This is a genomic window from Coleofasciculus sp. D1-CHI-01 (genome assembly GCF_040218875.1).
In the GTDB taxonomy this organism is placed as follows: domain Bacteria; phylum Cyanobacteriota; class Cyanobacteriia; order Cyanobacteriales; family Coleofasciculaceae; genus Coleofasciculus.
The window spans coordinates 1-52,655 of the sequence record NZ_JAVJQP010000184.1; the positions used below are offsets into that span (position 1 = coordinate 1).

At 44.7% G+C, this 52,655-nt stretch carries 43 protein-coding genes and 2 pseudogenes; 12 read left to right on the plus strand and 33 right to left on the minus strand.

The window, feature by feature from the left end; all coding sequences use genetic code 11:
* Window positions 1–139: 139 nt before the first annotated feature.
* From RIB93_RS31070 to RIB93_RS31115, 10 genes and pseudogenes are all read right to left on the minus strand, one after another.
* Window positions 140–304: pseudogene (locus tag RIB93_RS31070) on the minus strand (IS630 family transposase); the annotation flags it as partial.
* 53 nt (window positions 305–357) lie between these two features.
* Window positions 358–900 (minus strand): class I SAM-dependent methyltransferase, encoded by a 543-nt coding sequence (locus RIB93_RS31075; RefSeq protein WP_446378922.1) that lies wholly within the window; start codon window positions 898–900, stop codon window positions 358–360.
* Between the two features lie 209 nt (window positions 901–1,109).
* A complete protein-coding gene (locus RIB93_RS31080; protein WP_446378924.1) occupies window positions 1,110–1,985 on the minus strand; it encodes a hypothetical protein in 876 nt (291 codons plus the stop codon).
* 46 nt (window positions 1,986–2,031) lie between these two features.
* Window positions 2,032–2,958, minus strand: coding sequence for an FkbM family methyltransferase (locus RIB93_RS31085; RefSeq protein ID WP_446378926.1), 927 nt, complete (start codon window positions 2,956–2,958; stop codon window positions 2,032–2,034).
* A gap of 35 nt (window positions 2,959–2,993) precedes the next feature.
* On the minus strand, window positions 2,994–3,680 hold the full coding sequence (locus RIB93_RS31090) for a class I SAM-dependent methyltransferase (RefSeq protein ID WP_446378928.1): 687 nt from the start codon (window positions 3,678–3,680) through the stop codon (window positions 2,994–2,996).
* Window positions 3,681–3,761: 81 nt separating this feature from the next.
* Window positions 3,762–5,012 carry an ABC transporter ATP-binding protein gene (locus RIB93_RS31095; RefSeq protein WP_446378929.1) on the minus strand — a complete coding sequence of 417 codons (1,251 nt, stop codon included), beginning with the start codon at window positions 5,010–5,012 and terminating at the stop codon, window positions 3,762–3,764.
* A 36-nt stretch (window positions 5,013–5,048) separates the two neighbouring features.
* Window positions 5,049–5,870, minus strand: a complete 822-nt coding sequence (locus RIB93_RS31100) for an ABC transporter permease (protein WP_446378931.1) — start codon at window positions 5,868–5,870, stop codon at window positions 5,049–5,051.
* 513 nt (window positions 5,871–6,383) lie between these two features.
* Window positions 6,384–6,590, minus strand: coding sequence for a hypothetical protein (locus tag RIB93_RS31105; RefSeq protein ID WP_044204127.1), 207 nt, complete (start codon window positions 6,588–6,590; stop codon window positions 6,384–6,386).
* A gap of 143 nt (window positions 6,591–6,733) precedes the next feature.
* Window positions 6,734–7,231 carry an N-acetyltransferase family protein gene (locus RIB93_RS31110; RefSeq protein ID WP_446378933.1) on the minus strand — a complete coding sequence of 166 codons (498 nt, stop codon included), beginning with the start codon at window positions 7,229–7,231 and terminating at the stop codon, window positions 6,734–6,736.
* A 59-nt stretch (window positions 7,232–7,290) separates the two neighbouring features.
* Window positions 7,291–8,415, minus strand: a complete 1,125-nt coding sequence (locus tag RIB93_RS31115) for an RNA polymerase sigma factor, RpoD/SigA family (protein WP_446378935.1) — start codon at window positions 8,413–8,415, stop codon at window positions 7,291–7,293.
* Window positions 8,416–9,015: 600 nt separating this feature from the next.
* Here RIB93_RS31115 and RIB93_RS31120 point away from each other — a divergent pair.
* Together RIB93_RS31120 and RIB93_RS31125 are read left to right on the plus strand one after the other, a co-directional pair.
* Window positions 9,016–10,317, plus strand: coding sequence for an acetylornithine/succinylornithine family transaminase (locus RIB93_RS31120; protein ID WP_446378937.1), 1,302 nt, complete (start codon window positions 9,016–9,018; stop codon window positions 10,315–10,317).
* A gap of 231 nt (window positions 10,318–10,548) precedes the next feature.
* Complete coding sequence (locus RIB93_RS31125; RefSeq protein ID WP_446378939.1) at window positions 10,549–11,484, plus strand: lysylphosphatidylglycerol synthase transmembrane domain-containing protein; 936 nt, start codon at window positions 10,549–10,551, stop codon at window positions 11,482–11,484.
* A gap of 77 nt (window positions 11,485–11,561) precedes the next feature.
* On the opposite strand, the gene RIB93_RS31130 is transcribed toward RIB93_RS31125, so the two are convergent.
* The 12 genes from RIB93_RS31130 to RIB93_RS31185 form a co-directional block, all read right to left on the minus strand.
* The gene (locus RIB93_RS31130) at window positions 11,562–12,572 is read right to left on the minus strand and encodes a glycosyltransferase family 2 protein (RefSeq protein ID WP_446378941.1); all 1,011 of its coding nucleotides are present in this window, start codon (window positions 12,570–12,572) and stop codon (window positions 11,562–11,564) included.
* Between the two features lie 84 nt (window positions 12,573–12,656).
* A complete protein-coding gene (locus tag RIB93_RS31135) occupies window positions 12,657–14,366 on the minus strand; it encodes a glycosyltransferase family 39 protein (protein WP_446378943.1) in 1,710 nt (569 codons plus the stop codon).
* Window positions 14,367–14,419: 53 nt separating this feature from the next.
* The gene (locus tag RIB93_RS31140; protein WP_446378945.1) at window positions 14,420–15,622 is read right to left on the minus strand and encodes a hypothetical protein; all 1,203 of its coding nucleotides are present in this window, start codon (window positions 15,620–15,622) and stop codon (window positions 14,420–14,422) included.
* Between the two features lie 15 nt (window positions 15,623–15,637).
* Entirely contained in the window at window positions 15,638–17,119 is a 1,482-nt protein-coding gene (locus RIB93_RS31145; RefSeq protein ID WP_446378947.1) for an MBOAT family O-acyltransferase, read from the minus strand.
* A gap of 99 nt (window positions 17,120–17,218) precedes the next feature.
* The gene (locus tag RIB93_RS31150) at window positions 17,219–18,283 is read right to left on the minus strand and encodes an ArnT family glycosyltransferase (RefSeq protein WP_446378949.1); all 1,065 of its coding nucleotides are present in this window, start codon (window positions 18,281–18,283) and stop codon (window positions 17,219–17,221) included.
* 42 nt (window positions 18,284–18,325) lie between these two features.
* Window positions 18,326–20,197, minus strand: coding sequence for a DCC1-like thiol-disulfide oxidoreductase family protein (locus RIB93_RS31155; protein ID WP_446378951.1), 1,872 nt, complete (start codon window positions 20,195–20,197; stop codon window positions 18,326–18,328).
* Between the two features lie 117 nt (window positions 20,198–20,314).
* Window positions 20,315–21,577, minus strand: coding sequence for an NAD(P)/FAD-dependent oxidoreductase (locus RIB93_RS31160; protein WP_446378953.1), 1,263 nt, complete (start codon window positions 21,575–21,577; stop codon window positions 20,315–20,317).
* Window positions 21,574–22,524, minus strand: coding sequence for a hypothetical protein (locus RIB93_RS31165; RefSeq protein WP_446378955.1), 951 nt, complete (start codon window positions 22,522–22,524; stop codon window positions 21,574–21,576). Before RIB93_RS31165 ends, RIB93_RS31160 begins: the two co-directional genes overlap by 4 nt.
* Window positions 22,524–23,990, minus strand: a complete 1,467-nt coding sequence (locus RIB93_RS31170) for an MBOAT family O-acyltransferase (RefSeq protein WP_446378957.1) — start codon at window positions 23,988–23,990, stop codon at window positions 22,524–22,526. Before RIB93_RS31170 ends, RIB93_RS31165 begins: the two co-directional genes overlap by 1 nt.
* A 184-nt stretch (window positions 23,991–24,174) precedes the next feature.
* The gene (locus RIB93_RS31175; RefSeq protein ID WP_446378959.1) at window positions 24,175–24,573 is read right to left on the minus strand and encodes an acyl carrier protein; all 399 of its coding nucleotides are present in this window, start codon (window positions 24,571–24,573) and stop codon (window positions 24,175–24,177) included.
* A gap of 7 nt (window positions 24,574–24,580) precedes the next feature.
* Entirely contained in the window at window positions 24,581–26,389 is a 1,809-nt protein-coding gene (locus tag RIB93_RS31180; RefSeq protein WP_446378961.1) for an acyl-CoA dehydrogenase, read from the minus strand.
* 134 nt (window positions 26,390–26,523) lie between these two features.
* Window positions 26,524–28,365, minus strand: coding sequence for a fatty acyl-AMP ligase (locus RIB93_RS31185; RefSeq protein ID WP_446379000.1), 1,842 nt, complete (start codon window positions 28,363–28,365; stop codon window positions 26,524–26,526).
* 391 nt (window positions 28,366–28,756) lie between these two features.
* On the opposite strand from RIB93_RS31185, the gene RIB93_RS31190 reads away from it, so the two are divergent.
* The 3 genes from RIB93_RS31190 to RIB93_RS31200 all read left to right on the plus strand — a co-directional run bounded on the left by RIB93_RS31190 (window position 28,757) and on the right by RIB93_RS31200 (window position 31,888).
* On the plus strand, window positions 28,757–29,857 hold the full coding sequence (locus tag RIB93_RS31190) for a tocopherol cyclase family protein (RefSeq protein ID WP_446378963.1): 1,101 nt from the start codon (window positions 28,757–28,759) through the stop codon (window positions 29,855–29,857).
* 414 nt (window positions 29,858–30,271) lie between these two features.
* Entirely contained in the window at window positions 30,272–30,892 is a 621-nt protein-coding gene (locus RIB93_RS31195; protein ID WP_446378965.1) for an LAGLIDADG endonuclease, read from the plus strand.
* Between the two features lie 381 nt (window positions 30,893–31,273).
* Window positions 31,274–31,888, plus strand: coding sequence for a YdcF family protein (locus tag RIB93_RS31200; protein ID WP_446378967.1), 615 nt, complete (start codon window positions 31,274–31,276; stop codon window positions 31,886–31,888).
* 340 nt (window positions 31,889–32,228) lie between these two features.
* On the opposite strand, the gene RIB93_RS31205 is transcribed toward RIB93_RS31200, so the two are convergent.
* The gene (locus RIB93_RS31205) at window positions 32,229–32,522 is read right to left on the minus strand and encodes a DUF2288 domain-containing protein (protein ID WP_446378969.1); all 294 of its coding nucleotides are present in this window, start codon (window positions 32,520–32,522) and stop codon (window positions 32,229–32,231) included.
* Between the two features lie 41 nt (window positions 32,523–32,563).
* Entirely contained in the window at window positions 32,564–34,177 is a 1,614-nt protein-coding gene (locus RIB93_RS31210; protein ID WP_446378971.1) for a B12-binding domain-containing radical SAM protein, read from the minus strand.
* A 550-nt stretch (window positions 34,178–34,727) separates the two neighbouring features.
* Here RIB93_RS31210 and RIB93_RS31215 point away from each other — a divergent pair.
* A complete protein-coding gene (locus RIB93_RS31215; RefSeq protein ID WP_446378973.1) occupies window positions 34,728–35,009 on the plus strand; it encodes a hypothetical protein in 282 nt (93 codons plus the stop codon).
* A gap of 317 nt (window positions 35,010–35,326) precedes the next feature.
* Complete coding sequence (locus RIB93_RS31220; RefSeq protein WP_446379002.1) at window positions 35,327–37,609, plus strand: transglycosylase domain-containing protein; 2,283 nt, start codon at window positions 35,327–35,329, stop codon at window positions 37,607–37,609.
* Between the two features lie 88 nt (window positions 37,610–37,697).
* Here the strand turns inward: RIB93_RS31220 and RIB93_RS31225 are convergent, their stop codons facing one another.
* The gene (locus RIB93_RS31225; RefSeq protein WP_446378975.1) at window positions 37,698–37,919 is read right to left on the minus strand and encodes a hypothetical protein; all 222 of its coding nucleotides are present in this window, start codon (window positions 37,917–37,919) and stop codon (window positions 37,698–37,700) included.
* 27 nt (window positions 37,920–37,946) lie between these two features.
* On the opposite strand from RIB93_RS31225, the gene psb35 reads away from it, so the two are divergent.
* Window positions 37,947–38,156, plus strand: coding sequence for a photosystem II assembly protein Psb35 (gene psb35 / locus RIB93_RS31230; protein ID WP_446379004.1), 210 nt, complete (start codon window positions 37,947–37,949; stop codon window positions 38,154–38,156).
* A 124-nt stretch (window positions 38,157–38,280) separates the two neighbouring features.
* Here psb35 and RIB93_RS31235 read toward each other — a convergent pair whose 3' ends face one another.
* The gene (locus RIB93_RS31235; protein ID WP_446378977.1) at window positions 38,281–38,841 is read right to left on the minus strand and encodes a cyclic nucleotide-binding domain-containing protein; all 561 of its coding nucleotides are present in this window, start codon (window positions 38,839–38,841) and stop codon (window positions 38,281–38,283) included.
* A 359-nt stretch (window positions 38,842–39,200) separates the two neighbouring features.
* On the opposite strand from RIB93_RS31235, the gene RIB93_RS31240 reads away from it, so the two are divergent.
* The gene (locus RIB93_RS31240) at window positions 39,201–41,435 is read left to right on the plus strand and encodes a caspase family protein (RefSeq protein ID WP_446378979.1); all 2,235 of its coding nucleotides are present in this window, start codon (window positions 39,201–39,203) and stop codon (window positions 41,433–41,435) included.
* A gap of 36 nt (window positions 41,436–41,471) precedes the next feature.
* On the opposite strand, the gene RIB93_RS31245 is transcribed toward RIB93_RS31240, so the two are convergent.
* The 3 genes from RIB93_RS31245 to RIB93_RS31255 form a co-directional block, all read right to left on the minus strand.
* A complete protein-coding gene (locus RIB93_RS31245) occupies window positions 41,472–42,044 on the minus strand; it encodes a hypothetical protein (protein WP_446378981.1) in 573 nt (190 codons plus the stop codon).
* 143 nt (window positions 42,045–42,187) lie between these two features.
* On the minus strand, window positions 42,188–42,322 hold the full coding sequence (locus RIB93_RS31250) for a hypothetical protein (protein WP_446378983.1): 135 nt from the start codon (window positions 42,320–42,322) through the stop codon (window positions 42,188–42,190).
* A gap of 333 nt (window positions 42,323–42,655) precedes the next feature.
* Entirely contained in the window at window positions 42,656–43,477 is an 822-nt protein-coding gene (locus tag RIB93_RS31255; RefSeq protein ID WP_446378985.1) for a protease complex subunit PrcB family protein, read from the minus strand.
* 164 nt (window positions 43,478–43,641) lie between these two features.
* Between RIB93_RS31255 and uvrC the strand changes: the two genes are divergently transcribed.
* On the plus strand, window positions 43,642–45,669 hold the full coding sequence (uvrC, locus tag RIB93_RS31260; protein ID WP_446378987.1) for an excinuclease ABC subunit UvrC: 2,028 nt from the start codon (window positions 43,642–43,644) through the stop codon (window positions 45,667–45,669).
* A gap of 304 nt (window positions 45,670–45,973) precedes the next feature.
* Here uvrC and RIB93_RS31265 read toward each other — a convergent pair whose 3' ends face one another.
* Window positions 45,974–47,263 carry an ABC transporter substrate-binding protein gene (locus RIB93_RS31265; RefSeq protein ID WP_446378989.1) on the minus strand — a complete coding sequence of 430 codons (1,290 nt, stop codon included), beginning with the start codon at window positions 47,261–47,263 and terminating at the stop codon, window positions 45,974–45,976.
* Between the two features lie 92 nt (window positions 47,264–47,355).
* On the opposite strand from RIB93_RS31265, the gene RIB93_RS31270 reads away from it, so the two are divergent.
* Window positions 47,356–48,420, plus strand: coding sequence for a potassium channel family protein (locus tag RIB93_RS31270; RefSeq protein WP_446378991.1), 1,065 nt, complete (start codon window positions 47,356–47,358; stop codon window positions 48,418–48,420).
* A 202-nt stretch (window positions 48,421–48,622) separates the two neighbouring features.
* Here the strand turns inward: RIB93_RS31270 and RIB93_RS31275 are convergent, their stop codons facing one another.
* Genes RIB93_RS31275 through RIB93_RS31285 form a run of 3 tightly spaced genes read right to left on the minus strand, consistent with a single transcriptional unit; the run spans window position 48,623 to window position 51,582 of the window.
* Window positions 48,623–49,216 carry a nuclear transport factor 2 family protein gene (locus tag RIB93_RS31275; RefSeq protein WP_446378993.1) on the minus strand — a complete coding sequence of 198 codons (594 nt, stop codon included), beginning with the start codon at window positions 49,214–49,216 and terminating at the stop codon, window positions 48,623–48,625.
* Complete coding sequence (gene dcm, locus RIB93_RS31280; RefSeq protein ID WP_446378995.1) at window positions 49,171–50,481, minus strand: DNA (cytosine-5-)-methyltransferase; 1,311 nt, start codon at window positions 50,479–50,481, stop codon at window positions 49,171–49,173. The genes RIB93_RS31275 and dcm overlap by 46 nt, the downstream gene beginning before the upstream one ends.
* A 45-nt stretch (window positions 50,482–50,526) precedes the next feature.
* Window positions 50,527–51,582, minus strand: a complete 1,056-nt coding sequence (locus RIB93_RS31285; protein ID WP_446378997.1) for a restriction endonuclease — start codon at window positions 51,580–51,582, stop codon at window positions 50,527–50,529.
* Window positions 51,583–52,295: 713 nt separating this feature from the next.
* Here RIB93_RS31285 and RIB93_RS31290 point away from each other — a divergent pair.
* A pseudogene (locus RIB93_RS31290) lies at window positions 52,296–52,655 on the plus strand (SagB-type dehydrogenase domain-containing protein); the annotation flags it as partial.

Below are 52,655 nucleotides of genomic sequence, written 5' to 3' on the forward strand. Positions count from 1 at the left end.
CGACTTAAACCCAATTGAGCATTGGTGGCATAAAATCAAGACGGCTATTAGAAAAGAGCTACCAATATATGATTTTAACGTTCATCAAGCTGCTGATGCTGCTTTTCAGAACTTGTAACTATACCAGCGCGTAGCGCTATAACTGAATATTTATGTAGGGTAGTATCCACCAATAGGTTTGACCCGATTTTGGGTGAACAAAACCATAAAGCCACAACCATTGAAAACGCCAATTTACCTTCGCTGTTGGTACTGTCCACTCATCCACCCAAGTACGTCTAATTACTGGTTTGAGTCCCGCTCTCCACCACAAAACTTATTCAGCAGACCCTATATAGCAGTTCTCAATGAATTGCATCAAAAGCATTTAGCTTCTAACACCATTGTCTCAAACCGTATAGCTTCATCATTGAGATGAAACTCAATTCCTTGAAAAACCTCATCATCACTTTTTCCAATTGGATAGCGAGTCACCTCGATAAAACCTAATTTTTCCATAGCACATTGGAGGGTGGGTTGGTCGTAAATAAATTGATGTCCAAAGTTGCGGAACATATTGTTTAGAGCAAAGCACTCATTGTAGACTTCTATGTCTGGAAGCCAAGTATCAATCACTGATATGATGTATCTTTTTTGATCTTCAGTTTTTTCTGCTCTGTATAGACTAGCTAGGATACTTAGGTCAGGTGTAGCAATCCGAATTTTGCCACCAGGTTTTAAGATTCGGTAACATTCGCGAAGCATAAACAAGCCATCCTGATAAGTTATATGCTCTATCATGTGTTCACTAAATATATAGTCAAAAGTTTCATCTTTAAAAGGAAAGGGTTTGGTTGCATCAAGGAAAAGAACCCCCGGCGCTTGAAAGGGATATAAATCAGTGTTTAACCAGCCAGCCATAGGATGGGAACCCCCACCCAATTGGAGTTTTCGCACCTCAAATTTGTTAAGATATGACTTTATTTTTTGAGAGCGAACAAATAACCATTTAGCCTTACGACTTGCTCGATAAAATCGATACAAAGGAATCAAAAAATAAAAAATATAATAAGATAAATTGTACAAAATAATATTACCTCTGTCAAACACCTTACTATGAAAAAATTGTTTTAGGAATAAACTAGAGTCTTCAATGCACGCTTGAAGCGATGAGCAACTGCTTGTATATGCTTATTCTTTTTGCCCTGTAATTTACTCCACTGCTTAACCTGTTCATCCCACTCAGTTCTTTCAGCTTGAGCAAGAAAATCATAGAAAATTTGATTGATAGGTCGAGGTACATCCATTTTAGTCCCTGCCCAGTGAATTAAATAGGGTTTGCGCTGTTGCTCTATCCAGTAGTGAATATATTCAGCGGGGTAGTCACCAGCCCAAGTTGATTCCATAGACAAAGGAGGAAGAGTAAGATTTGTAATCTCCACTCCAGACTCAAATACTAGCAAGTTAAGTCCTGGTTGCTCATGAAATTTAAACTGAATGCAGGTATCTATAAAATCCGGTCGCATCGCTACTGACTTCAGTTTCTCAATTTCAAAAAGGGGGCAATCACAGGCAAACTGCCCCGTATTAAAGACACTTTTCTGCCAGGTAGTAGTCTTTTGCGACATTATGCGCTTTGACTGTTCGGTATAGGTGTGGTTTGAATTATGCCAATGTCCGCATGAGGTAATAAAACCAAAATGAGGTTCCAATACTTTTTCAGGATTCTTCAAGAAGCAGACATCGGCATCGACAAACTGATAATTTCCTACCGTCAGACATTGGTATTTCCGCATGGTTGGGTGAGTTCGCTCAGCATTTAACCAGTTCGTAATCTCAGGAATTTCCCACCAGGTAGAGCCTTCTGGGAGTTCAAAGAGATTATCATCGTAGGGAATGACCAAAATTGGCAATTGGCAACCAGTAGCTCTTAAGGAGCGCTCCATTGCCAGAAAGCGCAGTCGCACCTTCTGATTTGCCATTGAAATAATCTTATCAATTTTCATAGATTTTAGTCAATTATTACTTCATGCATAGAGAAAATCAACTATTTTATAACATAAGTTCTGCATAACACTCTCTAAAATTTTTCCAAGCTTGGGGACTAATAAAAAGATAATCTCCGAAATGCTCTTGCTTAATTTTTATAATTGGGACAATTCTTTCTTGAGATGAATCAAGCAAAAAACAACTATATCCAAATTTGCAAAGTAGTTTTTGTGCCTCTCTGTGTGCGTACATTTCTAGAATAATAAAGTCTACTGAGTTGCTTTCTAATAGCGCTATCATTCCTTGTAAAACCTGAAGCTCAACTCGCTCTACATCAATCTTTATAAGCTTGCACTGACTAAATCTCGCTTCTCTTAAATAATCAGATATCGATATGGTCGTAACCCGAGTAGTTTTATCATTATTTAAGAAAAGCCCATGATTAACCAGAGAAGAAGTTCCTGAATTATTAGGATTATCAGAAAGATAAAATTTCAATTTTTCTCCACTAATATTCCAAGCTGCTCTATTCTCAACAGAGACAAATTGCTCCCAATTATTCAGTTTTATTGAATTACTAATCATCTGAAAATAGTTAGACTGGGGTTCAAAAGCAACTACTTTACCCCTAGTTCCTACTTTGGATGCCATCAAAAAAGTGTAGTGACCCATATTTGCACCAACATCCATACAAATATCACCTTCATCAACTAAATTTGAGACTAGCCATAGCGTTGACGTATCTTGAAAAAAATAAGCTCTAATACCCAAAGGTTCTGCAATATTGACATACATTTTGTAACCAGGAAGTTGAGCAAGTCTGATTTCTGGCTTGTTCAAAGCGTAAACACAGCCGAATGCTACACCGCCTAGTCTCAGAGTTTTCCTCAAAAGTGGTTTTGAACAAAGGTGGCAGAAAAGTTTTTCCAATACTGGGTTTTTTAGAAGAATTAAGGCTAAAAATTTAGCCATTATTATTTTTATTTTCATGATTAAATTATTAATTTACTTTATTGTTTTATTGGCTAGATATTTAAAAACCTAGTCACTGCTTTACCTGAATTAAAAATTAGTTTATTGCCTATTTTTTTTATGTGCTGTTTCATTGCTAAACGCCTAAAATAGAATGTTTTATAATCTTGCTTGTTTATTTTTGATAATTTTTTGTTGAATAAAATACTGTATAAACAGTAATCTGATAATTCTTTTTCAATAAAAAAAATATTTTTTTTAGCTTTTAAAAAAACCCCAGGAGATTGATAATCTTTTTCTATTAATATAGATTCAAAATCGGAAAAAATGTATTTCATGTCTTCAAATTCATATCTCCAAAAATCATGAGGAAATCCATGACAAGGATGACCATAAGATCGAGTTGTTATTAAAATAATTCCATTAGGCTTGCAAATATTTTTAATATTACTGATTGATCGCTTCCAATTTCTGGAGTGTTCCAACATCTCTAAAGAAAGTACAACATCAAAGCTTTCCTTACCAAATTTATCAACTAAATCGTCAGCATTACAAACTACGTCAACACTAGATCCGTTCAAGATATCCACACCAATATACTCAGCTGGCTCCCATGATTCAATTAACGGACGAATGCTACCATTGAAGTCGTATGAACCAACATCAATAATCCTTTTACCTCTAATTTCAGCTTTATCTAAGTTTCTAGCCACAAATAAAATTGCACTAATTCCAGGCATAAATAATTCCTCTATACAAAACAAATAGAAATAAACCTTGATATTTTAGTATGTTTAATTGCTCCAACTCACCTCTAAAAACTACAAATAAGAACTATAAATTTGAAAATCTATTTCTATGAATCCTCGAAGACGATTAGGATATAAAAAAGAGTGTTCTAATTCTTCTTTGTCTACAACAGTTAAAACTGATAGATCTAAAAAATTATTCATCAGCTTTCCACAACTGAGGAAAAGTCCTACATTATAATCACCTGCTACCAAAGGAATAGATTTTGCAGTTACAACGATTGTGTAAGTTGTAGCACCGTCTAGCTTATGAGTAAGATTATTGGTTTTAAGATTAAGGAGAGCAACACGTATACCCATTGCCGAATGAATTAATAGTGCCACTTCGTTAAGTTGAGTTGCTTCAGATGACCAAAACTCTAGGGCAAACTCTACAGGTTCTCCACTCACAACAGGGTTTGGGGATATTGCTAGTCTCTGAAGTTGTAGATTCTCCCCTAGCTGAGTCGGATTATAATAAGTAATTTCGCTCTGCTCCTGGAAAGAATTGAGATATAGTTCAATTTGATCTGATACAGCTCCTATACCAAAAAGTTGACCAGATTTCAGATGCATAGCGCTTGTACACAAAGCCTCAACGGCATTCATATTATGACTCACAAATAACACAGTCCGCCCTTCTTGTCCCACATCTTCCATCTTGCCCAAACACTTTTTTTGAAACTGTGCATCTCCCACTGCTAGCACTTCATCGACAACTAAAATGTCTGGTTCTAAATGAGCTGCTACGGCGAACGCCAGCCGTACATACATTCCCGAAGAATACCGCTTTACTGGCGTGTCTAAAAATTTTTCTACCTCCGCAAACGCCACAATCTCATCAAATTTATGCCTAGTCTCTGCCTTACTCATCCCCAGAATCGCACTATTTAAAAATATATTCTCCCGTCCTGTCAACTCCGGGTGAAACCCCGTCCCCACTTCCAACAAACTTGCTACTCGCCCTTTTATCCGAATCTTTCCGGTTGTTGGTTCCGTAATTCGGCTTAAAATCTTTAAGAGTGTTGATTTTCCTGCACCGTTACGCCCAATAATCCCAATCCTATCACCCTGCTTAACCTCAAATGACACATCCTTGAGCGCCCAAAACTCCTCATAAGCTGGGTTAGCACTCTGTTTCCCCCAAGGCTTCAGCAACCGTTGTCCGAGAGACTTCGCCCCATTAGCAATCACATCCCGCAGCGCTGTGTAACGTTCCTGCTGCTGATGACCAATGATATATTTCTTACCGAGATTCTCGACCTGAATCACCGCGTCAGACATTACCCATTACCTAGTTCGCTTATCCACTGAAAATACCTATATTACATCCGCAAACGTCCGTTCTACCTTACGAAAATACCACACCCCGCTTGCCAATACTCCAAACACCAATCCCAATGAAAGTAGAAATCCTGGCAGGTAAATTTTAGCTTCCCCACCTAAAATTGCCCAACGAAACCCATCGATTACCCCAACCATCGGGTTGAGCGAATAAACTAACCGCCACTCTTGAGGCACAATTGTGCTACTAAATCCCACGGGGGAAATATACAAACCAAACTGGACGATAAACGGGACAATATACCGAAAATCCCGATACTTTACATTAAGTGCCGCTAGCCATAACCCTGCCCCCATTGATGCTGCAAACGCAATTATAATAAAAAATGGTAGTGTCAAAATTCGCCAACTGGGTAGGAAATCATACCACGCCATTAAGCCTAGCAAAATTATCCCTGATATCATAAAGTCTACAAAACTGACAATCACGGCACTGGCTGGCACAATCAAGCGGGGAAAGTAGACCTTGGCGATTAAATTGGCATTGCTAATCAAACTATTGCTGCACCCGGAAAGAGCATTGGAAAAGAACTGCCAAGGTAACATCGCCGCAAATACCAAAATCGGATAGGGAACGCCTTCAGAGGGTAATTTTGCTAGTTTACCAAAAACTATGGTAAATACCACCATGGTTAAAAAGGGTCGAATTAACGCCCAGGCTATGCCAATGATGGTTTGCTTGTATCTTACCAGGATATCTCGCCATGCTAGAAAGTAGAACAGTTCCCGGTAACGCCACAAGTCTTTCCAATATTGTTGTTCGGTGCGACCTGCCTCAATTATCAGTTCTTGCGTCATTGGTCATTTGTTATGTGTCCTTGGGTAGGTTGGCTTCAATCTTTTGATTCTAATGATATTTTGTACAAATGCCAATAACCTTAAAGTCCAATTGGAGTGGGCATTGACGGATTTTATGAGCGCACCTTGGTCATTGGTGTCAACTTAAGGTGAAAACCAATACTGGCAAGCTTTTCACCCTCATCCCCTAACCCCTTCTCCCTTCAAGGATACTGCTGGTCATTAACTGAGGGGTCTGACCCCTCCCCAAACCCCTCCCCGACGCGGGGAGGGGCTTTGATGCTCCCCCTTCCCTCGCAGGGAAGGGGGCTGGGGGGTTAGGTTTTTCCAATTCGCCAGCAGTATCTTCAAGGGAGAAGGGGAACCATCACATAAAGATGCTTCTGGCATTACGGAAAGGAACACTGTGGCTTAAGTTGACACGGATGGCAAGCGGGTCACCCTACAGGAGAATCAAGGGTTGATAGGCTCTTGTAGCCAGCGCCCCTACAATCCCAGATTATACAGATACCCTCAGTCCAGCTTCAACGCATTGACTGGCACCTCATCCCAGGAACTGACGGTTCTCAGACGCGCTACCCAACCTGCTGATTTTTGCTCTTCTGTCAAGTTCTGCTGGAAGGATTCATGGCAATCTTTGGCTTGAGCCTCGTCACGACAAGCGATGCACGAATAAATCAGACCTCCGGGATCAACCTGTTCATTCACCCAAATCATGATGTTCTCCTCATTCCCTAAAACAGTTAATCACAATCTTAAGTAGATCTACTTATTTTTGTAAAAGACTGGGATCACTGACGGCAAGAGGAAAAACACGGTTTTTGATATTTCATTAGCTTTGGCGACATAAGTTGTAAACCAATTTAAAGATTATATAAGCTTTGTGTCGCTAATTGGGGAAGCGCATCACCTGTGACTCGGCAAATGCGCCAGTCGGGTAGCACTTTAGCACCGAGGCGCTGATAAAACACGATCGCAGGTTCATTCCAGTCCAAGACAGACCACTCTAAGCGTCCACAATCCCGTTCTAGCGCTAGTTGAGCCATATAGGTTAGTAACGCCTTCCCGATACCCTGACGCCGAAATTCCGGGCGCACAAATAAATCTTCGATGTAAATGCCCGGTTTGGTTAAAAAGGTGGAATAGTTAGAGAAAAACAGGGCAAAGCCTACCGTTTGCCCCTCATACTCTGCCAGAATTGCCTCAATATAAGGTTTAGCCCCAAACAAGTGGTCTTGGAGAGCGTCCACCGTCCCTGTGACTAGGTGAGACAGCTTCTCATACTCAGCCAGTGCTTGAATGAGTTCAAACAGCACTGGCACATCTGTTGGGGTAGCGGGTCGTATCTTCAACTTATTCATGATTGGTAGTTGGCACGAAGCGTGCCATTAGCGCTGAAGCGCTTACTACAAAACAAATCCTAACTTAACCACCCTTGTAGGCGGCGAGCAACTTGAGGACGGCGCAGCTTCCGCATGGCTTTACTCTGAATCTGACGTACCCGTTCGCGGGAAAGGTTGAACATGCTGCCCACTTCTTCTAAGGTGTAGGATTCAGGCGTCGCCAACCCATAGCGTAGAGAAATGACATCCTTTTCCCGTTCGGTGAGAACATCACTCAAGACATCGGAAATCTCTTGACGCATCATCGATTCGCTCATTTGCTGTTCGGGCAAATGTAAATCGTTGTCTTCTAGCAAATCTACGAGTTCTGTATCTTCGCCTTTACCCACCCGATGGTTGAGAGAGAGCGATCGCCGACGTAATTGTAACAACTGACGCAAGCTAGTGCGGCTAATGTCTAAAGCTTCTGCGAGTTCGGTTTCGTCGGGAGTCCGTTGCAGTTTCTGCTTGAGTTCCCGTTGCACTTTTTTCAGCTTATTCAGCTTTTCGACAATGTGAATTGGTAAGCGAATGGTACGGGCGTCGTTGGCGATGGTACGGGTAATCGCCTGACGAATCCACCAATAGGCATAAGTAGAGAATTTGTAACCTTTGGCGGGATCGAACTTCTCCGCCGCCCGATTGAGTCCTAATGCGCCTTCTTGAATCAAATCCAGGAAAGGAACTCCCCGGTTAAGATAACGCTTGGCGATGGAAACGACTAAGCGTAAGTTGGAACGAATCATTTTACGCTTAGATATCTGTCCTCGGTAGAGGCGATTTTCAAATTGACGTTCGGTCAGATCTAAAGCTTGAGCCAGTTCAGCGTTCGTCGGTTTGCGTCCCAACTCTTGGTGCAAGCGTTCAGTCGTCTCGTTCATTTCGACCAGGAATTGAACCTGAGTGGCTAACTCAATCTCTTCTTCTGGCTTCAGCAAGGGGTAACGCGCCATCTCCTTGAAGAACGCTCCTACTGTATCATCAGAGCTAGTTTTATGGTAGCCAGATTGCCGGGTTTTTCCTGCACGAGTCTCTGTTTCGGAAAATTCGACTTCGACCTGCTTTTGGTCATTATCTGAGATTTGCTCACTCTGAGGGTGAGAAAAATCCGTATCTTCTGTAAACTGACGAGTAGCAGTTGGGTTCAATTGTGCGATAGTCATAGTTAGGTTTGAAGTAGGAGTGTTATGAAAGCTTGTGATTGGGTTTTTAGGCAATCGGTCAGTTAGACAGATTGAGCAGATGGACTGAATATAAATGGGTACTGTCAATGAAAATTTTTCAACACTGGCTGTAGCTACGGGCTGTACAGCTCAACAAACATCAGAGATGATTGGAAAGAGAGTCGCCATTCAAGGCGCACCCCCATCTCGATACCTTCTCTATGTTTAGGATTAGAAAATACTGATTCTAAGGCTACCAGAAGCAATTTGGCTAGTTGTTGCCCTGATTACAAAATATTGAACAGCATAGATGTATGGATTATAGCGGCAAACTCAATGGGCTATATACAGAATCTCATACAGGTCGGTGTTTTCCTCTCTACCGATCGGGTGAAAATAAGCTGAAGGGGATGGGGATGGGGAAGCAGGGGGAGCCATGTAGAGACGTAGCATGCTACGTCTGGGAGCAGGGGGAGCAGGGGGAGCAGGGGGAGCTGGGGAAGTTGACTCAAAATTATACCTTACCTGTTCACACCGAGCGAAGTCGAGGTGTTCCCTGTTCCCTGTTCCCTGAAAAATGACCAATCAAATTAGGAGATAATGTTCGTGACCAAACCAACTCTCGTCGAGAATCCCGGAATTCCTGCTGAATCAGCAGAAGGTGTATCGACTGCATACAATCCCAAGGATTTCGATACTAACGTGATGGGAACTTATAATCGTTTCCCCATCGCCCTAGAACGGGGTACGGGTTGTCGAGTTTGGGATACAGCCGGACGTGATTATCTCGATTTTGTGGCTGGGATCGCTACCTGTACCTTGGGTCACGCTCATCCGGCTCTGATCGAAACGGTGACGCAGCAAATCAAAACCCTGCACCATGTTTCTAATCTGTACTATATTCCCCCTCAAGGAGAATTAGCTCAGTGGATGATTGAGCATTCCTGTGCCGATCGCGTCTTTTTCTGTAACTCGGGTGCGGAGGCGAATGAAGGGGCAATTAAATTGGCTCGGAAATACGCCCACACGGTTCTAGACATTGAGAAACCTGTAATTTTGACGGCGAACGCCAGTTTCCACGGACGCACGTTAGCGACGATTACAGCTACGGGTCAGCCCAAGTATCAAAAGAATTTTGATCCCTTGGTGCCAGGATTTTATTATGTGCCGTATAACGATATCGGTGCCATGGAAGATGCGATCGGAGAATTGGATGAAGGGGATCAACGAGTAGCCGCAGTGATGCTGGAACCCCTGCAAGGAGAAGGGGGTGTGCGTCCGGGCGAGTTGGAGTACTTCCTGCGCTTGCGGAAAATCTGTGACGAGACGGGTATCTTGCTGATTTTAGACGAAGTGCAAGTGGGGATGGGTCGCACAGGTAAGTATTGGGGATATGAGAATTTAGGGATTGAGCCCGATATTTTTACCAGCGCTAAGGGATTAGCGGGCGGTGTTCCGATTGGGGCGATGCTGTGTAAGCAATTCTGTGATGTGTTTCAACCTGGGGATCACGCCAGTACCTTTGGCGGGAATCCTTTGGCTTGTGCTACCGCCTTAACCGTCGCTCAGACGTTGGAACAGGAAGGTATTTTGCAAAACGTTCAGGAAAGGGGTGAACAGTTGCGGACTCGTTTAAGAGCGATCGCGATGAACTATCCCCAGCTCATTAATGAAGTGCGCGGTTGGGGACTGATTAATGGGATGGAGTTAAAGGCGGATGTGGAACTTACGGCGGTGGATGTGGTGAAAGCGGCGATGGAGCAAGGATTGCTGCTAGTACCCGCAGGTCCAAAAGTGGTGCGCTTTGTCCCGCCCTTGATTGTCTCGGCTGAAGAGGTGGACACCGCCGCTAAAATTGTTGAACAATCTATAGCCAAGCTCGCTGATGCGATCGGTAAATAAGGAGATTCGTCATTCGTCATAGGTAGGTGGACACAATTAAAGTTAACGGTGGAGAACTCGCGGAGCGCCAAGCAAGCTACGTCATTTGTCATTTGTTATTTGTGATAATTGAACGGTTAGGTCGGGGCGGGTTTAGTTATATCAGGGTGAAAACGAAACGTTAGTGGTAAAACCCGCCCCTACACACTCTTCCCCATATTCCCCATCTCCCCCTGCTCCCCCCATTAGCCCATGAAAAAAATCTGGTCATCGATAAAACCTTACATTCGCTGGCTCATTCTGGGCGGGACGCTATTTTTTATCGCTAAAGCTTTTAAAGATCATTGGCGAGACGTTGCGGGAATTCGCATTGATCCCCAGGGCTGGACAATGCTGGCGATCGCAGTCTTGGTCACGCTTCTGGCACATATTTGGTCGGGTTGGGTTTGGACGTGGATTCTCAAGGCATTTAAACAACCTATCGGACAGCGTCAGGCGCTGCAAGTTTATCTGAAAACAAATGTTGCTAAATATTTACCCGGCAATGTATGGCATTTCTACGGTCGAATTTCCGCTGTCATGGGCGCAGGAGGTTCCGTGGGGGCTGCTAGTATCAGCGTGTTGCTCGAACCCCTGTTAATGGCAGCTTCTGCGTTAGCGATTGCCTTAATTAGTGGTGGATTGGGTTGGGTGAATATGGCGTCTGATAGCCGAATATGGGGTTTAAAATTTGTCGGTTTAGCCGTGGTGTTGCTGGGAGTTCATCCGCGAGTTCTTAATCCTATTGTTCAACGCTTAAGCCGATTTAAGAAAATTCAAGATACGCAAGAGTTTCCGATTAAACACTATCCCTTATTGCCGTTGTTGGGTGAAATCGGTTTTTTGGGATTTCGGGGAACCGGATTCTTATTTACCTTACTGGCGGTAGGATCAATTACTCCGAGTCAGATCCCGTCGTTACTGAGTGCGTTTAGTTTCGCCTGGTTACTGGGATTAGTCATACCTGGGGCACCTGGCGGTTTAGGGGTATTTGAAGCCACTGCGATCGCGCTTTTAAATCAGCAGTTGCCCACAAGTCTCATCCTGACAGGAGTTGCCTTATTTCGCCTAGTTAGTATTCTGGCAGAAATCAGCGCCGCTGGACTGGCAATTTTAAGTGAACGTATGGAAAAGACTTCTAAAAGATAAATAATCCAGAAGAAGGCGAATCAACGGTAAGGGCGGGTTCAATCGTTCCCGACACCCGACACCCCATACCCCACACCCTACACGTCCTTCATCCCTCCTACGACCTCCCGCACTCGATAAATGGGTCTCCCTTGGGACTCGTGATAGGTTCGCATTAAAACTTCTGCCAATAGACCAACGCTGAATAACTGGACACCTGCTAATAACAGCACAACGGCTAAAATTAGCAATGGTCGGTCACCAATCTGCTGATCAAACCCTAATTTTAGGATAGTTAAATATAGCCCCAAAAGCAATCCTACGCCGAAGGAAAGCAAGCCGAATAGCCCAAAGACATGCATGGGGCGAGTGAGGAATTTTTTCATAAAAAATACGGTCAATAAATCCATCACCACACGAAACGTTCGCCCCAATCCATACTTACTTGTACCATAACGACGGGCATGATGTCGCACGGGAATTTCGCTAATTCTGGCTCCCTCAATGTAAGCTAACGCTGGCAAGAATCGATGTAACTCGCCATAGAGATTCATATCCGCCACCAGTTCAGAACGATAGGCTTTAAGGGAACACCCATAGTCATGTAATTTAACGCCAGTTACCTTTCCAATAAGTAAATTGGCAATTTTAGAGGGGAGGAGTCGAGTTAAAGCCGCATCTTGTCTTTCTTTGCGCCAACCACTGACTAAATCATATCCTTCTTCCATCTTGGCGAGTAAGGCGGGAATATCAGCCGGATCATTTTGTAAGTCGCCATCTATCATCACAATAACGCGACCTTGAGCATGTTTAAATCCGGCTGACATGGCGGCGGTTTGACCGTAATTTCGGCGGAGAATCACCGCTTTTAAGTCCGGGCGGCTGCGTGCTAACTCCAGGAGGAGTTCTGTGGAACCATCTTGGGAACCATCATCGACACAGACAATTTCGTAGGAAAGCTGATTGGCTTTTAAACTCGTTGCTACGGCGTCAATTAGGTGGGGTATACTAGCGACTTCATTGTAAATGGGTACAACTACCGATAACGCCAGTGGATTTGATGGAGCGATGGGTGATTGATAGTCCTTAAATGATAATGAATCTGTCATAGTTAATGCTCAATGCTGAGTTTGACCCCGAGTCAATATTATCAACAAATTAAATTATTTAGCTTTCTGTTAAAAGTTTAGGACTTATTCCCAATCACGTCGATCACTATCCTCAGAAGATAAAAAATAAATATAGCAATCTGAATTTTTCAGTTTTTGCCAACCTTGAAGAGACCTATAGTCTAAGGGCGAATTAACTCCCGGTTCCTCGACCAAAACTCTCGCTCCTGCTTCTTCTAAAGTCTTATAGACTTGAGAGCGAGTAGAATCATCGGATTGCCAAAATTGTTGCAGGCTAGGAATCTCAGCGATAATTTTCACTTGGGCTAATCTTGCCCAATAGTAAGCATGACCGACTCCATATCTTCCCAAAATCGCAACTTTTTCTTCCGGATTAAGTCCTATCTGATTCAAGTCGTTAGCAATTTTCCAATGAATAGGTTCTCCAGCATTTTGGCTTATTGTCGTAAATTGACTGCCAGCGAAAAATAATAGACCCACTGTCATGCCAACTATTAATCGTTTTGATTCTGGAGAATTAGGCAGGCGTATACTGGCAAAAAAACCAGCAAACAGAAGGACAACAAATGCCGCAATTAGCCTGGGTCTAACATGAACCAGTAAAAGGCTTCCTAATCCAGCACAAGCGGGAATCAGGAACCGCCAATTTCCGATCAACGCTTTGATTGAAGTTTCAAATTTACCGCTAACAGAAACAAAAGTCAAGTAGCTAAACATTAAAACGCCGAAAAATATACGGTAATATTCAAAGGCATGACTCCATATTTCTCCGATCTGTTTTTGTAGATTAAATTGAGGCTTCAAACCAGCATTCCAGTAGGATGGGTTGTGCCAAGGCGGATAGGTGCCACCGATAGGAGTAGCAAATTCATAAACGATAGGATTATCGAAGATTGTTCTAATGGGATGCTTTGGGATACCACTACCTGGAGGTTTACCTTGCCAGTGATGATTTGAAATTCCTCCTGGGCTAATATTCCAGGCATAGTTAAATTTGCCTGCTGTGCCAAAGGTAAGATAGCCGTTGGCTTGAGAAATTGCAGCAATAAAAGGAGTGGATATCAGGGCAAACACTAAAAATGCGACTGAAATTCGGGGCAAAGAGCGGCGGATATTTCCAACTGAAAAGAAACAAGTACCAAGGAATATAAACGCCATGGGAAACATGATAGCTTTAGATAAATATCCTAGTCCTAAGACTACTCCTAAACCGATAAAGTTGAGCCAATGATCTGACCGGGTGTACACCCGCAATACTAGCCATGCAGCTAAGTAAACTAGTGTTGCCACACACATATCTGGGGTGTCATTATCAATACCTATCCACTTTAATGCTGACCAAAGAAATAAAATGTAACCAGATACATACCAGATCCAGTCGGGAATAATTAAAGTTTGTTTTTGGGTGTTATTAGATAGCTTTATGTTATAGTAATTGATAAATTCACTTAAGAGTAACTCAAAGGCAACTAAGCTCAATAAATAAATTGTAAAATTGACGAGTTTTACCACAAAAAACTGCCAATAACTAGAAGGGTTGAGTACAGAAACGCTTAACCCCAATAACAATGAGTACAGAGGACTAAAATAACCGTTGACAGCTTGCTGCCAATCTCCTTGAAAGTATGCCTCACCAATATCTAAATACGAAATAGCATCTCCAGTCGATAAGCTATAACGATTCGACCACGCTTGTAGCAAGCCTAATATAATAGCTATTAACCAAAAAATAGCTTTGATCAGGAATAACTTTTTTTTAATTAACTTAAGCATAGTTTAAGAATTGCTTTAATACTTATTGTATTAATTGTTGTTTATCCAACTACTTATTTTATTTGATTTTTAATGGATTCCACAAACTGAATTTCCTCAGAATTTTCTTCTGCCCATAATTCCCGATCCGCATTAATTTTATCCAAGTGAGACTCTATGGTTTGAGGTGTAAGCCAAACCCCAAAATCATTAGGTACAGTATTTTCGTTATGTGAGAAAATACGGTTAAGGACTAAATTCCCCACTTTTTCAGTGTAGTGAGAGTTATCGACATAGTTTTGCATCGTATCATGAATGGGTTCTGTCGTAATACTGTTGTACCCAGAAAAATCCCAAACCGGAACAATGTTTACAATATCTCGCTTCCATTGTTCAAAGGTTTGCCAACGTCCAGTGGCACGAATGGCTTCCCATTGGGTAGCGTGGGAGGGTGAAATAAAAACTTTTAAGTCTATATCATGTTTTTGGCACAGTTCTACAATTTTTTTGAAATCGGAGAAGTAGTCATCAGAAAATTTATAATCTGAATGGAGTTCAAAGTAAAGTTTTATTCCGCCATTAAATCTCCATTCTGTAGCATCAGGTTCGATATTGCCACTAGGCATAAAGCCATTTTCCCCATAATCATTATTGTCGTTGGCATTGTCCAAACTTGCCTGTACTGTTTCTTGACTAGCTGACAGCGCATCTAATGAAAAGGTAGAATTTAGAAAATCTTGCAGAGCAATGTGTTTTTTCTCTAGTCTATTGTTAGAAAAAGTAGGTTGATTCATGAGAGAAGCATTAAACATAAAAAAGTCTACTCCCAATACCACCGTTTTTAGATTGGGCTGATTCGCGATCGCATGTTCTAAGTAACGCCTCACTTCATAGGTATTTGGTCCGTTAATGGCTAAATTATAAGCAGGTTGTTTATTTGTTAACGCATTATAGCTAGGATTTAATCCTTGTTTTGTTCGGGATGAACCAATAAAAACGGTGACAGGTTTAATCCGGATAATATCTGTTGCTTTGAACAGTCTGTCGTTTTTATCTTTGTTAGGTTTAGACGTGTTAAACCCCAATATATCGGGCGTATTGAAGATATCATAAGGATCAATCAGACTATTGAATAGTCCTACAGAAATTAACGGCGTTAACGCAGCGATAAGAAAGATTGAATTAAACCAACGATAGGGTTTTCTTGATATTTTTTTTCTGTTAGATTTAGACAATTTTTTAGACGATTTATAGGTAGATTTAGTAGATAGTTTCATGCTGATTCAAATGTATTAAAACTGAAAGTACAGAAATTCTGATACGCGATTGAGTGAGAGTAACGAAAAACTGGCTAATATTCCCACCCATACAGCCCACCACCATCGAGGCTTCAGCTTTTGCAAAATTTGCTGCGTGTTGGGTAAAAAGGTGACACAAAAGGTTAGCCCAATTAACACGAGTAGACTTAAAGCCTTACTGCCATTAACTTGGGGTAAATAAGCTAAATCATTCCATGACTTAAGTTGTAATCCAAACTGGGTTAATATTGACAACTTACCTTGAGCTTCACCGGGTAATGTAACACCGTTGATTCCCACCATTGTTTGGATAAGTTCAACGGCTTCAGGTAGATTGCGAGAGCGAAATAATACCCATCCCATAATGACGGCAATAAAGGTTACAATCCACCCCAATAGCTTGGGTAATGGCATATTCAACTTACGCCACCCATGATTGATGGATAAATACATACCATGCAATCCCCCCCATATTACATAAGTCCAGCCCGCACCATGCCATAACCCACCCAATAACATGGTAATCAAAAGGTTAGTATAGCGGCGTACTTGTCCCCGACGACTACCACCGAGGGGAAGGTAAAGGTAATCCCGCAGGAAATTGGAGAGGGTAATATGCCAACGTCGCCAGAAGTCAATAATTGAGATGGCTTTATAGGGTGAGTTAAAGTTAATGGGTAGGCGGATGTTAAACATTAACCCTAAACCAATTGCCATATCCGAATAGCCAGAGAAATCAAAATAGAGTTGAAAGGTATAACTCAGTGCGCCTACCCAGGCTTCAATAAAGCTGACAGCCTCTGGATTATTAAAGACAGGGGCGACCCAGGGCGAAATATTATCTGCGATTAAGACTTTTTTGGAGAGTCCTAGAGTAAACATGGTTAAGCCGAGCGCCATGTTCTTTTGAGAAAAGATGAAATGCCGCTTTTGGCGAAACTGATTGATGAGTTCGTCATGGCGTAGAATCGGTCCAGCAATTAATTGGGGAAAATAACTGATAAACAAACTGTAGGTTAGCAAGTCGTAGTTCGACTGTTTAGTTTCCCCTCGATAGGCATCAACTAAGTATGCAATTTGAGTAAAGGTGTAAAAGGAAATACCTAGCGGTAAAATAATTGTGGGAATAATCAGATCAGTGTTGAGAATGCCATTGATTGAAGACAGGAAAAAATTCGCATATTTGTAATAGGCAATAATCCCTAAGTTAACGCTAATCCCTAGCCACAGTAAAATCTTGGCTTGTTTTTCCTTCGGTTGAGTATTTTCTATGGCTTTGCCGATTTGGTGATTCAAGACAATCGAAATCAGCAATAGGGGCAAATATGCGATATTCCAGTAGCCATAAAAAATGAAGGAACTGATGGTTAAGCAGAGGGCAGCCAACTTAGTCAATCTAAATCTGGCTAAGCCAAAGAAAACAATTAAAGTAATCGGTAAAAAGACAAAGATAAAAACGTAGGAATTAAATAGCATATTTTATAAATTCTATGATTTTGAGTCAATTAAACTTAACTAATCCTGCAACCTAGGACATATTATTGTAATTTCATGCCTTTAGGTCAAAATATACTTTTAAGTTTTAACTTGACCTTTACTTAATTTAATCAATTTTAGATACTCAATTCCACGAAAATCCTTAACGGCATAAACTTCTTTCCACTTATATCCTTTTTCTGTTAAGAGAAACAACCATAATAGTAATATAGGTTTTACTGGGTGATGCTCCCTTAACAAATAAAATAACCCTACTATAACTGTTACTATCTCAAAATAATAAAGTTGACCAATTTTAGCAGGACTGTGACGGGGTATTGGATCACCGCTGAAAAATAGAAAATCTGGACTGAAGTAAGATAGGTAATATCTAAGAACAGTACCTGGATTGAAAGTAAGCCCAGTGGCGGCAGAACCTGTGGCTCTTGCCATTCCTTCAGGAGAAATCCAGAAGCTGAAAAGGGGAATAAAGCTAAGTAAAAATAATACTAATGCAATTAATGTCTGTTTCCTATTTTCCCATAAATGCCGCCAATAAATAACAAGTAAGCCCATTAGAAAAAGTGGAACAAAAACTCTGGCTGAGCTATAAGTATAAAGACTCAATCCAAAAATCAACCCACTTAGAGGTAGATAGTTATTTTTCCTAAAACTTTTAACAAAAAATAGGAATCCCAAAGAAAATAGTAATGGGATTAAAATTGCTCTGAAAGCAATTCTACTAAATTGAATGTGCCAGGGATTTATCGCTAGTAATAGGGCAGAAAATAAGCCCGTCTGTCTATCAAAGCATTCTTTCACTAAATGGTAAATAACTAGGACTGTCAAAACTCCTATTAAAGCAGCAGGAAATCTAGCCGCAAATTCATTGAGTCCAAATATTTTAATAAAAGGAATCGTAATAAATGCATATAAAGTTTCCCGATAATCATCTAATGCTCTTGAGAACAACGGTAAGAATGTACCATGCTGATCGCGCAAGGTTTTTAGCATTGAATATGAATCATAGGCGTTAGACGCCTCATCACAGAAAAAGCCATTCGGTATAGTTCCAAGAAACAGTAACCTTAGTAATGCAGCAACTGCCAAAATTATTAGTAAATATATAATTGTGAGGTCTTTAGATTGATTCTTTTCTTGCATTTTTTAATTCATTGAATTAGTTTTTATTATTATCAGTTTTGACTAGTATTCTCCAGAACAAGGTTGCTGCCACTGATTTTTATTCTCTAAATTCTGAGTTTCTCCAGGTGGAACCGTCCGTTCTTCGACAAAGTAAATTTCTAAACTTTCTAGTTGTTGGTTTCCCTGATGCTGTTCATTCCAGGTGCGACATAAATACTCAGCATAATAAGGATAAAGTTTATTACCGATCGCGCGATTGAGATTGATGAAGTAGGTACGCCACTGCATATTGGGATACAGGGCATTGCGCTGCTTAATCGTTGGCTTATCCCAATTTACAGATCTCCCATTCCGCAAAAGGTCAACCTCGCTACCATCCTTGAGTTTACCGACAATAACGTGCCAGCCATCATCTCTGGGCGGCGCTGGGGCGAAAATACTCCAGGATTGATCGAGTCGCAAGAGGCGACTAATCCAGTCTAGGGAATTCAGCGTCCTTGACTTCATCACCCGGTCAATTTTGGCACGAACATTGGGATCGAGTGTCTGCTTTAGGGATCGCGCATCAGCTAAACTGCGGAAATTCCAAACGGTAACGTAAGCCAATAACAACAAGGTGACGATGTTTAATAGTCCCGAAGAACGGACTTCCACCGGACGAAATTTTAAGGGGGCGGTGAATTGACCCGCAACTTGACGATTTGAGGCAATTGTCTCATAGAACTTTGTTCCCACCGCCATCAAAGGACGCCAACGGAGAATATAAGCGAGAGGTTTAAAGACCGGAGAAAGACTCACCACATACGCCATCGCTTCCCACTTGAAATGCCTGTTATCCTGCCAGTCTACAACCACCCAGGAGTTTTTTTCCTGCATGTCGGCATAAATTGAGGGGTCATCCTGCGCCGTTTGTAAGGGGGTTTTGGGCAAGATTAAAAAGGTTCGCAACAGATAAACAACCTTTTTACAGAACCCACAGTCGGCATCATAATAAATCCTCAATCCTGCCCGTTCGGGGGTATACACTCGCTTATAAAGGGCATCCCATACCTCAGTTGGGATAAACACCAACCAGACAAATATCCCTAATGCTGGAAACAAGCCGATATGCAGCGTCAAGCCAAACCCAATATGTAACAAGATAAACGTGATAATCGTGGCGCAGCGGAAAAACGTGGTGCGCCAGGGGATAAATAGAAATAGGGGTCCAATCCACTCCAATATTAATGTGGCAACGGTGGAAAACACTAACAGGGGCGGGAAGTTCAGCAAGAATTGACCCAGTGGTGCAGCGTACTGGTCAAAACTTAAGGCATAATAGACGGCGGTGAGTTTGGGAAACCAGATATCGCTGGTTGTTTTAAACGCAGCGGAAAAGGCATAGATGTAATAAATTTGTAAGGTTAGCGCGAATGTAGCCCCGGTGATAATCCGCTTGGGTAACGGCTTACTGGATGAATTTAAGGAACTATCCACCGAGTAACACGCCCCTAGGGGTAAAAACATCATCCAGAACAATAGCGCCCGCATCATGTCATCGGCGGCAAATAATACGGTAGGATTCCGATTTTGTAGGGAAATCAACAACACCCAAGACGCGATCGCAGCTAACCTTGTCCGGTATCCTACCAGTAGGGCGACGGCAATTAACCCCGCCAGCAAAAAGACAACGCCTTGAATAAAGGGTTGACCCCCCAGTAGATGTACAGACCAATACCAGGGATGCAGAATTTCCTCGATCAATGCTGGGCGCGGCAATACCCCCGCATCGCTGTACAGTGTTGTAATATCCTGGGCACGGATGAGCAAATCGGCAATCAGGATAATCGCGACACCGATACGAAACACAGCTAGCGATCGCAAATCAAACCCAAACAAGGGTTCAAGTTTACTCAACCACTTACCTTTCGGTTTCTGCACACTGGACGCCATAAACGGTAGACCTCACGGGATTTTAGGATTTGCCTCAAAAAACGATAATTTCGATACTAAGTCAGTAAAATTCCCCTTAAGTATGAAATATGACGAATGACGAATGACAAATGACAATTAACGAACCGTTTTTCGTCGCCGTTTCCAGAATAGCTGTGCCAATTGTCGCCTTAAATTAACCAACCATTGACCGACCCAATGCTGCAACACCCGCCAGCGATGGCGCAGGGTGGGCAATCGCTGAAGATAGACGAATTGTCTAATCATACCAGCCAAACGACCGCTGATCTTCATGGCAAAACTGGACACTACCGCCTCCCCTTTTCCCAAGGTCAACATTTCGCCTAAATGTAAATAGCGGAACGGCTTTAACCGTTTACGCCTAACCGCCCGATACAGGTTTTTGGCGGCACAATCCGCTTGTTGGTAAGCCACTTGTGCGGTTTTGGGGAGTTGACCTGGATAATCTTGAATTTCTGCCATATCCCCTAGGGCTAAGACTTCTGGATAATCCACAACCTGTAAAGTAGGGTGGGTGAGTATCTTACCTTGAGGATTCTGCTGACAAGGGAGATGGCGTACCCATTCAATTGAACGAGTCCCCACTGTCCATAACACCAGATCAACAGGCATAAGGGTTTTTCCGTTCTGATTAATCAGGGTAATTTGATCCGATTCAATCGCCTCTACGCTAGTTACAAAATCCATTTGTACTTGACGTGCAGTTAAGGCGCGATAGGCGGATTTTTGACTGTAGGGGGTAAAGGTTTTCAGCAATTGCTGACCCCGTTCAATCAGTCTTATCTGTCCCCGTTCCTGCAAGCGATCGCTCAGTTTACAAGCTAACTCTACACCACTCGGTCCTGCACCGATCACCGCGATGCGAATTTGGGGCAAATTCGACTGTTCCAACTGGTTAAGCTGTTGGTTGAGGCGTTCTGCATCAGTAACGGTGCGAAAGGGATAAGCGTAAGTCGCCACACCCGGTACGCCCTCTAAGCGCATCTCGGCACCAACGGCTAAGACTAAATAGTCATAATTTAGGATTTTCAGATTTTGCCCTAATTCTGATAGTGTCTCTAATTGCAGCTTCACTTGGCGTTTTTCGAGATCGACCGACTGAATATTTCCTTGACAAAAGTCAACCGTTGTGTTTTCAATTAAGGTTCGATAACGGGGGGCAATTTCCCAGGCTTGCAGTTCCTGGGTCACCCGTTCATAAAGTAAGGGTGTAAACACTAGATGATCTTTGCGATCGATTAAGGTAATTTTATACTTCGGTGATTTAAACAAGCGAAACCGTTGCAGGTACAAGGCGGTGTAAAGTCCACCAAACCCCCCACCGAGAATACAGATGTGAATCGAGGGTTCATGGTTCATTGTTCATTCCTAAAGTCCAGTTCAGGAATTTCTCTCAGTTGCTTCACCAACTCCCTCGAACGAATTGTCCGAGATTTAGGGGTTAGGTGGTAGTGGGTATCGGCAAATAAATCGGAGTTCGTCTTCATATTTAAAGACTCTGGGTCATAAATTAATGGGGCAATTTTGGCTAACTCCTCTGCCGTTTTTTCCACATTTTCCACGGATTTCTCATCGGTGCGAGCATAAACCCAGGGTAATGATAGAACTAATGTTCCTCCTTTGGCTTCGACTTCCTGACGAAATTGCTCAATCCGTTTAAGTGCATGTTTGGTGATGGGTTTATTAATCGGTAATTCCCACCACTCTCCTGTGCGGCGTTTATCATCTTCTGGGGCGGGATCACCATACGCATTCACTCCATCCGAGTAGTACCCCGTCATCTGTCCTTTTTGGATTACATCTATCGTAGATTTAGTGATACCTCTGAGTGTGGCTGTACCCAGGAGTAGGGTATCTTGAGCCAATTGTTTCGGGGGAATTCCACCTAACCCCGGACGTCCAATCGCCACACCAAATTGAGCCGAGCGATCGCCTAATCCATCTTCTGACCATAAAATGAGATATTCGGGAATCAGTAGCACAATATCTCCGGGACGAACTTGACCAATAATACTGGGAAGAATCACATTCAAACCCACCGGTCCATCGATTCCCAAGTTCAACACCGGAATTCCCAATTTCTCTGACATCAACTCGGAATTAATCGTATAATGCGCCCCTGAACCGCCAGTAATCAGTAACCGTCGCGGCGCTTCCACCTTCTCCTCAGCTAACGCGATTTTGTCTTCGTACATCATCCGGAGCCAGCTTAATTCTCCGCCATAGCGGGCGTTGTAAATATAACCGATTGTCCACGCGATAGCAGCAACTGCAATCCAACTAGTCAGTTTTAATGGTTTCCACATCAGAATTCAAAGTAAATAAACTCAGACGGCTGATTCGCCGCGAATAGGATAGTTAATCCTAATAAAACTCGCGATACCCAAGGTAATAGTAACAATTCATATTCAAACTTCCGTTTTTGCCAAACGGCGAGATGTTCCATAAATAACACGGCATTTGCCAACAACAGCGTGACAATTAAAACCGTGCCTTCGTTGAGGCTGTAGGAACTCAAGAATTCGCCTAAATTCGATAACGAATACGCCCATGGGGTAACAATCGTGCGTAACTTTGCGAGTAATCGCAGAATATTTGTATCCATAAAGAACAGACACCCCAGCGTCACTGAACCAAAGGTTAGCGCCCAGGATATAAACTGAAACCGGGAGACTTTTCCTGCTCCCATCCAGCGTTGAAAAGGTCTACCTGTATATCGCAATAGCAACAGTAACGCCCCGTGATACGCGCCCCAAATAATGAAATTCCACGCCGCACCATGCCAGAATCCGGATAAGGTAAAGGTGATGAATAAAAAGAAAGCGGCTAATTGTTTTTTAGACCCCATTAGGGGCAGAAACACATAGTCGCGAAACCAGTTATTTAGGGTAATGTGCCATCGCCGCCAAAACTCTTGGATACTGACAGAAGTATAGGGTGCCAGAAAGTTCACGGTTAGTTTAACTCCCAATATTCTCGCCACACCCAGCGCCATGAAACTATACCCAGCAAAATCAAAGTAGATTCGCAAGGTAAATAAGTAAGCAAAGAACCAAACAATCCAGGGATTGGCGGTTTCTTGTAAGTTAATGTAGGGGGCGATATTATCGGCTAGCACCAACTTCATAAAGAAGCCCAAGGATAGCCACCGTAATCCCAACTCAAAGTTTTCGGCTGTGAATTTAAACCGAAATGATTGAATTTGGGGTAATAAGTCAGCCCGTCGTTCAATCGGTCCAGCGACAATCTGAGGGAAGAAGGCAATAAAGTTAATGTAATCCAGAAAGGCGATGGGTTTTTTATATTTAGGTCTGAGGGAATCAACCACAAACGCCACCATCTGGAAGGTGTAGAAGGAAACACCAGGGGGAATTTGTTGAAAGATGGGCAAGGGAAAGCCTTGTTCCCAGTTGTTCTTGAATCCCGGTACGACAATGCCAACTACATCTTCAGCAAAAAAGGTTAAGTATTTGAGGTAGGCGAGGATAGCAATATCGGTGATAATTACAATCGCGGCAATTAGCTTGGCACCATTGCCACGACGCCGCAGCATCAGCCGTACCATGAAGTAGTTGAAAACGATTTCAACAATAAAGATGGCGAAACTGGAGCGACTGGCGTTTAAGAACAACATCAGTGACATTACCGCCAACCCGATGGTGTCCAACTCGTCTCGCCACAGCTTTAGTGATTTGCCAACATAGCGAATGGCAAAGAAAGGAATGGCGTAAAGTAGTAGAATCCACCAGAAGGAAAAGTCAGAAAAATTCAATTAACGGCTTCCTCCTTTTTTGTCCTTTGTCATTCGTCATTCGTCATTTGTCATTTGTCATTTAGTCGGGGCGGGTTTAGTTACATCTGGGTGTAACCAAAAAGATAGTAGTGAAACCCGCCCCTACATAATCTCCCTAATCTCCCCCATCTTCCTCAGCTCCCAGACGTAGCATGCTACGTCTCTACCCTCCCAATCCTTTCCAAAATCCACCCCAGCCTTTGCCGGATTTTTCCGATGCTTCGGGCTTCGCTTCTTTAGTCTCAGAGGGGGCGGCGGGTTCGGCGTTGTTTAATGCGGCTGAAACATCGAATTCTTCGACTAGGTATTGAGCCGATTTCTGAATTGTTGGATAATCCCAGAACAAGGTTGAAGGCAATTCCACCTCTAACCAATCTTCGAGTTCACCGACAATGGTTACCGCATCAATAGAGTCAAGCCCATAGCGGGTTAAGGGTTCGGTAACATCAATGTTTTTGGCATCTAGGGATAGTTGTTCTACCAGTTGATTCACCATCCAATTTTGAATAGCTTGGACGGAATCAACAGACTGATTGGTGGTGTCTACGTCACTTTGAACCATAACGTCATTAGGCTTGGAGTTGGAGTTCTGCACTTGCATGGGGTTTTTCCTCTTGTGTGTCAGTTTGGGCGAGTTGAATCGGTACAATGGAAAACATTTTGTTTTCCTGATGCAGCTTCAGCAGGTGTTGTGCCACATTTTCACTGTAAGCTTTCGGGACAATATTGGGCAGCGATCGCCAGGGGCGTAAGCAGCGATAAAGTCCTAAGACTAACCATTCTCCCTTAGCAAAAAAATCATCCAAGATAGTTCGGTTGTAAATCCAGGTGTGAACTGACGCGGCGGCGGCGTGTAAGTCGCAGTATTTTTTCGCCAGTTCAAAGAGTTCGGGATCTTGATCATGACCGTGTTCAAATCCGGAGTTGGCAATGCGTTCATCGAAGGCGTCGAGTTCTTCTAGAACAATGGTAGTTAAGGTGGTAATTTTTTCCAGTACGTCGGCGTCAACATCCGCTTCCATATTCAGCTCCTGAAGCTGTTCCCAGGCAATTTCTAGCCCTTGCAGTACATCATCAGCCCCGCGACCAAATAATCCCAGTTTTTCTGGCTCAAAGGGCGGGACGGATTTTTCTAGGGAAAAAATGGTATCCAGGCGGGATTGAATCCCCTCCATCGTCTTCTGCTTGCGTCTGGAGCGATATTTGGCAATTTGGCGAAACTGGAGAATTAGAGCATGGAGGTTCACCACACTGCTGCCATCAAACATACTGATAATTGAATTATCCCGCAGCAGTTTCTGGAAAATGCCGTAGTCATGCTCATCGCGCATATAGAAGCGGGAACCGAGGACAACGTAAACACTGTTAATCACCTCTTCTAGTTTGATGGTGACGAAGTATTTCACCACCGCCGCCCAAACCGAGAATTGTTCGGGGATGATATGAAACCCTCTGGCTGCACCAATGGTTTCGCAATCACAAACCAACATGTCAATAAAGGCATTGACTAAGGTTTGCCGAGGTTGGGGGATATCAAAAACCGTTTTGTTATAAATAACCCGGTCAACGGCAAAATTGAGCGTGGTTCTCATCGCCGTGTCAGCCGCACCATGAGAAAAAGCGGCGCACAACATCCGGGTAATTTGGAAGCCTTTGAGTGCTAGTTCTAGCCCCGATCCTTCGTCCTTTAACCGCATGTCTTCGGGAATAAAGCAATCCTTAAACCCAATCCCGCTCATATCCGAAGCGCGAATCCCATGGGTGAGGATTTTGGGCAGATGGTAATAGGTAGAGGGGTCAAGTTGCCGTTTGTCAACCATAAATAAGGAGAGACACCGAGCGCCCTCTTCTTCACTGGTTTTGGCTAAAACAAAGGTTACCCCGGAACGGGTGGCGCGGTTAATGGGCCACTTTTCGCCATTGAGGAGATAGCCGCCCTCGACTTTTTTCGCCGTTACATCACCGCCAATCAAATCACTCCCATGCGCCCGTTCGGAATAGGCAAGACACATTGTCCCCTTTTCCTCGCGGATAAACTGGGATAGTTTCTTTTTCTGGTCATCTGTCCCCGCCATCCAGGTAAGGAATGACCAGAACATGGTGGTGAATGCGATCGCGATCGTTTGATCTCGCCGCGACATCACCCGGACAAAGGCGACGAATTCCTCAAAGGAGGTAAACTTGCCACCACAGTTTTCTGGCACATAGTAATCTTGCAGTTTCCACTTATAAAGCCAATCCACTTCAGCTTCGGGAAACTCTTCGCTCTCATCCAGTTCCATCACCCGTTTGAAGGACATCGTACTCTCTGGATGACCCGGATCTCCCAAATCCCGTTCTAGCGCTTCTGCTATTTGATACTGTTTCAGTTGATGCATTTCTCTGTAGCCTCTGTGTTTTTTCGTAGGGGCGGGTTTTACGATTATCGTTACTTGTCACCCTGATGTTCCTAAACCCGCCCCAAGATGGTGCCATCAATCTTTAATCAATCACCAATCCCCAATCACCAACCCTAAGACTTGGGAACTTGTAATTGCTGCGCCAACGCATCGACTTCTCCCTGGAGAGTGCGGAACTTGCTCGTCAGTTTCGGATTTTCGCTCCAATCCGCGATCACACCCAGTTCTCCATTCAGGAACTTGGTTCTCGCCGCACGGCGCTGAATTTTACCACTTGAGGTTTTCTCAATCGTTCCCGGTTGAACTAAGACAACCGCATACGCCGGGATTTCGTGTTCTTCAGCAATAGCTTGGCGAATATCCCCAAGTACTTGTTCAAAGTTGACATCTTGAGTTCGACGTTCAACCTCCTGCAACGTAATCAATCGTTCCTCACCGCCAGCCTCGATCGAAAATGCCGCCCCATAATCCGGACGCAAGGCGGAGTGAACCGCTTGTACTGTCCATTCAATATCTTGCGGATAATGATTCGTCCCTCGGATAATAATTAGGTCTTTAATCCGACCCGTAATAAACAGTTCACCATCCCGCAAAAATCCTAAATCCCCGGTTCGCAAGAATGGACCATCGCCAGTATCTGTCAGATAAGCCTGAAAGGTTTCTTTTGTCGCCTCTGGACGTTGCCAATACCCTTGGGCAACACTGGGGTCTTTCACCCAAATTTCCCCCACTTCATCAGGGTCACATTGGGTCAATGCATCAGGATTAGCGATAACCACTTGAGTCTCACACACCAGACGCCCACAACTGGGTAACATCCTCACCCCCTCTTGGGGGCTGGATACGGGAACAATCCGATTTTTTTCTAAGGCGGACGCATCCAGGATACAGAGAACGGGCGGGGTTAGTAATGGCTTACTGGATACCAGCAGGGTATCTTCTGCTAGTCCATACGCTGGGGCGAAGGCATTCCAGCGAAACCCGCATTGTTCAAAGGTTTCAAAGAATGCCTGCATCACTTTCGGGTTGATCGGTTCCGCCGCATTTCCCGCCGCTTGCCAACTGCTCAAATCCAGTTTTGCCAGTTGTTTTGGTTTTGCCCGCCGCACGCACAAGTCGTAAGCAAAGTTCGGCGCTTGGCTATGGGTTGCCCGATAATGAGAAATTGCCTCTAACCAGCGCATCGGTTGCTTAATAAAGGAGAAGGGCGACATCACATAACAGGGCGTACCGTTATAGAGGGGTTGGATCATGCCTTGAACTAACCCGTAATCGTGGAAGTAGGGCATCCAAGTCACGGTGGCGCTATCGGCATTGTAGCCGCAGGCTTCATTCAGAGAGCCGGAATGGAACATCAGGTTATGGTGACTCAGCATTACGCCCTTGGGTGTAGAGGTAGACCCTGATGTGTACTGAAGATACGCCAGATCATCCCGACTTGCTTGGGGATCTTGCCATGCGTCAGCCAGATTCAGATCCACCTTTTCTGTATCCAGCCATTGCATTTGGTCAAATTCCGGAAAATCTTCCCGTCCATTCTCCAACAGAGACAGAATTCGACCTGTAGTTAAACAAATCGAGGCTTGAGCATCCTGAACAATCGATCGCAGTCTGGGTAACGTGCGCTTCATCCGTCCCCCATCGGGAGGCGGTACCGGAATCGCGATAATTCCCCCATACAAACAGCCACAAAACGCAGCAATCACCTCTAATCCTTGGGGATAGAGGAGTAACGCCCGTTCACCTTGGCTACTATGCTGTTGCAGCCAAGCGCCAATCGCCCGGGCTAAACGGTCAAGTTCCGTGTATGTGAGTTCGGGTCCGTCTGGCTTGCCATCAACGAGAAACTTATAGGCTAATTTATCTGAGTGATGTAGCGCCCTCCAGCGCAGCAATTCTGTCAGTGTCGAAAATTCAGCTAGGGAAACTGTAGAACTAGCAGGGTTTTGAACCATCTTTGATATAACCTTATCTAAGCAGTTGGCTGGGGCTAAGTCTAAGACCTTGTCGCCGCGATCGCTCCATCCATTCGTAGTCGGTGTTTGATTCGCCACCTTAGCTCAGCTACCCCGATCCGCACGCACATTTAACTCATCTTAAAAATTGATAACAAAACGTGACATAATTATTCTTCTTCCAGTGCTTTAGATCATTATGGCTTAATATTTATGAATGATACTAATTCTCTATAAAGTTTTGGTAAAGTTTTTATCGTCATTCGTCATTCGTCATTTGTAAATTCTCCCCTATCTCCCCTATCTCCCCTATCTCCCCTATCTCCCCTATCTCCCCTATCTCCCTGATCTTCCCCATCTCCCTCTGCCCCCTTTCACCTTACCTCAACGAATGAATGCCAATCTCCTGCAAACCCCCCATAGCGGCTATCACTGGGATGGAAGTAGTTCTCGCTTCTTTGAAGGGTGGTACTATCGAGTCACCTTACCCGATTGGGGTCAGACCTTTGGCTTCATGTATTCCATTGAAGATCCCATTGGCGGTCAACCCCACAGTGGTGGCTCGGCTCAAGTTTTGGGTCCTGAGGATGGCTACCTCTGCCGTACTTTTCCAGATGTTGAGCAATTTTGGGCATCTCCCCCATCATTAGCCCTAGGACATTGGGGCAAAACGGACTTAGCCATGCCCGCCAAATATCTAGATCCCCTAACCTTTGACCATCACATCCAGCAAGGGTATCAAGCCACCGCCACCTGGAATCAAGGTAAAATTAGTGATCCCGCTACTGGGGAGTACTGTCATTGGCGCTATCAAATTGAACCTGTCTATGGTTGGGCGAGTCGCGATGAGCCTCAGCAATCCACAGCCGGCTGGTTATCGTCCTTTCAGATATTTGAACCCGGTTGGCAGATTTTAATGGCTCACGGCTGGGCGACGGGTTGGATTGAATGGAATGGTCAACGCTACGAGTTTACCAATGCTCCGGCTTACGGCGAAAAAAACTGGGGATGTTCCTTTCCGCAAAAGTGGTTTTGGCTCAATTGCAACAGTTTTGATAATGAACCCGACTTAGCACTCACGGCGGGGGGCGGTAGGCGAGGAGTGCTGTGGTGGATGGAATCCGCCGCATTAATTGGTATCCACTATCACGGCAAATTTTATGAATTCGTTCCCTGGAATTCAGAGGTACGCTGGCAGATTCAGCCCTGGGGAGGCTGGCAAATGCAAGCCCGCAATGCTGACTATGAGGTTGAGTTGACGAGTACAACCAATCGACCCGGTACTCCCCTACGCGCCCCAACAGAACAGGGGTTAATCTTTATTTGCCGCGATACCATGCAGGGTGAGCTGACGCTGGAATTGCGATCGCGACATGGGAGAACCACGAAAACGATTCTCAACGCCCATAGCTCACTTTGCGGATTAGAAGTGGGTGGAGAACCTTGGGATGAGGCGTGGATAGGTGAGGCGAAATTGCCCTGGATTTCCTGAGCAGGGGGAGCTGGGGGAGCTGGGGGAGCGGAGGGAGCGGAGGGAGCTGGGGGAGACGTGCCATGGCACGTCTGTGTGTAGGGGCGGGTTTAGGGACTAATATTGATTGTTATCCCTAGCTTAGCTGCAAAACCCGCCCCGACCAAATGACTAGAGAGAAAGGATTGGGTATAATAGTTGAGTTGAAATGGGGCTGTGGCTCAGATGGATAGAGCAAGCGCCTCCTGAAAAATCGGGCACCGCCAGGGAAACCTGACGAGTGAATGTAGTCAAATTCAAGGAAGCCTAAGTCTGATCCCAGATACGGTAATCTTGAGCCAAGCCGATTCGTTTGAGTTTAAGTCAATCTGGCAAAACTCCACTCTAAAAAGGAATCGGAAGGTGCAGAGACTGGTTTAAGGACATCAATAAAAGATGGACTACAATGTCTCATCGAAAGTAGAGCAACGCGGTATTCTGGCTGGACTGTTATTAGGTGATGGAAAAAGAAATCAACAAAATTTCTTTATCCAGAATTCATCCAAGCATGAGGAGTATCTCTTATTTAAAAAAGAGCTTCTCGAACAAATAACTGGTAAATCAGTCAGTCTCCGACGCTGGAGTACAACAAAGGGCTATGACCAAATTCGCCTAGACCCCAAGTTGATTCCCCTGACACGGGTCTTAGTTAAGAAGCTTTATCAAGCGGGAACGAAAACAATCACGCGAACGTTCCTGAATGTCTTAACCCCCCAGGGAATAGCGATTTGGTTTATGGATGATGGGTCTAAGTCCTTCCCAAAAAAAGACGGAAAGGTTCACGCTTTAACGCTTAAGCTGAATACTTATCTCTCTAAAGAACAAAATGAGATCATTGTTGCTTATTTTGCCGAGGTTTGGGGATTTAAGTGGGGGTTAAGTAAAGCCAAAGGACTTTATCGTCTGCGAATGGGAACGAAGGAAGGAAAACGGTTTTTAGCGTTCATTCGTCCTTACATCCACGACAGTATGCTCTATAAAATACAAACGTCCTTAAACAGAACGGCTACCACCTAAAGGCGACAAGCCAAAGGTGAAGGGATAGTCCAGAGAGTGAGGAAACTCACACCAATCTGAAGCGCTAGGTCGCCGGTTCGAATCCGGCCAGTCCCGTCATTAATAGAATATCAGTAGACCGAAAAGTTTTCGGCTGAGATTGCTCCAGGAGCATGTAGAGACGTGCCATGGCGCGTCTGGAAGTTGGAGAGTATCAAAATCTGTACGGACTAACAGAGGGTTAGAGTGGAAAGTTTTGAGGGGATCGTAGAACTTTTCCAGTAATGGATTGCATTGCGGTTAAGCGTACCTTTAGACTGGTATCTTGCTATGTTGGGGGATTTCCAGGTTCCGCCTAAAAGAGCGCTCCTCCTTGATACCACCTGATTCATCTGTTTATTCATGCTTTTGAGGATTTCTGTGCGTCAACGGCGATACTTGTTTTCGCGATCGCGGCGCTCTAAGGTTAGATTATTATCCTGGCTGATGCCGATTTTGGCGGTTTCGCTATTCTGTGGCTATAAGCAAATTCAAAGTTATTTGATCCAGCCGGAAGCTATTTTGGTTTTAGGGGGAGAAGAAGAACGAGAACTGTTTGCGGCGGATTTCGCCCAGCAGCATCCGGATCTCCATATCTGGGTATCTTCCGGTAGTCCATCCTGGTACACCGAAAAGGTATTCGCCAAAGCCGGAATTTCCCGTAACCGCCTCCATATTGATCGCCGCGCTACCGATACGGTGACAAATTTTACGACGTTGGTGGATGAGTTGAAAGCCCAAGGTATCGATGGCGTCTATTTGATTACAGCGGACGATCACATGCTGCGGGCGCAGGTAATTGGTGAAATTGTATTTGGCAGTCGCGGGATCTTGATTAAACCTGTCCCGGTGTCGTTAGGACGTAATCCGGAACCGATTGAGAAATCCCTGCGGGATGGTGCAAGAGCGTTATTGTGGGTGACGACTGGACATACTGGCGCTACTCTGGGTCAGACATCCAATTTCCTGAAAAAATAGAACTTATGAGAGTTCATTTATCGGTGAGGAGGGCGGGTTTTGTTGTTCCGTTGTTCCGTTGTTCCGTTGTTCCGTTAGTGGTGAGGAGGGCGGGTTTTGTTGTTCCGTTAGTGGTGAGGAGGGCGGGTTTTGTTGTTCCGTTATTTCAACAATAGCTGACCTTAGTCCCTAAACCCGCCCCTACAGTCCCTAAACCCGCCCCTACAGTCCCTAAACCCGCCCCTACAGTCCCTAAACCCGCCCCTACAGTCCCTAAACCCGCCCCTACAATGGCTTGGTACAGACGTTCTATGACACGTCTGGAACATAACCGTTTATTGAGGTTGAACCCAGCAATGTTTTAGGCGGCGAGTTCTTTCACTAAAACATAGGGTTGTACAATCAAAGCTTGAAAACGTTTACTTTGATCGCTATTCCAATCGACTAATTGATTAGCAAACGGTTTGTGAAGCTGTTGGTGACTAATCCAAGACTGAACAGACAAGGTATCGTCATTCGCGATCGCGACTCCAACATCAAGTATATCTAACTCTGGCTTCACCACGATCACCACATCTCGTTTAGCGTGAGGAACCAGCCAATCCCAGGCGGCTTCATCGACAGATTGGGCGAGTTCAGCTTTTAAATCTTGCATGAGTTATCGAAGGACATAAACAAAGGACGAATGACGAATGACTAATGACTAATAGACATCGCCGCATCCAAATGTTTTAATAATGTACCTTGAGGTAAAGACCCTTGTAAATGACTCCAAGGCAGTATTTGCTCTGTTGACCAATTATCATGTACATAAAAATCCAATTCTGGCAACTTGCCTTTTAACTGCTTGAACGCCCGCCGAAAACTTCCCACGGAGTCGCCATAATGCCGCGTTAATTCCAATAACTCTGACAATCGGCGATCGCCTCTGGATATTAATGCCTGAATTACTGACCAGTTATAGCTTTCCGGGCGAAAGTCAATCCCCTGCGATCGCAAGGTTTTCTGCAAATACTTTAACCGCTTCTGGGCGGCGGGATTCACGCCAAACCATTGAAAGGGGGTATGGGCTTTGGGAACAAAGGTACTGCATCCCAGAGTTAAGCGCAAACCTGGGGCGGCTTTTTTGATCGCCTGCATCATGGCTACGGTTTGTTCCACATCGGACATTTCTTCGCCGGGAACACCTACCATCCCATACAGCTTGAGTGCCTTTAATCCCCCAGCCTTGGCGTTAATTGCCGCTTGGATGATCTCCTGATTATGCAATTTCTTATTAATAATTTGCCGTAATCGTTCCGAACCACTTTCCACGGCAATGGTAATCGATCGCGTGTCTCGTTTCGATAAGGTTTCGGCTAGCTTGGGCGTGACGGTATTAGTTCGCACGGAAGCAATACTCAAGCGGACATCATCATAGTCCGGTTTTGCCAGATAATCCAGCAAGACTTCAAACTCTGGATGTTGAGTCACCGACGCCCCCAGTAAGCCAATCCGCTTAGTTACCCTTAATCCGCGTTCAATCGCTGGAATCAAAGAATCGGTTGCACTCGGCGTGCGAAAGGGCAAGGTTAAATAACTAGCTAAACAGAAACGGCACATTTCTGGGCAACTGCGTACCACTTCCACCATGTAAATATTTTCCCAAGCGGCTTTTTCGGTAACAACGGTGGAGGCGGATAAGGTATTACCGCGATAGGTTTGCTTGGTGACGGTGGCGGGAATCTGGGAATCAACTGGTTGAATGGATGCGATCGCGCCTGTTTGATCCTGATAGGTTACGGTATACAGACTGGGAACATATATCCCTGGAACTTGGGCTAAATGCCGCAATTTTTCGGTTCTATCAGCGTGGCGAACCTGTTTATAAGCGTCAATGAAATCCCCTAATAGGGTTTCCCCATCCCCTAACAAAATCACATCAAAGAAATCAGCAAAGGGTTCAGGGTTGGCGGTTAGTACGGGTCCGCCACCAAACACGAGGGGATGGTGATCATCCCGTGGCGCGGATCGTACCGGAATCTCTAAGGATTCTAGCAGGGTCAATATGTTGACATAATCGAGTTCCCATGATACAGAGAAACCGAGTAATTCGGCTTGTCTGGGCAACGGTTCATGGCAATCGGTAAACAAGCGACTCACCTGAAGGTCAGATCGCTCGGCTAGGGTTGCCCAAACCACCTGATAACCTAAGCTGGTGATACCTACGGTGTAGTCATTGGGGAAGGCAAAGATGGTGGGAATAGCATCGATTTCTGGGGTAGTGGGTGTAAAGAGTAGGCGTTCAGCGGTAAAGGCAGAAGCAGTCACAAGCAGCGTTTTGTGGCAATGAGGTTTGTGCCTTTCTATTGTAAGAATCTGGCACACTGATTTCACGGATTTTTGGAGAGGGTAAGGGTGGGGCGTTGGGGGGTTAATAGCACTGATTTCACAGAAACGTTAGTTCTGGGGAGGCAAAAGAGAAAAAGATGATTGTGGGGAAATTAGTTAGTTGTCTGTGTGAATCTGTGTCCCTCACGATTCAATGTTCTGTCTGTGCCATTTCCTTATCTGTGTACTCTGTGTTTTTGAAGTGATGAGTAAGCTGTTCGGCATTTAAACCTTAATATCAATAAGTACCTAAGAAATTAGCCAAAGTCAAGCCTCTATCGTAATAAATGGGTAAAAATAGAAGTGCGATCGCTGTAGGGTGTGAAAACGCAAGTGTAACGCACTATCCCAACCGAAAACGGTGCGTTACGGCGATAAAATCCTCAATTTTTTAACTAAACCCAAGCCAGCGCCTAACGCACCCTACGGGATAAATAATTCATGCGATCGCGCTAGGGTTGGGTTAACGAGAAAGAGTGAAATCACCCCAATGATCGCCTCTGTCGGAACTTGCCCTAATCCCAGTATCCCTGGGTACGGTGGGATTTTTCCAATAGTTGAGATACAATTTGAGCGCTGGAGTGACTTAAACCGCTTAAAAACAAAAAATGATAACCATTGGCAGACAAAATCGATTGCACGCCTGGGACACCTCAGCGCCAACGAAAGCGATGCTAGGATGACGCTAGATTGCCAAGTCTTACGCATCGGGATTTTACTGAGAAGGAAGCTTGGCTTCATCCATCCGGCAAATTTTGATCCCAAGCCCTAAAATAAGCAAAAGGTCATGGCGGCTTGTGGTTTAATTGAGGAGTTCAAGTGTCAAATTCTATCCCAAAGCACGAAGATCCATCAAGTCAGTTGAATTCGGAGGCGGTAACGGAACAACCAACCCAGGCTGCCTCAGAGGATCAGATTCAACCAGACTCCCAGCCAAAACCGTCACCACGGGTAGGTCTGGTGAGACGATGCCGACGGGGTGTAACGGTGACGATAAATGGGATCAAGGGAATTCCGAGTACCCTGGTTAAGTCATTTGTCGGACCCCCTCCTATCTATCGTCGGCGTAAGTTTTGGGTGGGGATAGGAATGGTGGGGATCAGTGGTGGTGCGATCGCTTTCGGTTTGGGTTGGCAAGCCCTGGAAGAAACCTTACCAGAGTCCACGGATGATGTGCTGACCTATATCCGGGATGAGACGATTACCGTAAAAGCCGCTGATGGTACAATCCTCCAGCAAATTGGACCAGCGACTCACGATAATCTGAAAGTATGGGAAATTCCGGACAGGCTGAAACAAGCGTTTATTTCGATAGAAGACCAACGCTTTGAAAATCATAGTGGACTGGATTACCAAGGGATTGTCCGGGCAGCGTTCTCGAATCTGTTAGCCAGAGATGTGGTGGAAGGCGGCAGTACGATTACCCAGCAGTTGGCACGGATTGTCTATTTTGATCAGCAACAAACCCTAGGGCGCAAGCTCAAAGAAATGCGGATGGCGCAAAAAATAGAGCAAGATTTGGAGAAAGATCAAATCTTGGAGCGCTATTTGAATCTGGTGTATTTGGGGTCTGGGGCGTATGGCGTCGCGGATGCAGCTTGGGTGTATTTTAGTAAACCCGTCACAGAATTGACCTTAGCGGAAATGGCAACCTTGGCAGCATTGCCACCCGCACCGAGCGAGTATTCTCCCTTTATTAATAAAAAAATAGCCCAAGAGCGGCGGAATGTGGTGCTGCGCCGGATGCAGAAAAATGGGTATATTACTGAGGGGGAAGCAGACGCCGCGATCGCGACTCCTCTCCGGACAAAGCGCAGCCAACCCAAGCGCTTAGACCGACAAGCATCTTATTTTACCGAATATATTCAACAGGAACTGCCGAAATATGTTCCCGCCGATGTTTTGGGTAAAAAGGGATTGATTGTAGAAACCACCCTCAATCCCCAGTGGCAAGTAGCAGCAGAAGCGGCGGTGGCAGAAACCATAGAAACTTATGGCAAATACCAACGGTTTGAACAAGCCGCATTAGTGGCAATTGATCCGCGTAATGGTCAAATCAAAGCCATGGTTGGGGGTAAGGAGTTTTTAGATCAGCAATTTAACCGGGTGACGCAGGCACAACGCCAACCGGGTTCGACATTTAAAACATTTGTTTACACAACCGCGATCGCGGCAGGTTTCTCTCCCTATCAAAGTTATCAGGATGCCCCCTTTGTCGTTGATGGTTATGAACCCAAGAACTATAGTGAAAACTTTCGCGGTTGGACTTCGATTCGGGATGCTCTGACCAATTCGGTTAACATTGTGGCAGTGAAAACCTTAATCAAGGTGGGTTGGGACCCGGTAGTGGAAATTGCCGAGAAAATGGGCATTAAATCGACCCTCAACAAAACCTATTCCTTGGCGTTGGGGGCGTCAGAAGTGAATTTACTGGAGTTGACCAGTGCTTATGGCACGTTAGCCACTCAAGGCGTACATGTCCACCCCCATGGGATTCGCCGCATTCTGGATCGACAGGGTAAGGTGATTTATCGCGAACAGATCCAACGCGAGCGTGCCATAGACGAAGACACCGCCGCCATTATGACCTGGATGCTTCGCAATGTGGTAACCTCCGGAACAGGGGGGAACGCTCAGTTACGCGATCGCGCCGTAGCGGGCAAAACAGGCACTTCAGACGAAGCCCGTGACCTCTGGTTCATCGGGTATATTCCCCAACTGGTGACTGGCGTTTGGCTGGGTAATGATGATAATAAACCGACTTGGGGAGCAAGTAGCACCGCCGCCATTACTTGGCATGAGTTCATGGAAGAAGCCGTCGAAAATATGAGGGCGGAAGACTTTCCGGATCGACCGGATAAACTCGATGGTCGGGAAGGGACGATTGAAGCCAAGCCAATCGAGCCGAAAAAAACCTATACCAAGAAGACAAACCAGACTCAATCTAGCAGAAGACGGACAAGCCGCCGCGCTTCGACCACCAGACGCTCAACCTCTCGTTCCACCAGTCGTAGTTATACCCCACGACGTTCAACCAACAGCCGCAGTAGTAGTCGCAGTAACACTAGGAGCCAACCTGCACCCGCCCGTTCCTCCCGTCGCCAAGCCCCGGTTCGCAACACAGCACCCAGCAACCCACCACCCAGACGGTCAGCACCTGCACCTGCACCCAAACCCGCTCCACCAGCCCCAGCCCCAGCCCCAGCTCAACCTGCAGCGGTTTCGGCTCCGCCAGCCCCAGCACCAGCCCCAGCGCCTATGGCACCGCCCCCAGCGCCTCCAGCCTCGCGCAAAGCTGCACCAGCACCCGCTCCGGCTGCGCCAGCACCTGCACCAGCACCAGTCACTGCTCCTCCTGCGTCTGAGGAGTAAGGTTTTCCTTCACGACCTTCAAGAGCATGACATGATGTGTAGGGGCGGGTTTAGGGACTTTCGTTTCACTATTGACGATAACGTTGGTTCAAAACCCGCCCTCATCTCCCCCATCTCCCCCATCTCCCTCATCTCCCCCATCTCCCCCATCTCCCTCATCTCCCCCATCTCCCCCATCTCCCCCATCTCCCCCATCTCCCCCATCTCCCTCATCTCCCTCATCTCCCTCATCTCCCCCATCTCCCCCATCTGAGTGCAATTCGGTCTCAGGGGTGATAGATACTCCTGAAAGTTTTGATAGGATAGCCAAAATAGGATAAGGAGTGAATCTATGTATTTGAATTTATTGATGGAAGCAGGAGCGGCTCAAGCTTCTGAATTTCCATTCTCGTTTACATTGGTCTATGTGATCGGCTTTATCGCCGCTGTTGTCCTCGGCTCTATCGCCTGGTATAACTCCAAGCGTCCAGCCGGTTGGGAAAATAAAGATCGTCCTGACATTGTACCCAAGGTTGATACGCCAGAGAATTCCAGCCAACAGAAATAAAGGAATAAAGGCTAAACTTTAAATCGGGAGGGGCTTGCAGCAAAGATGTATTCGATAATACATAGGTTGACAATCTCTCCCCCGCTCCCCTACACCTGTAACCCCTCCGCACCTAGAGTCCCCATCAATCTGGAAGCACCGCATGGTCATTATTTCGCAAACGCCTCAGTAGCCAATCGAATCGGGCTTGGGCAAGGGGTACATTATCAACGACTTCTTGGGATAACTCTTCAGTCTCATTCTCGTCCTTAAGCCAATCGGTTTTGGCATAACCCAGATATCGCACTGTACCCCGTAATCGAGTAGACAGAAAAATCGCGATCGCACGATAGAAGCGTGAGGCAAATCCTTGGTCTTTTTGCAGTTTTTCCAGGAGATGATGACGCGGAATGGATAAAATCAGAGAGGTTTCCACCGCCTGAACTGTAGCCGAGGGAGGACGAGTATCCGCAAAAGACATTTCCCCGACAACCGCACCACTGGTTAATCGAGCGATTGTCTTGCCTTGCAAGGCTGAAACTGATACCGATAACGTTCCTTCTAGCAGAATCAGCAGGGTATCGATGGGTTTACCTTCCTCAATTAGGATGGTTCCTGGGGTAACTTCCTTTCGGTGTCCCACAGCGAGCATCCAATCCATGTCATCGTCATTTAGTTCACCGAGTAAAAAAAATACTTTTTTCATCATTATTTGTCATTTGTAATTTGTCATTTGTCATTTGTTATTCGTTATTGGTAGTACTCGCCTCTATCCCAGCAAGCTACATCTGTTGTCGTTGGCAAGGATTTGAGAAATATTTACAGAACGTAATCATAAGTGCATAACCTAAAGCCAATCAGAGATAGGTGAATTTATCAACAACTGTCTATCCCAGAACGGCGATGGGTGAGAACCTGCCGGATTGGTTAGAATTATAGCTTTTGCTAAAAGCAAGATCGCTCTTTCTGTAGTTGTCTGCCAGAATTCCCGGTGCAGGGAAACGTCAGCCCCCCCATACCTGTCTTGCTCGATCATAGACCGATAATTAAGGGAAGCATTGCATTATGCCGAAACTCAAGCGCCGTCATTTTCTCCAATTAGCCGGATCAACTCTCGCTACGGTGGGTTTGAGCCAATTAGACTTTATCCATCAAGCAAATCGCTACGCCCAAGTTCTCGCCCAAAGCACTCCCCGCAAATTGGCACTATTGGTGGGCGTGAATAATTATCCCGCCCCTATCCCCACATTACAGGGATGTTTAACCGATGTGGAGTTGCAGTATGAATTGTTGGTGCGACGCTTCGGGTTTAATCCCCACGATATTCTCATGGTGACCGATGAAACCCCGATTAAACCCACCCGTCAAGGCATTATCGACGCCGTTGAAACCCATTTAATTCAACAGGCAAAACCGGGAGATGTGGTGGTTTTTCACTACTCTGGACATGGTTCACGAGTGATTGACCCCAACCCGATTAACCCGGATGGTTTGAATAGCACCATAGTTCCCAATAATCGTCAGATTGAAACCGGGAAAGAGGCGGGGAAGGCGCGGGATATTATGGGCAGAACTCTGTTTCTGTGGATGTCCGCCTTAAACACAGAAAACGTTACCGTCGTCATGGATAGCTGCCATTCTGGGGGAGGATTGCGGGGAAACTTTTTAGTTAGGGCGGTTCCATCTCGCCAGGGGGGTGGGGATGATCAAGCCAGTCAGGAGGAGTTTGAGTATCAGCAACAGTGGTTATCCCGGTTGAATTTAACCCCAGAACAATTTCAGCAACGGCGTCAGCAGGGGATTGCTAAGGGGGTGGCGCTGGGTTCGGCGGCGCGGAACCAATTGGCTACAGATGCACCATTCGGGGAGTTTCACGCCGGGGCGTTTACCTATTTGCTGACGCGATATCTTTGGCAACAACCGATGAGTGAACCGTTGAGTACGGTGTTTGTGAATTTGGCGCGAAGTACCAAGGATGTGGCGAATTCTTCGGGTATTGTCCAAGATCCAGTTTATGAGGTGAAGCCAGGGAGCGATCGCGAACAGGAACCGATTTACCTTCTAAAACCCTCAACTCCAGCCGCCGAAGCCGTGGTAAGAAACATAGAGGGCGATCGCGTAGAGTTTTGGTTGGGGGGAGTCTCGTCTCAAAGCTTGGATGCATTTCAACAGGGGGCGATTTTTACACTAATTAATCAACAGGGACAAATCCAGGGGGAAGTGGAACAAACCTCACGGGTTGGTTTAGTGGGGTATGGGAAGATGCGATCGCAAGGGCGGGCGATTCCTGGAGAGGGGATGTTAATGCGTGAACGAGTACGAGGAGTTCCGGCTGATTTAAGCTTACGGGTAGCACTTCATCCCTCACTGGGAGAGAATATTTCAGCCGCCCGTACCGCCCTACAGTCGCTGCGTCGGGTAACGGTGGTGCCAATGAATCAAGAGGCTGTAGTGGATTATATTATCGGGCGGATGACGAATGAGGCTATCCCTCAGGCGCAACACCAAGAAATGAACCCATTACCCCCCGTGGGCAGTTTGGGGGTATTTACGGCGGGATTAATTCCGGTTCCCGATTCCTTTGGCATGTTGGGAGAGTCAGTAGCTGCAGCCGTTAATCGCCTGCGCCCCCGTTTAAAGGCGTTACTGGCGGGGCGGATATTGCATCTAGTTCTCAACAGTGATACCTCTAACTTAAATGTGGCGATGACGATTCAGCCTGTGGTGGGCGGCGGATTAGGGATTCGGGCGGGGAGTCGGGCGGCGGAAAATGCCGGGGTAATTCCCACAACCATCGCCAAGACTAGCTTTAAACAGAACACGGAAATTCAGATAGAGGTGCAAAACCACGAGAGTCAAGCCATCTATGTGGGAGTATTAGCGATCGGTTCTAATGGGGATATTGTCGTGTTATTTCCCTATTGGGATGCCCCAGAAGATGCGGCATTAGTCACACCCGGACAGCATTTAATTGTACCCCCTCAAAGTAATCCACCGCGAGAAGATGATTTTCACTTTATTTTAGACGGAGTTGGTTTTGTGGAACTATTAGTATTAGCCAGTACAGAACCGTTGCGGGATGCGCTGAAGGGCGTGCAGAAAATTGCCCGAACCGTAAAAGCCGATTTTCGTCAACCCTTACTGTTAGCCGAAGATGAACCCGTTGAAGTAATGGAAGCATTTGTCAATGATTTAGATCGCCACTCCCGTGGGGCTGGGATTAAAATTTCACGCGGGATTCGTGGCGTAGATACCCAGAAGCTAGCGGCATTTTCAGCAATGATTGAGGTGATTGAGTGAATTACAAGGGTAGAAGAGTAATGCTGATTATCAACTCTAAACCCAAACCGTAAAAACATAAATAAAATAGGCTAAATAGGAAACCCCAATTAGCCCGACACTAATTCGACCTGTCATCGATTGATAACTTTGGACTAGCACAACACAGCTTATAATAACAGCGAGAATTTCCAGAATAGTGACAATAGTGCCATAATGATTCGGGTCCCAATAGGAAACCGGACTCTGGAACCGCCAATTGGAAAACGGGAAAAAATGCCGATGGGCATCATTATGATGCAGCGGAAAATCACCGACAATATGTAAAAACATGCTGGAGAAAAAGACTATGCCAATCTGGGAACCCAACCAGCCTGTAAGAACTAAGCCAAAGACAATGAGGGGAATAGAATTGAAAATATCAATAAAATTTTGCCAGTTTTCTTGGTGATACGCTTCTCGCCAAATTGTCATTTCCGGTGTCCCCTTAATCACTTTTTCCACAAAGTAAAACACAAACATCGGGGCATCAGGGAGTAATGCACCGATGATGACTGGAGTGAGAATACTGGAAGTATCCTGACGTCCTAGGCATAGCATATTAATAATGATGTGCGCTGGGGTATTCATAGAAAACAGGATAGAAAACGCTTTGATTAAGCCCTAATTACTTTATTGTAATTGTAGTGGACTGACACAGCTAAAATTGTTGAATAGATTTCACCATTGAATCGGGCGCAAGCCTTGCGCCCCTACAGTTTCCGGGCTAATGCTTAATTCATTAAATAAGGTGTGCCACACCAGTAGGGTGGGTTAGGCGGATATTTAATTAGGGAAATAATCATTAAATGTTCTATCCGCCGTAACCCACCAGACCCTTCTCTATCTGACATTAAGTCCGGTAGCATGGAATTTTTTTTAACGCAGAGGGACGCAGAGGTAAGCGCAGAGGGACGCAGAGTTTTCGTCAGAAAAAACCTGGATATGAGCAAACCGAATACACTTTTTGACTGATACAGCAGAGTAATGGGGTTTAAGTCATGGAAAAATCGTTCCCTGTTCCCTATTCCCTTTTTTGACGTTACTCACAGTAATTGTAGGGTGGGTTAGGCGGATATTTAATCAGAGAAATAACCGTTAAATGTTCTATCCGCCGTAACCCACCAGACCCAAACCGTTCCCTGTTCCCTATTCCCTATTCCCTATTCCCTATTCCCTATTCCCTGTTTCATTTCTTGACATTACTCACAGTTCACTATCTCAGTTTGACGGTTAAATTTAACGGGTAAATCGGATTGTTCTACCGTAACTAGGTGATAAGGTTGAGTAATTGCCATTGTTGTGCCACAGTTCCGTCCCGGTTGCTGTTCCACAGCGTTAATCACCAGCTTATCATCCTTGATCAGAATATCTTTAATTTCAACACTATAGCCACCACTGGGTTTATTCCCTAGTCCAACTCCAATCACCATGTTTTCAGTAAAGTCAACATTTAGAGAAGATGGCGTTGGTCTATCAATTGAATGAAGATTCGCCCAAAATTGCTCCCATGTCGCTTGATCGCGAATGACTGTCTCAAAGGGTTCTGCTAGTCCACTATTCCAGCTTTTTTCTAAGGTTTCAAACGCAACAGTATTGGATGGGATTTCTTGGTCTTCTAACATGCTTAAATCCTCTTGGGCTTGGCTTAATAGTTTTGTGCCACTACACAGGGATGTGGTTAAGCGATTATCTGAACGTGAGGCATAGACGAGGTAAGATTCTCCTTCCGTAAAATTGAAACCGCAACTCGCACTGGAATCGGATGTCATCACCATTAATCGGCGTCTTTCTTGTCCTTTCCAAACGTCGGACACTTCAAACATGACTCGTTTTTGCGGGAAAGAGAATTGGGGACGTTGGTGAGTTCGGCGGGGAGTGATCACATTAACAACTCGACCCGAAAAGACAGCATTAGCCGATTCAAAATGTTGCTCAGGGGTAGCTCGCATACAACTACAAGCTTGAGCCGATTCTGCTGATATTATAAATAGGCTGGCGGCAATCATGAGTAGTTTTTTCATTGAGAAAACTCCTAATAGTTGTGACAAGATATTAAAAGATTAAGCATTTGAATTGTCAGACTTCCGCTTTGACCTCTTGTCCTAATGAAATGTTCCTGGTCTCATGAATTAAAAAAAGGTTTTATCATATAGATTAAGATGAGTAAGCGAGATGATCAGTATCTGTGATATCCTCGACTAAAGTAACCCCTCTAGTCAATAATCCCGATCGCCTAGAACGTCGCCTGAAAGAAATCCCAGCAGAACCTGGGGTTTATCTAATGCGTGACGGGAGCGATCGCATCCTCTATATTGGTAAATCAAAGAAACTGCGATCGCGCGTTCGTTCCTATTTCCGTAACACCCAACCCCTGAGTCCCCGTATCGCCATGATGGTGCGTCAGGTGGCGGAGATTGAGTTTATTGTTACCGATACGGAAGCCGAAGCATTAGCATTAGAAGCGAATTTAGTCAAGCAGCATCAGCCGTATTTTAATGTGCTGCTCAAAGATGATAAGAAATATCCCTATATTTGTATTACTTGGTCAGAGGACTATCCGCGTATCTTTATTACCCGCAAGCGTAACCTGAGAAAGGAAAAGGATCGCTATTATGGTCCTTATGTGGATGTCGGGTTACTGCGAAGCACATTACACCTACTCAAGCAGATTTTCCCCCAACGTCAGCGCCCTCGTCCCTTGTTTAAAGACCGCCCTTGTCTGAACTATGATATTGGGCGTTGTCCGGGGGTTTGTCAACAGCTTGTTTCACCGCAGGAGTATCGCCATACCGTGCAAAAAATAGCGATGGTGTTTCAAGGGCGAACGGGGGAACTGATTGATATTCTAACTCGGACTATGGAACAAGCAGCGGAAGCGCTGAACTTTGAGTTAGCCGCGAAAATTCGGGATCAGATAAAGGGGTTGAACGCCCTGAGTGCTGACCAAAAAGTTGCCCTACCCGATGATACCGTATCACGGGATGCGATCGCGCTTTCGGCAGATGCCGATCATGCGTGTATTCAATTATTCCAGATTCGTGCCGGTCGATTAGTTGGACGATTGGGATTTTTTGCTGAAGTTCCATCAGGGGGAATTGAACTAGGGGCAATTTTACAACGGGTATTAGAAGACCATTATCAAACTGTTGACGCTGTAGAAATTCCCAGTGAAATTTTAGTCCAGCATGAGTTAACCGATACCGAGTTATTGGCAGATTGGTTAAGTGAACAAAAAGGGCGGAAAGTGACAATTATCGTTCCCCAACGCCAAACCAAAGCCGAATTAATTGAAATGGTGGAACGGAATGCGAAGTATGAGTTGGAACGGACGCAGAAATTCGCTGACCGCAATACTAAAGCGATGCAGGATTTAGCCGCAATTTTGGATTTACCGGATTTACCGCATCGGATTGAAGGGTATGATATTTCTCACATTCAGGGGGCGAATCCAGTAGCGTCTCAGGTGGTGTTTATTAATGGGACGCCAGCGAAGCAACATTATCGTCACTATAAGATTAAAAATCCTACAGTAACCATTGGTCATTCCGATGATTTTGCCAGTTTAGCAGAAGTCATTCGTCGCCGTTTTCGCCAATATAAAGATGTAGGGGCGGGTTTGACCGATACCATTTCGCCACAAACCGATAACTTAACTAAACCCGCCCTTTCCAACCACCAGGAAAACCCCGATGTAGGGGCGGGTTTGACTGATACCATTTCGCCACAAACCGATAACCTAACTAAACCCGCCCTTTCCAGAGAACAGGGAATCTCTAATGATTTTCCCGATTTAATTATGATTGATGGTGGTAAAGGACAACTCTCCGCCGTGGTTGCGGTATTACAGGATATGAACCTGTTGGATAAAGTTCGAGTGGTAAGTTTAGCCAAGCAACGGGAGGAAATTTTTCTCCCCGGTGAATCCTTTCCCCTCCCCACAGATGCTGAACAACCGGGGGTACAATTATTAAGGCGTTTACGCGATGAGGCGCATCGTTTCGCCGTAAGTTTCCATCGCCAGCAACGCAGTAATACATTACGCCGTTCTCGCTTAGATGAAATTCCCGGATTAGGATTTGCCCGTCAAAAACAGCTATTGGCACATTTTCGTTCCATTGATTATATTCGAGAAGCATCGGTACAACAGCTTGCTGAAGTTCCGGGAATTGGTTCGCGTTTAGCCGAAGATATTTATTCCTATTTTCATCCATAGGGCTTGCTGCACAAAGCCAAAACCGCAAAACCCATCAATACTTTGATCTTTATTGAAACAGGGTTTGATTCAAGGAAATCGGGTAGCATCCTTCAAGCTCCCCCTGCTCCCCCAGCTTCCCCAGCTTCCCCAGCTTCCCCAGCTTCCCCAGCTTCCCCAGCTTCCCCAGCTTCCCCAGCTTCCCCAGCTCCCCCTGCTCCCCCAGCTTCCCCAGCTCCCCCAGCTCCCCCAGCTCCCCCTGCTTCCCCTGCTCCCCCTGCTCCCCCTGCTTCCTACCCCCACCACAAGACTTATTCAGCAGCCCCTACTTACCAGCTTTTGCATCCGACAAACTTGCCTCAATAGTCTGCAAAATTCGATCCAAATCTTTCCCGGAAACATAATCTATAATACCTGTCCAGAATGTCCCCGTGCCTACGGCTCCAGGAAGCAGATCCGAAGCGTCGTAGCGGATGAGTTCATCGTCAGATAATAAGAGTTTCGCTTGACGTTTAGTCACCTGATCAGGATACACTTCTAAACTAACCTGTTTGTGGGGTGAGATGGAGCCTTTGATTCCGGCTAAAATTTCATGGGGTTGGACACTGACTAAATAGTCCATTAACTGCCGTGCTTCTGGGGTATCATTAAACATGCCGATGATTTGTCCTCCCACTAACAACGGCACACCTAAGTCTGGCTCAATACTGGGAAGTATAAAAATATCAACATCTTCTCCCAACACCACATCATCGGGGAAAAACGAGGAAATAAACGTGGCTTGGTGATGCATATAACATCCAGGCGGTTGCTCGAAAAGTGGTTTAGGTGAATCCCCAAAGAAAATACTCTGAATACCCGTTTTACCCCCGACCACATAGTCAGGATTTAAAGCAATCGTACCAAATTTTTCAAAGGCATTCTTAACCGCTGGATGAGTGAAGGGAATTTCGTGGTTCACCCATTGATCATAAACCTGGGGTTCCACGGTTCGCAGCATGATATCCTCGATCCAGTCGGTTCCCACCCAACCCGTTGCCTCACCACTGCCGAAACCAATACACCACGGAACGCCCCCATCTGCCACAATTTGGTCAGATAATGCCATCATTTCATCCCAGGTTGTGGGGATTTGATACCCCTTTTCGGCAAAGGCGGCTGGGCTATACCAGACCAAACTTTTCAGGTAGATCCGATACCAGATACCGTAGAGGGTATCATCAACCCGCGCTAAGTTGAGCCAGTTCTGAGAAAAGGCTTCTGACAATTGGGTGGGCGACAAAATTTGTTCAATGGGTATCAGCTTCCCATCTTTGGCAAAGTCTGCCATTAAACCGGGTTGGGGGAACAGGGCGAGATCCGGTGGATTTCCGGCGTCAACCCGCACCGGTAAAACCGTGGTGAACGCATCCGTTCCCTCATACTTCACCTTTATCCCCGTCGCCTCGGTAAATGGGGCTACCACTTGTTGCACTTCTTGAATGCCTTTCCCGGTTAGCGTACCCATGAGTGTCACGGTTGGGTTTGACTGTTCTCCTGGAAGATTGCAAGCCGTTAACAGGATCAATAAACTCAGGCATAAACAGGTCAGCTTACCGATTTTTGGGATGAACATCCGTTCTTTCTACTCCAGGGACGCAATGCAAAAATTTTATTTTACTGTGAAAATAGCTTAATGATGGGAACATTTATCAATCATTCATCTGCGTGTACTCAACTCTAGAAGAGAAATATCAACGTTTGCGGAAAGAACTGATTGGTGGTGGGCTTGCCCTCTTGGGAGTCGCTCTCATTGGTACGCTATGGTACAAACTGGTGGAAGGGTGGTCATGGTCAGATGCTGCCTACATGACGATCATTACTCTGGCGACGGTTGGTTATGGAGAGACGAATCCTCTGGGCGATCGCGGACGCCTGTTCACCATTTCCCTGATTTTAATGGGTCTTATCGCCATTGGTTATATTGTCAATCGCTTTACAGAAGCCCTGATTCAAGGGTACTTTCAACAAGGAATTCGACTGAGGCAACGACGACGCTTGATTGATACCTTAACCAACCACTATATCCTCTGCGGCTTTGGTCGTACAGGGCGTCAGATTGCCCTAGAATTTAAGGCTGAGGGGATTCCGTTTGTCACGATCGACTCTCAAGCTGATCAGATAGAAGAGGCGCGGGAGTTGGGTTACATTGTTGTCCAAGGGGATGCTACTTTGGATAGTACCCTACAGGCGGTTAGTATCGACAAGGCAATTTGTTTGGTGGCGGCGCTACCCTCTGATGCGGAAAATTTGTATACCATCCTCTCTGCCAAAACCCTCAATCCCAAAATCCGCGCCATCGCCCGGGCGAGTTCGGAAGACGCCTTGAAAAAGCTTCAACGTGCGGGTGCAGATGCTGTGGTGTCTCCCTACATCACCGGGGGTAAACGCATGGCATCAGCTGCCCTGAGACCCCAGGTGATGGACTTTGTCGATGGGATTATCACCGGGGCTGATCGTTCATTTTACATGGAAGAGTTTCTGATTGACCCCTCAAGCTGTCCTTTTATTGGAAAAACCCTACGGGAAGCCCATTTGCGATCGCAAACCGGGGCATTAGTTTTGGCAATTCGCCGCGCCGATGGCAATCTGATTGCTGGACCTAATGGTGAAACCCCCCTACTCTCTGGAGATGTACTCATCTGCATGGGGACAGCCGAACAAATTCGTCTACTTAACCGTGTCCTCAGTCCCCTGCGTTCTCACTGGGTACGACGACCTAAACATGGTTAAGTAGCTTGGTGCAATAACAGTTAACGGCGGGGATTGTCATTGGTCATTGGTCATTCGTCATTCGTCATTCGTCATTCGTCATATTTTAAGTACCTGGATAAATTCTGTACGCTGTACTAGGAAATGTTAAGAAGTCTCAAATCCTTACTGTTCCCTGTTCCCTGTTCCCTGTTCTCAACCGTTAACTTTAATGAAAATCCGACTACTGAGATTTATTATCCATGTATTCTCGCCAGTATGTAATCTTTCCTTGGTCAAGTTCAAAGATAATGGCATCCTCAACTTTTGACAGTTCACCTGTTTCTTTGTTCCGTTGACGCCAAATCCATTCTACAGCTCCTTTATTTCCCTGAACAATTATGGTATTAATGGTAATTTTAGTTTCTGTAACTTGAGCAAAATAATCCTCTGCTGCTGCTTTTATTTGCTGTTTACCTCTGAATCGAGAACCGGGAACAATAAATACACTATCTTCGGCAAAATCAGCGATAATCTTATCTGAATCAGCCGTTTCCCAAGCTTGCGCTTGCCGTTGGATCAGTTCTGGAATCGTTGATTCGATGGGTTTGGTATCTGGTGAAATCATCGTTATAATACTACCCTTCGATAAATCAGAACAGGAATGCAGATTAGCCGCAACTGCACTCCCTGTAAAGCTAGAGTAACTCAAAATAGCCAACGCGATCGCGCCGAGAATCACGGTACATGTCCATGTTGTAGGTTCGGTTGAGGAACCTAGGTGATGAGCCTTCATAGAGAGTTTAGCGTTATCCGACGTTTGTTGGTACTTTGACATGATAATGTATTCAAAATAACGTCGCGGGCGACAGCTTTCACAACATTGATACTGACAGAATTGCCCAACTGATAGTACGCTTTATCATCGCTACTATGCAAAATAAACTCATCGGGAAATCCCTGGAGACGTGCGGCTTCTCGCGGTGTTATTCTCCGAACACGATCATTGTGATAAATTCCTAATCGATTGGCATCGCTAGCAACTAACGTGACTGATATTTTTCGGGGATCTAAAAATTTGTAAACTTCAAAAGAGAAGTTCCCTGATACAGGTTTGTATTTACCATCAACAATTTGTAAATATTTTTTAGCCACGAGTGAGTCAAGAACCTGGTCGAGATGGGGATGATTAAAAAAGCTGGCGATTTGCTCTCGACTAAGCAACTTACCATCTTGATTACGACCGAATACTTTATTGCGGCGCTTCAGAATAAAACGATTCATTAACTCAATTTCTTCTGGACTACATTTTCCCCGTAAACCCAGTTCCCAGGAGTGCAGAGAATTTCCGCCACGATAATCAATCAGCCGCCGACCATGCAATTGATTTAAATTATTATTTAACCGATTTTTTAGAGCTTCAACAAACTCCAACGAACAATCATATTTAGAATCAGGATTATCTTCTAATATATCAGCCACGGCAACAGGTTTACTCAAGGGATTAAATAAGGATAGCTGTTGACAATTATAAGAATGGGAATCGGGGGGGCCCACATCAGAAATCAACTCGAATTTAGGTGAAGCTCCTAAAATACCGACCATGTACAGGCGAACCCGGTTTTGCGGCAATCCAAAATTAGCACTATTTAATAGAAATGTATCGAAGCTATATCCTCGGCGTTTAATTTCATGTTTGATTGTTGCTAAAGTTTTTCCCTGATCATGACTATAAAGACCACGAACATTTTCAAAAATTAATGCTTGAGGTTGACAGGTATCGATTAATCTCAATATTTCAAAAAACAATGTTCCTCTCGTATCTCCAAATCCTGCCTTCTTCCCCGCGTAGGAAAAAGACTGACAAGGAAAACCTGCCAATAAAAAGTCATGGGGCGGTAATTGGTTAATTGCCCGGATATCTCCTAAGACCTCATGGTTAAAATTATCTTGGTAAACCCATTGACACTCTGGACTGATTTCACTTGCTAAAACACATTCAGTTTTGCAGTTTAAGGAATCAGCAGCTTGTTCAAAGGCTAGGCGCATCCCACCTATCCCTGCAAATAAATCAATAAACCGAATTTTGGTTAGGCTTGACATAGATAATTCTAATCAGTTTGTTTTACTATATCATTTATAATAAATTTATTGGGATTTAAAATAATTAAAAATAAATTGGTATAAAACATCAAGCTCTGTGGGAGAGAAAGCAACAGAGCAATGACTATGTGAGCATATTGTTTTGAGAGCATTTTCTCTCTGGAAATTTCCTGCTCCATCAAGAACGTATGCAATTTTGTAATTCATTCGTTCAATTTGCTCAAACCGCGATTTTGCTTGACCTGCTTTCCGTTCAATAACGCTGTTGGTTGTAACTTGAAAACTAACTTCTACAGCGACATATTTATTGCAATAATTAACAACTAAATCAAAGCTTGTAGGTCGATTAGTATTCTCATCAGTATGCGTGACACCAGGCACAGATCCATTGACATTAAAGGTGAGAGCAGAAAACTCGGAATCTTTGAATTTATCCTCAATATAGTTTTTGACAAATGCTTGTGCCATTTGACCTAGATTGTTGGCTTCAGCACCACCAGTAATTCGGCTTACCCAGATATATCTTTGCTTGATATAGTCGTTTAGTTTTTTAGCTTGACCTATATAGTCAGACATTGTACATTTTTTTAAAATACTAGCAGTTGTTTCATTATCTGAATAAGCGCCAAATAGGAGAATAGCGATTACATCCTTGCTGAGATTATCCAATTTTGGTGTTGTGAGCAATTTTTCACCAGAAATTCCCAATTTTTTATTGGAAATTTTTTTTATGGGAAGTGGCAATTGATTAAATTTATATTCAAATTTTCGCCCTTTCCATAAATAGCTCAACTTTTTAAGTGGAAATAATGATTCAAATTGACTATTCCATCGATCTATCATTTCTGCTCCAACATCACTCAGCACCATTAGGTGTTTTAGGAAAAGACTACCCTTCAGACTTGCACCATCAATAACCTGGAAAAAATCTTCTAAAGTTGACACATCTACATTGAGGATTGAAATAAACTGTTCTTGAGTTTCTAAAAGTTTTGGAATGATACTCAGTGTCGCTGCCTTATCTGATAACTCTGAGGGCCAGAACATAGAAGCGACTTCCTTGAGTTCCTCAACACTTCTTCGATAGTTTGGATTCATCATCAATTGTTTGTTACCTTAAGGACAATTTATTTAAAAATAATTATAATTATTTTTAAAATGAGTTTTGACAATTTAAGCTAAAAAAAATGGATTGAAAAATTAAATATAGTAAGCTTTAGCTTACTTTAGCTTTTAGCCAGGAAATTGATTTCCTGGTTTAAGCCTCTGATTCACAGTTTAAACCAGATGCTTTACAATCATGTCGATGTCCATCTGGATAAATGGTTGAACAATCGACATAAGCATTAGAAAAATCAACATTATGACGGCGAAAAAAACAGGTCACTATAGATTTATGATTAAATCCCTGTATTAATTGTAAGGTATTGTAGCGACAGCTACATTTTTCCTAACTTTTTTTTAAGGATTATCAAGATTTATATTTAATGCTTGACTTAAATTGATAAATAACAGTTTGTATGCTATAAGAAATCTGGATTGAGAGTATCAGTCAAGTCTTCAAAATCAGGGCTAATCAACTGGGTTTCTCGGTATCCAAAGGACGATATTTTTTTATCCTATAATCATGAAAGTCGGTTTGGTGTTCTATGTAGAAATGTTTTATTATTGAGGTTGGAAATGGTTAACTCCTATATCAACTACCCCGCCCATGTTGCATATTTACGAGATATACCAGCTACAAATTAGGATAACGATAGCTATATTAAAAACTTCTAGATAAAAGCCAGAGCGAACACTATCCTGAAAAAACTATGTCCAACCCCCAATTATCGATCGCGCAACATTATCACGAGCGCACCAAATATGATCCGGAGACGATCGCGTCCAAAAATAAGCGATTAGACTGGGACAATCAACCGATCCCCTTTAAAGAGTATAAACTAGGGACGACCATTGATCTAAAGCCTTATCTCAAAGAAGATCCCCAGGCGTTTACCCAGGAACCCGGTAAAAGTTGGTGGCGGTTGTCACGGTTGCTCTTGTGCAGCTATGGCTTAACGGCTAAGATGGCAACCATGATTGGACCTCCGGTTTATTTAAGGGCGGCACCTTCAGCCGGGGGATTGTATCCGGCGGAAGTGTATTTAATTTCCCGTGGCACTTCTATATTA

Excerpts from the sequence above, each read along its gene's own strand:
- RIB93_RS31075 (WP_446378922.1), bottom strand. The coding sequence starts at position 900 with ATGGCTGGCTGGTTAAACACTGATTTATATCCCTTTCAAGCGCCGGGG.
- RIB93_RS31080 (WP_446378924.1), bottom strand. The coding sequence starts at position 1,985 with ATGAAAATTGATAAGATTATTTCAATGGCAAATCAGAAGGTGCGACTG.
- RIB93_RS31085 (WP_446378926.1), bottom strand. The coding sequence starts at position 2,958 with ATGAAAATAAAAATAATAATGGCTAAATTTTTAGCCTTAATTCTTCTA.
- RIB93_RS31090 (WP_446378928.1), bottom strand. The coding sequence starts at position 3,680 with ATGCCTGGAATTAGTGCAATTTTATTTGTGGCTAGAAACTTAGATAAA.
- RIB93_RS31095 (WP_446378929.1), bottom strand. The coding sequence starts at position 5,012 with ATGTCTGACGCGGTGATTCAGGTCGAGAATCTCGGTAAGAAATATATC.
- RIB93_RS31100 (WP_446378931.1), bottom strand. The coding sequence starts at position 5,870 with ATGACGCAAGAACTGATAATTGAGGCAGGTCGCACCGAACAACAATAT.
- RIB93_RS31110 (WP_446378933.1), bottom strand. The coding sequence starts at position 7,231 with ATGAATAAGTTGAAGATACGACCCGCTACCCCAACAGATGTGCCAGTG.
- RIB93_RS31115 (WP_446378935.1), bottom strand. The coding sequence starts at position 8,415 with ATGACTATCGCACAATTGAACCCAACTGCTACTCGTCAGTTTACAGAA.
- RIB93_RS31120 (WP_446378937.1), top strand. The coding sequence starts at position 9,016 with ATGTTCGTGACCAAACCAACTCTCGTCGAGAATCCCGGAATTCCTGCT.
- RIB93_RS31125 (WP_446378939.1), top strand. The coding sequence starts at position 10,549 with ATGAAAAAAATCTGGTCATCGATAAAACCTTACATTCGCTGGCTCATT.
- RIB93_RS31130 (WP_446378941.1), bottom strand. The coding sequence starts at position 12,572 with ATGACAGATTCATTATCATTTAAGGACTATCAATCACCCATCGCTCCA.
- RIB93_RS31135 (WP_446378943.1), bottom strand. The coding sequence starts at position 14,366 with ATGCTTAAGTTAATTAAAAAAAAGTTATTCCTGATCAAAGCTATTTTT.
- RIB93_RS31140 (WP_446378945.1), bottom strand. The coding sequence starts at position 15,622 with ATGAAACTATCTACTAAATCTACCTATAAATCGTCTAAAAAATTGTCT.
- RIB93_RS31145 (WP_446378947.1), bottom strand. The coding sequence starts at position 17,119 with ATGCTATTTAATTCCTACGTTTTTATCTTTGTCTTTTTACCGATTACT.
- RIB93_RS31150 (WP_446378949.1), bottom strand. The coding sequence starts at position 18,283 with ATGCAAGAAAAGAATCAATCTAAAGACCTCACAATTATATATTTACTA.
- RIB93_RS31155 (WP_446378951.1), bottom strand. The coding sequence starts at position 20,197 with ATGGCGTCCAGTGTGCAGAAACCGAAAGGTAAGTGGTTGAGTAAACTT.
- RIB93_RS31160 (WP_446378953.1), bottom strand. The coding sequence starts at position 21,577 with ATGAACCATGAACCCTCGATTCACATCTGTATTCTCGGTGGGGGGTTT.
- RIB93_RS31165 (WP_446378955.1), bottom strand. The coding sequence starts at position 22,524 with ATGTGGAAACCATTAAAACTGACTAGTTGGATTGCAGTTGCTGCTATC.
- RIB93_RS31175 (WP_446378959.1), bottom strand. The coding sequence starts at position 24,573 with ATGGTTCAAAGTGACGTAGACACCACCAATCAGTCTGTTGATTCCGTC.
- RIB93_RS31180 (WP_446378961.1), bottom strand. The coding sequence starts at position 26,389 with ATGCATCAACTGAAACAGTATCAAATAGCAGAAGCGCTAGAACGGGAT.
- RIB93_RS31185 (WP_446379000.1), bottom strand. The coding sequence starts at position 28,365 with ATGGTTCAAAACCCTGCTAGTTCTACAGTTTCCCTAGCTGAATTTTCG.
- RIB93_RS31190 (WP_446378963.1), top strand. The coding sequence starts at position 28,757 with ATGAATGCCAATCTCCTGCAAACCCCCCATAGCGGCTATCACTGGGAT.
- RIB93_RS31195 (WP_446378965.1), top strand. The coding sequence starts at position 30,272 with ATGGACTACAATGTCTCATCGAAAGTAGAGCAACGCGGTATTCTGGCT.
- RIB93_RS31200 (WP_446378967.1), top strand. The coding sequence starts at position 31,274 with ATGCTTTTGAGGATTTCTGTGCGTCAACGGCGATACTTGTTTTCGCGA.
- RIB93_RS31205 (WP_446378969.1), bottom strand. The coding sequence starts at position 32,522 with ATGCAAGATTTAAAAGCTGAACTCGCCCAATCTGTCGATGAAGCCGCC.
- RIB93_RS31215 (WP_446378973.1), top strand. The coding sequence starts at position 34,728 with ATGATCGCCTCTGTCGGAACTTGCCCTAATCCCAGTATCCCTGGGTAC.
- RIB93_RS31220 (WP_446379002.1), top strand. The coding sequence starts at position 35,327 with ATGGTGGGGATCAGTGGTGGTGCGATCGCTTTCGGTTTGGGTTGGCAA.
- RIB93_RS31235 (WP_446378977.1), bottom strand. The coding sequence starts at position 38,841 with ATGAAAAAAGTATTTTTTTTACTCGGTGAACTAAATGACGATGACATG.
- RIB93_RS31240 (WP_446378979.1), top strand. The coding sequence starts at position 39,201 with ATGCCGAAACTCAAGCGCCGTCATTTTCTCCAATTAGCCGGATCAACT.
- RIB93_RS31245 (WP_446378981.1), bottom strand. The coding sequence starts at position 42,044 with ATGAATACCCCAGCGCACATCATTATTAATATGCTATGCCTAGGACGT.
- RIB93_RS31250 (WP_446378983.1), bottom strand. The coding sequence starts at position 42,322 with ATGCTACCGGACTTAATGTCAGATAGAGAAGGGTCTGGTGGGTTACGG.
- RIB93_RS31255 (WP_446378985.1), bottom strand. The coding sequence starts at position 43,477 with ATGAAAAAACTACTCATGATTGCCGCCAGCCTATTTATAATATCAGCA.
- RIB93_RS31265 (WP_446378989.1), bottom strand. The coding sequence starts at position 47,263 with ATGTTCATCCCAAAAATCGGTAAGCTGACCTGTTTATGCCTGAGTTTA.
- RIB93_RS31275 (WP_446378993.1), bottom strand. The coding sequence starts at position 49,216 with ATGTCAAAGTACCAACAAACGTCGGATAACGCTAAACTCTCTATGAAG.
- dcm (WP_446378995.1), bottom strand. The coding sequence starts at position 50,481 with ATGTCAAGCCTAACCAAAATTCGGTTTATTGATTTATTTGCAGGGATA.
- RIB93_RS31285 (WP_446378997.1), bottom strand. The coding sequence starts at position 51,582 with ATGATGAATCCAAACTATCGAAGAAGTGTTGAGGAACTCAAGGAAGTC.